Origin of the sequence: Luteolibacter algae (assembly GCF_042683045.1) — a bacterium.
GTDB classification, from domain to species: Bacteria; Verrucomicrobiota; Verrucomicrobiia; order Verrucomicrobiales; family Akkermansiaceae; genus Luteolibacter; species Luteolibacter algae.
In genome coordinates, this window is sequence record NZ_JBHUIT010000003.1 from 115,344 (window position 1) to 173,014 (window position 57,671).

The 57,671-nt window shown below is 53.9% G+C and carries 50 protein-coding genes (2 of these 50 cut by a window edge); 33 read left to right on the forward strand and 17 right to left on the reverse strand.

Translation table 11 applies throughout. The features are described from left to right. Positions 1 to 558 carry the 5' portion of a S1C family serine protease gene (locus ACFSSA_RS04810; protein WP_386818838.1) on the reverse strand. 420 nt of this gene lie to the left of the window's left edge, so 558 of the gene's 978 nt are visible here — the first part of the coding sequence; it begins with the start codon at positions 556 to 558; its stop codon lies beyond the left edge, outside the window. 2 nt (positions 559 to 560) lie between these two features. After that, on the reverse strand, positions 561 to 935 hold the full coding sequence (locus tag ACFSSA_RS04815) for a VOC family protein (protein WP_386818839.1): 375 nt from the start codon (positions 933 to 935) through the stop codon (positions 561 to 563). 110 nt (positions 936 to 1,045) lie between these two features. On the opposite strand from ACFSSA_RS04815, the gene ACFSSA_RS04820 reads away from it, so the two are divergent. Next, complete coding sequence (locus ACFSSA_RS04820) at positions 1,046 to 1,327, forward strand: DUF3820 family protein (RefSeq protein WP_386818841.1); 282 nt, start codon at positions 1,046 to 1,048, stop codon at positions 1,325 to 1,327. Positions 1,328 to 1,348: 21 nt separating this feature from the next. Here ACFSSA_RS04820 and argJ read toward each other — a convergent pair whose 3' ends face one another. Both argJ and ACFSSA_RS04830 read right to left on the reverse strand, forming a co-directional pair. Beyond that, entirely contained in the window at positions 1,349 to 2,602 is a 1,254-nt protein-coding gene (gene argJ / locus ACFSSA_RS04825; RefSeq protein WP_386818843.1) for a bifunctional glutamate N-acetyltransferase/amino-acid acetyltransferase ArgJ, read from the reverse strand. A gap of 109 nt (positions 2,603 to 2,711) precedes the next feature. Then, positions 2,712 to 3,866: a class I SAM-dependent rRNA methyltransferase gene (locus ACFSSA_RS04830; protein ID WP_386818844.1), complete on the reverse strand. Its 1,155-nt coding sequence runs from the start codon at positions 3,864 to 3,866 to the stop codon at positions 2,712 to 2,714. A 92-nt stretch (positions 3,867 to 3,958) separates the two neighbouring features. Between ACFSSA_RS04830 and ACFSSA_RS04835 the strand changes: the two genes are divergently transcribed. Together ACFSSA_RS04835 and coaD are read left to right on the forward strand one after the other, a co-directional pair. Continuing rightward, on the forward strand, positions 3,959 to 5,146 hold the full coding sequence (locus ACFSSA_RS04835) for an RsmB/NOP family class I SAM-dependent RNA methyltransferase (RefSeq protein WP_386818845.1): 1,188 nt from the start codon (positions 3,959 to 3,961) through the stop codon (positions 5,144 to 5,146). 46 nt (positions 5,147 to 5,192) lie between these two features. After that, a complete protein-coding gene (gene coaD, locus ACFSSA_RS04840) occupies positions 5,193 to 5,690 on the forward strand; it encodes a pantetheine-phosphate adenylyltransferase (RefSeq protein ID WP_386818846.1) in 498 nt (165 codons plus the stop codon). A gap of 90 nt (positions 5,691 to 5,780) precedes the next feature. Here coaD and trxB read toward each other — a convergent pair whose 3' ends face one another. Then, positions 5,781 to 6,707 (reverse strand): thioredoxin-disulfide reductase, encoded by a 927-nt coding sequence (gene trxB, locus ACFSSA_RS04845; protein ID WP_386818847.1) that lies wholly within the window; start codon positions 6,705 to 6,707, stop codon positions 5,781 to 5,783. Positions 6,708 to 6,901: 194 nt separating this feature from the next. Between trxB and ACFSSA_RS04850 the strand changes: the two genes are divergently transcribed. Next, positions 6,902 to 7,243: a hypothetical protein gene (locus ACFSSA_RS04850; RefSeq protein ID WP_386818848.1), complete on the forward strand. Its 342-nt coding sequence runs from the start codon at positions 6,902 to 6,904 to the stop codon at positions 7,241 to 7,243. Between the two features lie 260 nt (positions 7,244 to 7,503). Beyond that, entirely contained in the window at positions 7,504 to 9,510 is a 2,007-nt protein-coding gene (locus ACFSSA_RS04855) for an ATP-dependent helicase (protein WP_386818849.1), read from the forward strand. A 15-nt stretch (positions 9,511 to 9,525) separates the two neighbouring features. On the opposite strand, the gene ACFSSA_RS04860 is transcribed toward ACFSSA_RS04855, so the two are convergent. After that, positions 9,526 to 10,359 (reverse strand): hypothetical protein, encoded by an 834-nt coding sequence (locus ACFSSA_RS04860; protein ID WP_386818850.1) that lies wholly within the window; start codon positions 10,357 to 10,359, stop codon positions 9,526 to 9,528. 95 nt (positions 10,360 to 10,454) lie between these two features. On the opposite strand from ACFSSA_RS04860, the gene ACFSSA_RS04865 reads away from it, so the two are divergent. Further along, positions 10,455 to 11,465, forward strand: coding sequence for a hypothetical protein (locus ACFSSA_RS04865; protein ID WP_386818852.1), 1,011 nt, complete (start codon positions 10,455 to 10,457; stop codon positions 11,463 to 11,465). Between the two features lie 9 nt (positions 11,466 to 11,474). Here the strand turns inward: ACFSSA_RS04865 and ACFSSA_RS04870 are convergent, their stop codons facing one another. Further along, on the reverse strand, positions 11,475 to 12,062 hold the full coding sequence (locus ACFSSA_RS04870) for a TPM domain-containing protein (RefSeq protein ID WP_386818853.1): 588 nt from the start codon (positions 12,060 to 12,062) through the stop codon (positions 11,475 to 11,477). Positions 12,063 to 12,145: 83 nt separating this feature from the next. Between ACFSSA_RS04870 and bioD the strand changes: the two genes are divergently transcribed. Both bioD and rsmB read left to right on the forward strand, forming a co-directional pair. Next, positions 12,146 to 12,787 carry a dethiobiotin synthase gene (gene bioD / locus ACFSSA_RS04875; RefSeq protein ID WP_386818855.1) on the forward strand — a complete coding sequence of 214 codons (642 nt, stop codon included), beginning with the start codon at positions 12,146 to 12,148 and terminating at the stop codon, positions 12,785 to 12,787. Between the two features lie 57 nt (positions 12,788 to 12,844). Then, positions 12,845 to 14,080, forward strand: coding sequence for a 16S rRNA (cytosine(967)-C(5))-methyltransferase RsmB (rsmB, locus tag ACFSSA_RS04880; RefSeq protein ID WP_386818857.1), 1,236 nt, complete (start codon positions 12,845 to 12,847; stop codon positions 14,078 to 14,080). 1 nt (position 14,081) lies between these two features. Here rsmB and ACFSSA_RS04885 read toward each other — a convergent pair whose 3' ends face one another. Further along, a complete protein-coding gene (locus ACFSSA_RS04885) occupies positions 14,082 to 14,609 on the reverse strand; it encodes a peroxiredoxin-like family protein (protein ID WP_386818859.1) in 528 nt (175 codons plus the stop codon). 246 nt (positions 14,610 to 14,855) lie between these two features. On the opposite strand from ACFSSA_RS04885, the gene ACFSSA_RS04890 reads away from it, so the two are divergent. The 3 genes from ACFSSA_RS04890 to ACFSSA_RS04900 all read left to right on the forward strand — a co-directional run bounded on the left by ACFSSA_RS04890 (position 14,856) and on the right by ACFSSA_RS04900 (position 22,213). Further along, on the forward strand, positions 14,856 to 15,482 hold the full coding sequence (locus ACFSSA_RS04890; RefSeq protein ID WP_386818861.1) for a peroxiredoxin: 627 nt from the start codon (positions 14,856 to 14,858) through the stop codon (positions 15,480 to 15,482). A gap of 109 nt (positions 15,483 to 15,591) precedes the next feature. Then, on the forward strand, positions 15,592 to 15,744 hold the full coding sequence (locus ACFSSA_RS04895; protein WP_386818863.1) for a hypothetical protein: 153 nt from the start codon (positions 15,592 to 15,594) through the stop codon (positions 15,742 to 15,744). A 151-nt stretch (positions 15,745 to 15,895) separates the two neighbouring features. Then, on the forward strand, positions 15,896 to 22,213 hold the full coding sequence (locus ACFSSA_RS04900; protein ID WP_386818865.1) for a lamin tail domain-containing protein: 6,318 nt from the start codon (positions 15,896 to 15,898) through the stop codon (positions 22,211 to 22,213). Positions 22,214 to 22,309: 96 nt separating this feature from the next. On the opposite strand, the gene ACFSSA_RS04905 is transcribed toward ACFSSA_RS04900, so the two are convergent. Then, the gene (locus ACFSSA_RS04905) at positions 22,310 to 22,894 is read right to left on the reverse strand and encodes a J domain-containing protein (protein WP_386818867.1); all 585 of its coding nucleotides are present in this window, start codon (positions 22,892 to 22,894) and stop codon (positions 22,310 to 22,312) included. Further along, on the reverse strand, positions 22,851 to 23,201 hold the full coding sequence (locus tag ACFSSA_RS04910) for a HesB/IscA family protein (RefSeq protein ID WP_386818869.1): 351 nt from the start codon (positions 23,199 to 23,201) through the stop codon (positions 22,851 to 22,853). Before ACFSSA_RS04910 ends, ACFSSA_RS04905 begins: the two co-directional genes overlap by 44 nt. Before the next feature lie 116 nt (positions 23,202 to 23,317). Between ACFSSA_RS04910 and ligA the strand changes: the two genes are divergently transcribed. Continuing rightward, on the forward strand, positions 23,318 to 25,486 hold the full coding sequence (gene ligA / locus ACFSSA_RS04915; protein WP_386818871.1) for an NAD-dependent DNA ligase LigA: 2,169 nt from the start codon (positions 23,318 to 23,320) through the stop codon (positions 25,484 to 25,486). Between the two features lie 143 nt (positions 25,487 to 25,629). Here ligA and ACFSSA_RS04920 read toward each other — a convergent pair whose 3' ends face one another. Next, positions 25,630 to 26,367, reverse strand: coding sequence for a hypothetical protein (locus ACFSSA_RS04920; protein ID WP_386818873.1), 738 nt, complete (start codon positions 26,365 to 26,367; stop codon positions 25,630 to 25,632). A 226-nt stretch (positions 26,368 to 26,593) separates the two neighbouring features. Here ACFSSA_RS04920 and ACFSSA_RS04925 point away from each other — a divergent pair, with 226 nt between their 5' ends. Further along, positions 26,594 to 27,550, forward strand: coding sequence for a PhoH family protein (locus ACFSSA_RS04925; protein WP_386818875.1), 957 nt, complete (start codon positions 26,594 to 26,596; stop codon positions 27,548 to 27,550). On the opposite strand, the gene ACFSSA_RS04930 is transcribed toward ACFSSA_RS04925, so the two are convergent. Then, positions 27,547 to 28,734, reverse strand: coding sequence for an AraC family transcriptional regulator (locus ACFSSA_RS04930; protein ID WP_386818876.1), 1,188 nt, complete (start codon positions 28,732 to 28,734; stop codon positions 27,547 to 27,549). The two genes, ACFSSA_RS04925 and ACFSSA_RS04930, sit on opposite strands and share 4 nt — an antisense overlap. Before the next feature lie 177 nt (positions 28,735 to 28,911). Between ACFSSA_RS04930 and ACFSSA_RS04935 the strand changes: the two genes are divergently transcribed. From ACFSSA_RS04935 to ACFSSA_RS04955, 5 genes are all read left to right on the forward strand, one after another. After that, positions 28,912 to 31,188: an FAD-dependent oxidoreductase gene (locus tag ACFSSA_RS04935; RefSeq protein ID WP_386818878.1), complete on the forward strand. Its 2,277-nt coding sequence runs from the start codon at positions 28,912 to 28,914 to the stop codon at positions 31,186 to 31,188. A gap of 41 nt (positions 31,189 to 31,229) precedes the next feature. Next, positions 31,230 to 32,960, forward strand: coding sequence for a sodium:solute symporter family transporter (locus ACFSSA_RS04940; protein ID WP_386818880.1), 1,731 nt, complete (start codon positions 31,230 to 31,232; stop codon positions 32,958 to 32,960). 134 nt (positions 32,961 to 33,094) lie between these two features. Next, a complete protein-coding gene (locus tag ACFSSA_RS04945) occupies positions 33,095 to 33,694 on the forward strand; it encodes an RNA polymerase sigma factor (protein WP_386818883.1) in 600 nt (199 codons plus the stop codon). Positions 33,695 to 33,746: 52 nt separating this feature from the next. After that, a complete protein-coding gene (locus ACFSSA_RS04950) occupies positions 33,747 to 34,133 on the forward strand; it encodes a hypothetical protein (protein WP_386818885.1) in 387 nt (128 codons plus the stop codon). 54 nt (positions 34,134 to 34,187) lie between these two features. Then, positions 34,188 to 35,051: a PDZ domain-containing protein gene (locus ACFSSA_RS04955; protein WP_386818887.1), complete on the forward strand. Its 864-nt coding sequence runs from the start codon at positions 34,188 to 34,190 to the stop codon at positions 35,049 to 35,051. Positions 35,052 to 35,086: 35 nt separating this feature from the next. On the opposite strand, the gene ACFSSA_RS04960 is transcribed toward ACFSSA_RS04955, so the two are convergent. Further along, the gene (locus tag ACFSSA_RS04960) at positions 35,087 to 36,934 is read right to left on the reverse strand and encodes a DNA topoisomerase IV subunit B (protein ID WP_386818889.1); all 1,848 of its coding nucleotides are present in this window, start codon (positions 36,932 to 36,934) and stop codon (positions 35,087 to 35,089) included. Positions 36,935 to 37,063: 129 nt separating this feature from the next. Between ACFSSA_RS04960 and ACFSSA_RS04965 the strand changes: the two genes are divergently transcribed. The 6 genes from ACFSSA_RS04965 to ACFSSA_RS04990 all read left to right on the forward strand — a co-directional run bounded on the left by ACFSSA_RS04965 (position 37,064) and on the right by ACFSSA_RS04990 (position 42,848). After that, entirely contained in the window at positions 37,064 to 37,519 is a 456-nt protein-coding gene (locus ACFSSA_RS04965) for a GatB/YqeY domain-containing protein (RefSeq protein ID WP_386818891.1), read from the forward strand. A 68-nt stretch (positions 37,520 to 37,587) separates the two neighbouring features. After that, positions 37,588 to 38,886, forward strand: a complete 1,299-nt coding sequence (hflX, locus tag ACFSSA_RS04970; RefSeq protein ID WP_386818893.1) for a GTPase HflX — start codon at positions 37,588 to 37,590, stop codon at positions 38,884 to 38,886. 13 nt (positions 38,887 to 38,899) lie between these two features. Continuing rightward, positions 38,900 to 40,078: a L,D-transpeptidase family protein gene (locus tag ACFSSA_RS04975; RefSeq protein WP_386818895.1), complete on the forward strand. Its 1,179-nt coding sequence runs from the start codon at positions 38,900 to 38,902 to the stop codon at positions 40,076 to 40,078. Positions 40,079 to 40,139: 61 nt separating this feature from the next. After that, positions 40,140 to 41,201: a peptidylprolyl isomerase gene (locus tag ACFSSA_RS04980; protein ID WP_386818897.1), complete on the forward strand. Its 1,062-nt coding sequence runs from the start codon at positions 40,140 to 40,142 to the stop codon at positions 41,199 to 41,201. 54 nt (positions 41,202 to 41,255) lie between these two features. Beyond that, positions 41,256 to 42,164 (forward strand): D-2-hydroxyacid dehydrogenase, encoded by a 909-nt coding sequence (locus ACFSSA_RS04985; protein ID WP_386818899.1) that lies wholly within the window; start codon positions 41,256 to 41,258, stop codon positions 42,162 to 42,164. 120 nt (positions 42,165 to 42,284) lie between these two features. Beyond that, entirely contained in the window at positions 42,285 to 42,848 is a 564-nt protein-coding gene (locus tag ACFSSA_RS04990; protein ID WP_386818901.1) for a ribonuclease H-like domain-containing protein, read from the forward strand. Between the two features lie 20 nt (positions 42,849 to 42,868). Here the strand turns inward: ACFSSA_RS04990 and ACFSSA_RS04995 are convergent, their stop codons facing one another. The 4 genes from ACFSSA_RS04995 to ACFSSA_RS05010 all read right to left on the reverse strand — a co-directional run bounded on the left by ACFSSA_RS04995 (position 42,869) and on the right by ACFSSA_RS05010 (position 49,373). Then, positions 42,869 to 45,328 carry a S8 family serine peptidase gene (locus ACFSSA_RS04995; protein WP_386818903.1) on the reverse strand — a complete coding sequence of 820 codons (2,460 nt, stop codon included), beginning with the start codon at positions 45,326 to 45,328 and terminating at the stop codon, positions 42,869 to 42,871. A 102-nt stretch (positions 45,329 to 45,430) separates the two neighbouring features. Continuing rightward, on the reverse strand, positions 45,431 to 47,062 hold the full coding sequence (locus tag ACFSSA_RS05000) for a fumarate hydratase (RefSeq protein WP_386818905.1): 1,632 nt from the start codon (positions 47,060 to 47,062) through the stop codon (positions 45,431 to 45,433). Positions 47,063 to 47,115: 53 nt separating this feature from the next. Continuing rightward, the gene (locus ACFSSA_RS05005) at positions 47,116 to 48,372 is read right to left on the reverse strand and encodes a PDZ domain-containing protein (protein ID WP_386818907.1); all 1,257 of its coding nucleotides are present in this window, start codon (positions 48,370 to 48,372) and stop codon (positions 47,116 to 47,118) included. 20 nt (positions 48,373 to 48,392) lie between these two features. Beyond that, positions 48,393 to 49,373: a S1C family serine protease gene (locus ACFSSA_RS05010; protein WP_386818909.1), complete on the reverse strand. Its 981-nt coding sequence runs from the start codon at positions 49,371 to 49,373 to the stop codon at positions 48,393 to 48,395. A 157-nt stretch (positions 49,374 to 49,530) separates the two neighbouring features. Between ACFSSA_RS05010 and ACFSSA_RS05015 the strand changes: the two genes are divergently transcribed. From ACFSSA_RS05015 to ACFSSA_RS05055, 9 genes are all read left to right on the forward strand, one after another. Further along, entirely contained in the window at positions 49,531 to 51,927 is a 2,397-nt protein-coding gene (locus ACFSSA_RS05015) for a transglycosylase domain-containing protein (RefSeq protein ID WP_386818911.1), read from the forward strand. Between the two features lie 61 nt (positions 51,928 to 51,988). Beyond that, the gene (gene gspG, locus ACFSSA_RS05020; protein WP_386818913.1) at positions 51,989 to 52,417 is read left to right on the forward strand and encodes a type II secretion system major pseudopilin GspG; all 429 of its coding nucleotides are present in this window, start codon (positions 51,989 to 51,991) and stop codon (positions 52,415 to 52,417) included. Further along, a complete protein-coding gene (locus ACFSSA_RS05025; protein ID WP_386818915.1) occupies positions 52,395 to 52,988 on the forward strand; it encodes a Tfp pilus assembly protein FimT/FimU in 594 nt (197 codons plus the stop codon). The genes gspG and ACFSSA_RS05025 overlap by 23 nt, the downstream gene beginning before the upstream one ends. 37 nt (positions 52,989 to 53,025) lie before the next feature. Then, positions 53,026 to 53,442 carry a type II secretion system protein gene (locus tag ACFSSA_RS05030; RefSeq protein ID WP_386818917.1) on the forward strand — a complete coding sequence of 139 codons (417 nt, stop codon included), beginning with the start codon at positions 53,026 to 53,028 and terminating at the stop codon, positions 53,440 to 53,442. Continuing rightward, entirely contained in the window at positions 53,439 to 54,248 is an 810-nt protein-coding gene (locus tag ACFSSA_RS05035; RefSeq protein WP_386818919.1) for a prepilin-type N-terminal cleavage/methylation domain-containing protein, read from the forward strand. Before ACFSSA_RS05030 ends, ACFSSA_RS05035 begins: the two co-directional genes overlap by 4 nt. After that, a complete protein-coding gene (locus tag ACFSSA_RS05040; protein WP_386818921.1) occupies positions 54,245 to 55,189 on the forward strand; it encodes a type II secretion system minor pseudopilin in 945 nt (314 codons plus the stop codon). Before ACFSSA_RS05035 ends, ACFSSA_RS05040 begins: the two co-directional genes overlap by 4 nt. 24 nt (positions 55,190 to 55,213) lie before the next feature. Beyond that, on the forward strand, positions 55,214 to 56,446 hold the full coding sequence (locus ACFSSA_RS05045) for a hypothetical protein (RefSeq protein WP_386818923.1): 1,233 nt from the start codon (positions 55,214 to 55,216) through the stop codon (positions 56,444 to 56,446). A 100-nt stretch (positions 56,447 to 56,546) separates the two neighbouring features. Next, positions 56,547 to 57,071: a hypothetical protein gene (locus ACFSSA_RS05050; RefSeq protein ID WP_386818925.1), complete on the forward strand. Its 525-nt coding sequence runs from the start codon at positions 56,547 to 56,549 to the stop codon at positions 57,069 to 57,071. Further along, positions 57,068 to 57,671: the 5' portion of a hypothetical protein gene (locus ACFSSA_RS05055; RefSeq protein WP_386818927.1), read on the forward strand. The gene runs 26 nt beyond the window's last position; 604 of the gene's 630 nt are visible here — the first part of the coding sequence; it begins with the start codon at positions 57,068 to 57,070; its stop codon lies off the right edge, out of view. Before ACFSSA_RS05050 ends, ACFSSA_RS05055 begins: the two co-directional genes overlap by 4 nt.

Here is a 57,671-nt window from a genome sequence, read left to right on the forward strand (position 1 = left end):
AGGCCCGCCGGAATCACCACCGATCAAGGTCCCATCTGTCTGATAAGTCGATTGTGCGACACGCACCAACCGCGAGAGACGTGCTACCGCCCCCCGGCTTTCATCAAATCCTCCCGCGTAACCCAGTGAAAACACCCAGTCGCCGAGTTTCGTGCCATCCGTCCGGTCAATTTCAACAAACGGGAAGGGCCCCTCGGAAATGATTTGAACCAAAGCTGCGTCTTTATCAGCCATAAGTCCCAGCGTCTTCCCTTTGAGCTTCTTGCCATCCGGCATGATCACTGTGACTTTTTTCCCGACTCCGGTGGACACGTGAGCGGCAGTCATGACCAGCCCATCTGCGGACACGATTACACCACTCCCTGTGCCTTCGCCAAGATCGATGCAAACCGTTGCCGCACTCGTTTGGGGTAAAGCAGCCTTCAAGGCCTTTTCGATCATTAGCAGATCTTCCCTGGACTGCGGCGCCTTTTTGTCATTCACCGGTAAAGCATTTGCCCCAAAGGAGGAAAACACCGCACAGAGGAAACAGGCAAGTGATGTGACCGTCTGAGCCATGATTAACGTTCCAGAATTTCCACTTCGTAGCCGTCAGGATCTGTCACAAAAGCCATTTTGCGTTCCCCGCCTGTGAACTTTTCACGCCATCCGCTCGGCCAGATCTCGATACCGGACTTTTCCACCTTATCGCAATATTCCACGATGTCACTCACTCCCAAAGCGGTGTGCATCAGATCTTCCGGGCAGCTCTCCGTATAATCGGCAGACCATGTCAGCTCCAGAAAAACCTCATTCCCTTCCAGCTTTAGAAAAGCCAGACGATTCCCTTGGGGCGAATCCCTTTGCTCGGCGAGCGTGTAGCCGAGCTTTTCATAAAACTCGATCGATTTTTCCAAACTTTTCACCCGGATGCGTGTGTGCAAAAATTTAATCATCACCCGCCGAATCTAGCCAGCTTCCGCAGGCTCGCAAGTCCGCATCTCAATCCGTTCCATCTTCGTGGAAAATCAGTCCACCTGCCAGCACCCACTTCTTCCCATTCCCAATGAACTTCACCGATATCGATCGAGATGACTTCCGCAATCTACTTCTTGAAATTCACCAAACCCACATGCCATTTGGAATGTTTGGCAAAGAGAAATACCCTCCCAGAGGCGTGCCCATCTATGATTTACCGGAAGAATATTTACTGTGGTTCAAGCAACGCACCTTTCCCAAGGGGCGCCTGGGTGAGCTGATGGCACATGTTTGCGAAATCAAGGAATGTGGAATGGACTCACTTTTCGAGCCTCTGCGCAGAGCCAGCGGTGGACGTTACAAGTTGTAACGCTTGCCGGCACTCATAGTGCTAGACCAAGCCATCTTTGCGCGCCTGCTTCCAGTAAGCATACTCCGAGCGATTGAAATCGACATATTCGGGGGAGAGGTCACTCGAATACATGCGATACTCCGCTTCTCCCTGGTTGAGGTTGATTTCAATCTCAAACTCCGGCTCCGCCACCGCCGCTCGCAGCTGGTCCATCGGAGTATCCGCCTGGAGGCCGCCCAAACATGCGGCTTTTCCACCAATGGAAATATCGATCAGCTCCTCACGGATCCGTGCGCGCGAATAGCCGACAGCGTGAATGATACGCCCCCAGTTCGGATCGCCTCCATTCCACGAGGACTTCACCAAAGCGGATTTGCAGACTGCCTCCGCGACCTTTTTGGCATCCAGATGGGTCTTGGCGCCTTTGACGTTTACAGTAACAAATTTCGTCACCCGTTCGCCATCGCGCACGATCGCCTTCGCCAGCTCCAACATCAGCCAGGAAAGTGCCTTGCGGAATTTATTGCAGTCGGATCCATTGCGACGCATCCGTGGCATTCCAGAGGCACCGTTGGCCAATACCAGCACGGTATCGTTCGTGCTCATATCGCCGTCGATTGTAATGCGGTTAAAGCTTTCCTCCACCGCCTCCTGCACGGCTTTGCGCAAATTGTCGCTTGAGATATTCGCATCGGTGGTGATGAAGCACAACATCGTTGCCATGCTCGGGCAGATCATTCCAGCCCCTTTGACACATCCGCCCAGCCTCACCCGGTGATCTCCCATATCAAACGAGATCGCGATCTCCTTCTCATGGGTATCGCTGGTGATGATCGCACGCGCCACATCGTTTCCGCGCTTGGCTGCCAAGCCTTCTATCAACTCCGGCATTTTCGGTGCCAATCTCATCATTGGCATCGGCAATCCGATGACTCCCGTGGAGCAAACACCGACTTCCGTCTTCTTAAGACCCAGACCTTTCGCCACCGAGAGACACATTTCATTCGCATCATTGATCCCCTGCAAGCCGGTGCAAGCATTCGCATTGCCGGAGTTCGCAACAATCGCGCGTATCGCGCCCTTCCGTAAGTGGTTTTGAGACACACGCACCGGAGCTGCTTTCACCTTGTTCGTCGTGAACGTCCCGGCTGAGACACAAGGAGACTCCGAGTAAATCAAAGCGAGATCCAATCGATCGCTATCCGGATTTTTGATCCCGCAGCTAACGGCACTGGATAGAAAACCCCTGGCGGCACCGATCCCCCCTTTGATTCGTGTAAATGAAAAATCCATATCTATAAAATCGATTGCGAAATTACCCAACTCATCTGTCCAAACACAAGGAAATCCTCAGCGTCGACAGGTGATTCATATATTTTAAAAATCCTGATTATATAATCGCTCAGCCAATTACCCGTCCCCAGATTGCCTTTAGATAACGCGATTCAGGATAATTTGATAACGTTGGATGATCTCCGCCAGCTCCTGTGCGATCAAAGACCTGCAGTCTCTTGTCCTGGCGATGGATGACATTGGTTACGATATTTTCAAAACCATCGACCGTTAGATGCCCCGAGCACGAGCAAGTTACCATCACACCGTCTTTCTCAACCAGCTGCACCGCAAGTTTATTAAGATCATGATATTTCGCATAGCCGGTTTCATCATCTTTCCCGAACATAAACTTCGGCGGATCCACCATGACGATATCCCACTTGCGACCGTTCTCTATCATCGTCCGCACCCAGGTGAAGGCGTCCGCATGAGTTAGCTTTATTTTCGCATCGTTTAAATTCGCATTGCGCTTGGCCATCGCGACAGCTGCTTCGTCCAGATCGACAGCGGTTACATCACCGGCACCGCCCAGAGCGGCGGAAACCGAGAAACCGCCGGAGTAACAACAAAGATCCAATACGGATTTCCCTTCCGCCATTTCCCGGAATCTTTTCCGGTTATCCCGTTGATCGCAGAAAAAACCTGTTTTGTGTCCGTTGGAAAAATCAATCTCATAGCGGATACCGTTCTCCACCACTTTCACCAATCGCACATGATCGCTTTCCACTCCGCCGGATCTCGGGATGCCCTCTATCCGGGCCAGATCCGTATCCACCTGCACCACCACCCGTTTTGTGCCGAAGGCTTCGTGAAGCTTTGGTAGCCAGCCCTCCAGACGCATCCATGCGGCGAATGCCGTGATTTCCACGGATAAAACATCGCCAAACTTATCGGCAACCATGCCGGGCAGAAAATCGGCATCGCCATGAATCGCGCGATAGCATTCTGTCTCATCATCGAGTTTAAGAAAACCACGGCGTAGTTCGCCAGCTCTCTCAATCGCCCTGTCAAAAAAACTCTCGTCAAGATCATCCAAAGAATGGCTTACCATTCGCAGCGGCATACGTGCTTTGGGATTCCATAAGCCCCAGCCAAACCTCGTCCCCTGCTTCCCAATCACCTCCACCAAATCTCCGGCCTTTGCATCCCGTGAAACCTCCCCCACCATCTTCGGCCATATCGAAGGATGAAACGTCTGATACTTTAAATGAACCTTAGCCACGCGCGCAGTCTCAGCACAGCCCGCCTGCATTTGCAACTCACTTCCAAGCTCCGCCGGAGCATATATCGCTCAATTCACACCAGCAGCCATTTATGAAACTTCACCGCCACCTCTGCGCCTCCACTCTCGAACTTGCCAAATCAGTTCTCGTCAATCATCGCGTTCTCGATCACGAGCTGGCGACAGCCTTCGAGGAAAATCCGAAATGGGGAAAACGCGATCGCTCCTTCGTTGCGGAATCCCTTTTCGAGGTAACACGCTGGCGGCGGGCCCATTCCTTTCTTGTGGATTCTGAAGAAACCCAGTCGTTGCTCTGCGCTCAATGGATACTTATGGGCTATGAGCTCCCGGAATGGTGCACCTACAATGGTCTACCGGCGGAAGACATTTTGGCGCGCCAAGCTTTGCTGGCAGAACAGCCCCGGGCAGTCCGTCAGTCGATTCCGGATTGGCTCGACCAGCTCGGAGAAAAGGAACTCGGCGAAAAGTGGGAGCCGCAGCTCTCCGCCCTGAACCAGAAACCCTCGGTTTTTCTGCGCGTCAACACATTGCTTTCGACAGTGGAAGACACGCTGGATTGGCTTTCCGAGCACAATGTCCAGGCGAGCAGAATCGAAGGCCATCCGCATGCTCTTGCTCTAGAACCAGGTAAAATTCTGCCAAAATCCCTCCGCTTGGACGGACGCATCGAAATCCAGGATCCCTCCTCCCAATACATTGCTCCACTCCTCGATCCACAGCCCGGCCAACGTATCATCGACGCCTGCTCCGGGGCCGGCGGAAAGGCTCTTCACCTCGCAGCCCTAAGCAATAATGAAGCACGGGTCTTCGCCATGGACGTGGATCAGAAAAAACTCAAACAACTCCAATACAGAGCCAAACGTGCCCGCGCCACCGCCATTTCCCCGAAGCCGATTACCGAAACAATCCACGTGGACTTCGCCGATGTCGCGGATGCCTTGCTCATTGATTCACCATGCTCCGGGCTCGGCACATTGAAGCGCCAGCCGGATCTTAAATGGCGGCTCAAGCCATCATCGCTGGATCGTGTCCGCTCCATTCAGGCTGAGCTATTGGAAAATTATCCCCAAATGCTGAAGTCCGGCGGCAAGCTTCTCTACGCCACCTGCTCCATTCTCCCCTCCGAAAACCAGGATCAAATCACCAAACTCATGGAAAAACATCCGGGCAAATACCGTCTTTTATCACAGCACAATCTACTACCCTCCGAGACGGGACATGATGGCTTCCACGCTTCACTCCTGATCAAAGAAGCATAGGTATTTTCTCCTCCACTCTCCAGAATCCACCATCTAAGCTGAACTCATGCGCATCGCAGTCTACGCCGGTTCCTTTGATCCTCCGACCAACGGCCATCTATGGATGATCGAGCGCGGTTTGGAGATGTTTGACCGCCTGATCGTCGCAATCGGCAGCAATCCGGCGAAAACCTACTCCTACACCTTGGAGGAAAGGCTGGAGATGCTGCGGGCCTCCGCGCCAAAAAGCCAACGGCTGGAGGTATCGCATTTCGACAACCGCTATCTTGTCGATTACGCAAAGAAGAAAAAAGCGGCATACGTTCTACGCGGAATCCGGTCACCGAATGATTACGAGTATGAGAGGGTCATGCGCCACATCAACTCGGATATGGCGCCGGAAATCACAACCGTTTTCCTTATGCCGCCACGTGATATTGCCGAACTCTCTTCAAGCATGATCAAAAGCCTGACCGGGCCCGAAGGCTGGGAAGAGACGGTGAAACGTTACGTTCCGGCTGAGGTCTTCAAAGTCTTGAAACAGGATTCCCAAGAGCCCAAATAACCTCGCTTCGATATGGAAAAAAAGCCTATGCCGCGAGATACGGCATAGGCTTTTTGAAGGGAGTCTCCCCAAAGGAAAATGGACGAGGAATTACTCGTGCTCCGCAAGGTAACGCTCGGCTTCGAGAGCTGCCGCGCATCCCTGGCCCGCGGCAGTAATTGCCTGGCGGTAGTAGTGATCGGCAACGTCACCTGCTGCGAAGAGGCCTTCGGTTTTCGTCGAGGTGCGTCCCGGCGTTTGCAGGATATATCCGTTTTCATCAAGATCCACAAGGCCGCTCACGAAGCTGCTGTTTGGCACGTGGCCGATCGCTACGAAAACGCACTCAACCTCCAGCTCCCTCTCGCTGCCATCGACAAGATTTTTCAATCTCACCGCACGCATCTCACCTTTTTCATTGGTGAGGTATTCTTCCACTCCTGAGTTCCACACTGGCTCGATTTTTGGATTTTCCAAAGCACGCTCTGCCATGATTTTGGAGGCACGGAGCTCATCACGGCGGTGGATGAGGTATACCTTGCTGGCAAAACGGGTGAGAAAGCCTGCCTCCTCGCAAGCACTGTCTCCGCCCCCGATGACCGCCACCGGCACATCACGGTAGAACGCACCATCACAAGTGGCGCAGGAAGTAAGACCGCGGCCGATGAGTTCCTTCTCGTTCGGCAGGCCCAAATGGCGCGGTGCCGCACCGGTGGCAATAATAATGGTTTTGGACGCCAATGCTTCTCCGCCGATATGCACGCGGAAGGTTCCGTCCGTTTCCTTGGTGATCGATTCCACAGTGGCATATTGAATCCGGGCACCGAACTTCTCCGCTTGCTTCTGCATGTTCATCATCATCTCCGGTCCCATGATTCCTTCGGGAAATCCGGGGAAATTTTCCACCTCGGTGGTAGTCGTAAGCTGTCCACCTGGCTGGGTGCCGGAAATGAGGAGAGGAGAAAGATTCGCGCGGGCAGTGTAGATGGCGGCTGTGTATCCGGCGCAGCCGGTGCCGATGATGATGACGTTTTCCATGATAAGTTCAGATATGAGCGTTTCGCGGGCACATTATTCCGGCGGCATTGCCGAAGAGTCAACAGCAGGGATAGACGAAGCGCATTTTCGGTGATAGGTCACGGAAGCAAGTGGCGTATTTGTCAGCCGAAATTGCTCAACTTACCTTAAGCAATGAAGTGGCATAGCCACTGCTAAATAAGCAACACACACATATGAACACTGCATTTGTAAACAAAACGTATCCCGATCTCTACTCGCGCCCCAGCGAGCACAAGTTCGGGAACACATGGGATACCGTAGCCGTAGCCCGCATCATTCGTGAGAAATCCACGGAAGGGAAATCACCAGCATTTCTCTACCTTGGCCGCGAAGAGGCGGAACTTCTCCGCACCCACCTTGGCCAGGCCTTCGGCGAAGAAGCCGTTAGCACCCTGCATGAAACCTATTACATGGGACTAAAGGTCGTCACTGTCGATGCCGAGCGCTACATCTGCACGGGTGGAAGCAAAGAAACACGCACCATCCAAGCACCAAACTATCGTCGCGCGTCCTGATCCAGCGGAGCGTTCAGACTTCAGAGTGAAGAACCTAAAACCTGTCTTCATTCTGAAATCCGAATTTCGTCCAAAAGATCAATTTCGCTAAGACCAAGCCGCATCCATCCCTAGCGATGGGTGCGGCTTTTTTCCTCAAAATATCCGGTGCCATCACGTTTCGAACGATTGATTGATAAGTTATTCACATCCGTTGCCAGTGAAAATTCCCTAAGCCATTGCCAAAAGCATCGCGCCGATATTCATTCCCACTCGCACCCATGGCCAACGACTTTGCATTTGAATCCCTGAACCACGCGCAGCGCGAAGCTGTAGCCAATCTCGATGGTCCGGTAATGATCCTCGCCGGTGCGGGCACAGGCAAAACCCGCACGGTAACATGCCGCATCGCACACATGCTCGAGAAAAAGGTCAATCCCGCGGAGATTCTCGCGGTGACTTTCACCAACAAGGCCGCCTCCGAGATGAAGGAACGTATCGGCGGGATGGTCTCAAAGCATGCCGCCAACCAGATGACCGTCTGCACCTTCCACTCGCTCTGTGTGCGGCTGCTTCGTGGCGGTATCGATAAGCTGGGATACAAAAAGAATTTCTCCATCACCGCCTACTCGGACCAGGTCGGCATTATGAAAAATCTCCTCGTCCGCAAAGGAGGCACCGATGAGAAAATAAAAGCGGAGAATGTGCTCTCGGAGATCTCAAAGGCGAAAAACAAAGGGATCGATCTCGCCGACCTTCAAGACGATTATTTCGCGCAGCTGGCAGTCGCCTATCAAAATGAACTTCGCGCCCAAAACGCCGTGGATTTCGATGATCTCCTGTTACTTGCCGAGCAAGTTCTACGGGAGCACTCCGATGTCCGGGATCACTTCCGCAAGCTCTACACCCGGGTGACGGTGGATGAGTTCCAGGACACAAACTCCCTCCAGATGAGGCTTTTGCAACAGCTCGTGGGAGAGCCCTATCACGTGTGCGTCGTCGGCGATGACGATCAATCCATCTACGGCTGGCGGGGTGCCGAAGTGGCCAACATCCTGGAGTTTGAAAACTTTTTCCCGAATCCGAAAATTATCCGGTTGGAGGAAAATTACCGCTCCTCCGAAGCTATTCTCCATACCGCAAACTCCCTGATCAGACATAACGTCGGCCGCCGGGAAAAAGCTCTCCGTTCGACAAAAGGTGCGGGACAGAATGTGCGGCTTGTCGCCATGCCGGGTGATGACGAAGAGGCAGATTTCATCGCAGATGAGATACTTGGGGAGAAAACCGCAGTCGGCCGCGAATGGGAGGATTTCGCGATCCTTTTCCGCACCAATGGCCAATCCCGCAAATTGGAACTGGCACTCCGCGACAGGAAAATTCCCTACCGGATGGTCGGTGCCCAATCCTTTTACGACCGGCGTGAAATCCGCGATGTATTGGCCTACGCCGCGCTGCTTGTGTCTCCGGACAACGATGTTCCGCTCCTGCGTGTGCTAAACTCTCCCAACCGCGGTATTGGCCAGACCACCGCCGTCCTGGCGACTGACTGGAGCCGGGAAAACCAGCAATCCGTCTGGCAGGCATTGTGCGATCCGTTTTTCACCACCACCATCGGGGCCAAGGCACGCGGCGCGATCGAAGACTTCGTGGCCGTGATCTCTGCCGCGAAAAACCGCATCGATCTAGTCAAGGAAAACCCGGCGGATGTTCTAAGCGATCTGCTCAAGGAAATCGATTATCTGCCATGGATCGAGCGTGGCTGCAAAAACGACACGGAGCGGATGCAGCGCGGGGAATCAATCAACAACCTCATCGCCAGCCTTCGCCAGCACGTGGAAAAAGGTAAAAAGCTCCAGTCTTTTCTTGATGATTCCGCTCTTGCTTCCGATCGCGAGGACGATGATATCGAAAAGAAAAAGGGTGCTACCCTGATCACTCTGCACGCCTCGAAGGGCTTGGAATACCCTATCGTCTATCTTGTGGGTCTGGAAGAAGGCGTCCTTCCGCACAGCCGTTCGATTGTGGAGGGAACCAAGGATGAGGAGCGCCGTTTGTTATACGTGGGAATTACCCGCGCCCAGGAATCACTAACGATGACTTATTGCACAGTGCGGATGAAATGGGGTCAGAAAACCGGCTGCCAATCCTCCACATTTATTCCTGAAATGGACGATAAATACATCGAGCATACGACATTCGATGACATTCAGAATACCGAGATGTCGGAAGACGACCTCGATAGCTTTTTCGCATCGATGAACAATATCTTCGATACCACGGAGTAGCTCCCTACGCCCGAATTACTCGACGATCTCGAAACTCACCTCACCTAATTTAACCGCACCGAGATCAATCAGAGTCTGCAGATAGATATTCTCCGCAGCCCCACCGCGGAAAGAAGGAACTTTTGATGGTTCAAATTCATCCGCTTCCCATTGCCTGCGGAGCACCATGTATGATCTCACGTCAGTCATCACATCTTGCGGAACAGACAATAGGTAATATTTCACCGGTCCTTTCCAGGTCTCGCTAACAGTGCGGGCGATATCAAATCGACGCTCGGGCGTTTGAGGGCTCAGCACAGGGAACAATCCATTCCAATAAGGCATGCCGAAAACCTGTAGCTGGTGATCATCGGGAATATTTTTCCCTTTACCCTCCAACACGATCTCATTTCCGATTTTTACTTTTTCTCCATCGGATTTCGAATTCAATTCACCTATCGGCATGTCTTTTTCACCGAGTGCGGGCACCTTCGCTGCAGTCACCACTTCATCGCCATTCCGTAACATTTGTAAGGCTAGCCGGGCGTCCAGTGTGGCCACTTCCAACGCATGATCCCGCTTGCCCTTTATGAGCTCGATCCGCTGCTCGATCTCCGGAGCCAATCTACGATCTTCCGCTAGCAGCTTCGGGCTGATCTCACGTAGGTGGTTTAAAAAAGAATCGTTCAGTTTGCTCAGATTCTTGCGTGCTTCAGCCTCGCTACTCGCTTTTGATAAAATCTGGTGGACTGCAGTAGAATACTTTTCCTCTGCGTCGACCAAAGCCTTTGGCAGGACTTCCGCCGTGAGCGGACTGATCAACATCAGCAGGATCAGAAGATTTCGCAGCAGCAGTCCTGAGGAACTCATACCTAACAGCATGCTGGAACGGAAGTTTCCCGCCAGCACAAAACAATCGCAAAAATCCATTTAACAAACCGGATTTCACCACTAAAACTCCTGCCATGGCCCAACGCGCTGAAAAAGCATACGAACTGATCAAATCCGCTTACGAGCGCGAGCGCTTGGCTCATGCCTTCCTGATTTCCGGGGATCTCGGCTGCGGCAAGGAAGAGCTTGCCTCGCGGCTCATCTCGCTGGTCAACAGCTCCGGTGAGGTCGGTGGCATGGATCTTTTCGGCCAGCCGGTAGAAGTTGTCGTCCCTCCTCTCGATGAGCAGGAAAACGGTTGGGTGCGGGTGATTCGCCCACGCTCGAAGAGCCGCCGGATATCAGTCAGTGAAATCCGCGATCTGGAACACACGTTGCAACTGGCCGCTCCCAGCGGCGAGACCAAGATCGGTGTGATTGTCGATGCGGACAGAATGAACGAGCAAGCGGAGAACGCTTTCCTGAAAACTCTGGAGGAACCACCGAATGCCACCTTGCTTTTACTCTTAACCACCAAGCCGCAGCGGCTGTTGCCAACGATCCTTTCCCGCTGCGTGCAGGTGAAACTCACCGGCGGTCGCTCGCTCGGTGCCAATGGCGGAGACGAACTTGTCGCCGAGCTCAATCGCGTGGCTGCAAAGGGCTTCGGCAACCCTGTCACCGCCCTTCATTTGAAATCCGTGTTCAGTGACTTCATGGCCGAGAAAAAAAGCGAAACCGAAGTGGCGGCCAAGGTCGCGGCGAAAGAAGAAATCGCCACCTACAAGGATGGAACGGACGGCTCTTGGCTGAAGGAGCGCGAGGACTTCCATAAAGCGGCTGCAGAAGCGGATTATCTCGAAGCGCGGAACCGTTATCTGGATGTGATCCTTGCCTGGCTCGCCGATCTGATCCGTATCAAAACCGGTTCCAGTGGCTTGGATTTTCCGGATTCCGCAGGACAGCTGGAAAAAATCGCGGAGGGAGAGAGTATTTTCCAAATCACCAAGCGTCTGGATGCCCTGGAGAAACTCCGCCAGACATTGGAAACGAACGCCTCCGAACAGCTAGCTCTGGAAGTCGGCTTTCTGAGAGCATTTGCATAAAGCTAAATGCTAAAATTCGTTTTCTCCGTATTTCACCCCTTCATTGACGATCGAGACACTTTCCAGCAAGCCTTCGAGCCCATCAAGGAGGAGATTGAGCCCCATTTCCCAGTTCTTTGATTCAAAGGCAGGGCCGGAAAGCTCCAGAAGATGATTCAGCGCATCGGGCCGCAATAAGGGTTCCAGCCCATAGCCGGGCACAATCGCGGAATCCATGCGGAAAGGATCGATAACAACCATAAGCGCATGGTTCTTCCTGCCCCGCTTCCCCTCTCCGGCAATCGCCGCGGCGTTGAAAAGCCAGAACGCGTGCATGGAAAATGGATGCTCGCTGGAAAATCGATGCATCACCACCTGCAGCACCAGCTGGGGGAAACGCCGTTGAATTTTTAGAATCTGCTTCTTCAGTCGATTGACATCCGCTCCACGGAGATGACCGGTGGTGTCCGCCACCATCGGATTCAAACGTGGCAAAGCGCCGACCAAAGCGCTCGTCCGCGGATACGAAAGCCGGCAGGCCGGACACTCGGGAGCATCAATCTGAATTAGGGTCTGGCAATACGGACAGTGGATCACTTGCGGAAGATATACTGACATTGACCGGTGGGTCGAAGAGAAAAAGAACCCTCCGCGCACCTTCTGGGCTTGACCGTCCAGCGTGCGGCAAGCTCCCTCCCCCTGTGAATTTCTTCATAACAGGCACGGATACCGGAGTAGGGAAAACCTACGTCACAAAACTCATCATCGAGTCCTTACGCGCGGAAGGCACAGACGCCATTGGCTTCAAGCCGGTTTCCTGCGGCGATCGTGAAGATGCGACGATTCTTGCCGCAGCATCCGGCGACCTGCCCTTGGATGAGATCAATCCGCTGCATTTCCATTCTCCTCTCGCGCCCCATGTTGCCGCTTTACTGGAAAACACCAGTATCAACCCGCAGGAAATCGTTCGTTCCTACCAAGAGCTCGCCGCAAAATCCGGCATGATGCTTGTCGAGGGTGCCGGCGGCTGGGAAGTCCCGCTGACGGAGAAATATTTCATCTCGGATCTAGCAAAAGACCTGAATCTTCCGGTGATTCTTGTTGCAGCAAATCGCCTGGGAGCACTGAACCATATTCTGCTTTCCCTCGGTGCCATCAAGGCAAAGGGTCTCACCTGCGTCGGTATCATCCTCAATCAACTCGAAGACGAGATGGACACGCCCATGATCACAAACAAAGGCATCCTGGAATCCCTCACAGATGTCCCACTGCTGGATCACATCATTCATAATCAGGATTTTCTTTCACCGGAACTCATCGACACGCTCCTCGGGAACAGCTAATTCCTTGCTCCCGCATTCCCAAGAAAAAGCCACCCTCCCACCAAAGACCAGAATCCTGTGCCTGCTAAAAATTTCCACGTCCGCCAAGCCGCCGTCTCCGCCCTACGCGCATGGGCGAAAGGCCACGATTACGCCGAGTCCCTTGTCGAACGCCATGCCCAGCGCCGTATGCTGTCCTCCTCGGATCGCGGCTTGTTGCAGGCAATACTCTTCGGTGTTTTGCGCCACCGCCGTATTTTGGATCATTGGATCTCCAAGCTCCGCCAAGGCAAGCTCGACGCGGAAACCCGCGATGTTCTACGCGTGGGTCTTTGCCAGATACTTATTCTCAATATCCCCGATCACGCCGCGGTCAACGAGACTGTCGAAGCGGGAAAAACATCCGTTCGGCCTTTGATCAATGCGGTTTTGCGCAAGGCGATCACTTCCCGGAAACGGCTAATGGAGCAACTGGACGAAATGCCGCCGGCGGTTCTTTATTCCCATCCGGACTGGCTCTACAACCGCTGGAGAAAATCTTTCGGCAAGGCCAAAGCCACCGCCATCATGGAGTGGAACAACGAGCCTGCTGAGACGTATTTCAGGATCAATCCCCTCGCTCCACCCGAGGGAGAAATCCCTGGCAAAAAGCTCGATCACGCGCCTGATTACTATCTCTTGGAGGGGAAACTCCCCACCCAGCTTCTCGCTGCGGGAAATGTGTATATCCAGGATCCGGCAACCCGCCACTGCATCCAGTTGATGGCGCCGAAAAAGGGTGAGAAAATTCTGGATGCCTGTGCGGCTCCCGGAGGCAAGGCGTTCCTGATTGCTTCCGAGCTCGGCGGTGGCGAAGGATTGACCTGCACCGACTCCAATGAGAAACGCCTCCCCCGCCTCGAGGAAAATCTTTCGCGTCTCCACATCAAGGCCGATGAAATCTCTGTGCACGATTGGCGCAAGCCGGCTCCGGAGCGTTTTCTCAACGCCTTTGATGCGATACTGCTCGATGTCCCCTGCTCCAATACCGGAGTGATCCGCCGGCGGGTCGATGTCCGCTGGCGCATCCAAACCACCGACATCGATGATCTGGTAAAAATCCAGGCTGAGATCCTTGCCAATGCGCTTCCATGCCTCAAGCCTGGCGGACGCATCATCTACTCGACCTGCTCGATCGAAGATCTGGAAAATATCGAGCTGGTGAAAGCTTTTGTAGAGAATCACCCGGAGCTGGAGCTACGTAAGACACTGCAAATCACCCCGACAGAAAATGGCACCGACGGAGCGTTTGCAGCGGTATTGAAGCTCAAATGATTCAAGCCTCAAAGGTTCCGCGAATCGGGTAGTCATTTTCCTGCACCCACTGGACGGATTCGATCAATTCACCCAGGTCAGCCCGATTGAATGGCGTATTGGAAAGCTCGATCAATTGCAGCTTTCCTTCGGCATTCACCGCAAAGGTCGCAGGCTCGGCAAAGGGCCTGTCCGTCTCCTCTTTGCTGCGCGGTTCCGAAATGTACAGCCCCAGTTCCTTCATCTCCCCGATGCTCAATCCGTAGGCGACAGGAATGGTGAGCTCGTGCTCATCCACCATCTTTTCAGCCTTTTCAACAGGATCCCCGGAAACGGCCAGAAGCTCCACTCCCAGCTTTTCAAAATCCTCCTTTAGCTCTTCCATTCTTGCCAGATACTTGTGACAGATCGGGCAGTGCAGGCCGCGATAAACTGTCACAATCTGCCAGTTCCCGGGCTTTTTCACCTTTCCCAGTGTAATTTCACCCGCGTTTACCGTGGAAAGAGTGATAGCCGGGAGCTTACCGCCTGAAGTTATTTTCTTACTCATAATTTTCGTTGTGTCTGATTGATCATCCCGCGTCGGGAATAGCCCCGGTTTGTCCGGGATGATGATTGGCCAAGGTCCACCAGAATAGCGATTGGTCAAACTACAGTCCGGGGCCATCGTAGGGTTCCACGGGTTTCGGACTCAAAATCACTTGCAGAATACCCTCAATCGGGACTACGCCGTTGCCGTCCACCGCAGTCTGCGGAACTTCACTGAACTCAAAAATTTCAGCATCCAAGAAATATCATGTCCGTCCTAGTAGGTAAACCAGCCCCATCTTTCAGCGCAAAAGCCGTAAAAGGTGAAACCATCATCGAGGACTTTTCCCTCGATCAATACATCGGCAAAAAATATGTCGTTTTCTTTTTCTATCCAAAGGACTTCACCTTCGTTTGCCCGACGGAGCTTCACCGCTTCCAGGAAGAGCTCGCGGAGTTCGAGAAACGCAATGTGGCAGTCGTAGGTTGCTCCACTGATTCCGAGTTCTCCCACTGGGCGTGGCTGCAAACTCCACGCAGCAAAGGCGGCATCCAGGGTGTCACCTATCCCCTCGTTGCGGATATCAACAAAACCATCTCCGAAGACTATGATGTCCTCGCCGGTGACTTCGAGATCGACGAAGAAGGCAAGAGTGTCGTCGTTGGCGAGCTCGTGGCCTATCGCGGCCTGTTCCTCATCGATCTCAATGGCATCGTCCGCCATCAAGTCGTAAACGACATGCCGCTCGGCCGTTCCATCCGTGAGTGCCTCCGCGTTGTCGATGCTCTGCAGCATTTCGAAGAAAATGGTGAGGTCTGCCCGATGGACTGGGAAAAAGGCTCCGATGCCATGACCCCGGATCATCAAGGTGTCAGCAGTTACCTTTCGAAATAAACGGAAGTCTTCCCCTTTCCCCACGGGCATTGTCGCAAGGCAGTGCCCGTTTTTTTTATGAATAAATTCTCTCTGGCCAGAAACGTTGGCCGGAGCCAAACTTCATGCCATGAAAGCGTTTCTCTCCCTCCTGATCACCCTTCTAATCCTGATCGCAGTTTTAGGAGGCGGTGGTGCCATGTTTTATCTTGCGAGCAGTAGCGAGTTTTCGCGGGCTCCGGAGACCCCGCCGACTTCTTCGCCGGCAAGTCAGCGCCGCTGAGCCAGCCCGGTTTTTCCTCTATCGTTTCCGACGGATTCGATTGTCGAGCCCGGCGCACGCACGCTGGGATTTTGTGTCCGTTCTGGCACAAACACGCGAATGACAGCCTTCGGACGCATGCATGGAATGCGGGGAACCTCTACCTCCCCCAATGAAATTCCATACCACTGCCGCCTGTATCACTGCAGCGCTGGCCACGATACCAGCCCTCGACGCGCAACTGATCCTCACCGAAATCCAGTCCGATGGACTGAGCGATTTCTGGGAGCTCACCAATACCGGAACGACCACCATAAACCTCGGCGGATATGCCTGGGATGATGACAGCCGCCAAGCGGCATCCGGTGTCACGATTCCCGCCAACACGATGATCGCACCCGGCGAATCCATCGTCTTCACCGGAGAAAACAGCGCGACATTCCGCACCCAGTGGGGCATTGCGAATACTGTCCAAATCGTCGAGGGCGGCCCGGGCTTCGGGAAAAACGATGGGGTAGCATTCTTCGATGCCGGCGGAAGCGAGCTGTTCTTTTTCACTTACGCAGCGGGCGGCTTCACCAAAACGGACGGAAATGCCTCCACCGGCGATCACGCCGGGATCTCAGCCGGCGGGGCCTCGGGCCAAGCCATTGTCTGGGATGCCTCCACAGGCAGCAGCACACCACGCTACACGTATGCGACCGGCACAAGCCTTGGCACATTCGCGGCTGCGGCCAGCTCTACAAACACCGGCTCTCCAGGTTACAGCGGATTCGGCGTGGCACCGCCTTCGATTTCCCTTTCGTTAAGCGTTAGCGCCGCATCATTTCGGGAAAGCGCCGGAAGCCCGGCCTCGATCGGCACGGTAACCCGCACAGGATCCACTTCTGCGGCGCTGGAAGTATCACTGACCTCCACGGATACCACCGAAGCATCCGTGCCCGAAACCGTCATCATTCCCGCCGGACAAGCTTCCGCCACTTTCGAAATCAACGCTATCGACGATATTTTCCCGGATGGCGACAAGACCTTTGACATCACCGCGACAGCGACCGACGCGACACTTGGCACCATCGAAATCACAGTCACCGATGATGCCGATGTTTTCCCCCACAATTTGTTACTTACGGAAATCCTCTCCAAACAGGACGGCAGCAATGAAGACTTCTGGGAGCTGACAAACATTGGAGCCAATCCCGCAGATATCAGTGGCTACACCTGGTCCGACAGTGGCGGAAGCTATAACGAGACATTGGACAAAGTCCCTTCCGGCACGATCCTGGCTCCCGGTGAATCCATTGTCTTCACCTCTGAGGATCCCGCCGTTTTCCGGGCATTCTGGAACATGCCTGATGGGGCGAAGATCGCGTTCACGCCAAACGCTCCGGGTCTGGGTAAAAACGATGGAGTGCGGCTTTTCGAAGCGGGAGGTAATGAGGTATTTTTCGTAAGCTATGAATCAGGCGCGTTCAACCGTGCGGACGGGACTGCCTCTCTCGGAGGCCATTCCGGCTATTCCGCAAGTCCTGATGGCTCCGATGAATCCACCTACGAAGTCAGATCCATGGTCTGGGTGCCGGATAGCAACCCTGCGCTTTATACAGCTGCCGATGGCACAAACTTCGGCACCTACGCTCCAGACTCCCTCGCGGGTGAAATCGGTTCCCCGGGAAATCGCGGACTGGTCATCCCTACCGTCTCCATCTCATCGGCGGAGATTTCCGAAGGCGATTCCGGCAGCAAAATCCTCACTTTGGATGTCACCCGTTCCCATACAGACACTTCGTTTACTGTCGATTACGCCGTGACCGGCGGGACGGCCACGGCAGGAGAGGATTTCGAGGCGATCAGCTCTGGATCCATCAATTTCACCGCCTCTGGAGCCGCTACGGAATCTATCGATATCAGCGTGCTCGGAGATACCGTCGGAGAAGGAGATGAAACCATCATCCTCACGCTCTCCAATACCGTCAATCAACTGGGCAACACTGTCATTGCAAAATCCCAGGGCATCGGAACCATCCTCAATGATGACCAGGTTGCCCCCGCGTTCAGCATGCAAGCCTCCAGCGGAGCCATTGTAAGCGGCGGAAATACCACGCTTTCCGTAGTAGCCACCGGTTTCCCGGCGCCTACCTTCCAATGGTATCTCGGAGAGAGCGGAGACACCTCCAACCCGATCGCCAATGCGACGGGTAGCACTTTCCAGACACCGGCACTTGCCGGGACAACCCGCTACTGGGTGCGCGCAACCAGTGGGAATTTCTCCACCGATAGTGATACCGTCGTCGTGGAAGTTGTCACCAGCCCTTCATCCGTGGATCTCTCCACCTATGTCCGCATCGGTCGATACGATCTACCGGAACCGACCCGCACCACCCTCCCCTCCGGAACACCCTCGCACAATTTACTCTGCCAGGAAGCTTCCGCAGTCACTTACAACTGGGATACAGATACGCTGTTTATCGCATGCGATGGTGGCCGCTCCCTCACTCAGGTTTCCAAGACCGGTGAGCTGATCGATACCATGACGCTTGCCTTGGGAAGCAGTCCGCAGGGAACCGAATTCTACGATATCGAAGGCATCACCTACATCGGCGGTGGTGAATTTGTGATGAGCGAAGAGCGCGATCGCCAGCTGGTGAAGTTTACCTACACAGCCGGAGCGACATTGGAGCGCTCTGCGACACAGACCGTGAAGATCGGAACTTTTGTGGATAACACCGGCACCGAGGGACTCACCTTCGATCCACTCACCGGTGGCTTTATCGTGCTCAAAGAAATTTCCCCGTTGGGCATTTTTCAGACGGGCATCGATTTCACCGCAGGAACAGCTACCAACGGCTCTCCCACCACGGAAAATTCCACCAACCTTTTTGACCCATCGCTTAGCGGGATGAGTGACTTTGCCGATGTATTCGCAATGGCCAACCTCCCAGCCACAGCCGGGAAACCACAAGAAGGAAATCTGATCCTTCTCAGTCAGCAGGACGCGCGGGTTGTGAACATCGACCGTAGCGGCAACATTCTCAGCACGCTTCAGATCGTTTCAGATCCCGGCAACCCTCTCACTGCGGCAAACCAGCAGCATGAAGGTGTCACCATGGATCGTGCCGGAAATCTCTATATCGTTAACGAAAACGGCGGAGGCAGTATCGATTTCCCACAGCTCTGGGTTTACGCGCCATCCTCTGCCGCGAACATGGCCCCGACTCTCGTGGAAGTGGACAATGCGATCACGACCATCGCGGAAAACACCAGCACGGCATCTCCGGTGAAAGTCGGCGACATCATTGTCACCGATGACGGTCTCGGCACCAATGAGCTATCACTCGCAGGTCCGGATGCCGCCTTCTTTGAAATTTCGGGCACCAGCCTCTTTATCAAGTCCGGCACGGAGCTGGATTTTGAAAGCAAATCCTCCTACGCCATCACCATTGAAGTCGATGACAGCTCCGTGGGAACAAGCCCGGACACCTCTGTAGCCTACACTTTGACACTCACGGATCTGGAGCCGGAAACTCCGCCAGCACCGGTGATTGCCATCACGGAAGTTACACCGTGGTCCAGCAGCACCGCCGTTGGCGCGGATTGGTTCGAGCTCACCAATACCAGCACGGCCACAGTCAACATCACCGGCTGGAAAATGGACGACAACTCGGGCTCTTTTGGTAACTCTGTAGCTCTCACCGGCATCACTTCCATCGCGCCAGGCGAATCGGTCATCTTTATCGAAGGCGATTCCACGACTGTGGCAGCTTTCAAAGCCCATTGGTTCGGCTCCAATCCACCCGCATCACTCCAGGTCGGCTACTATTCCGGCAGTGGTATCGGCCTAAGTGGAAATGGCGACGCGGTGACGCTCTTCAACGCCAGCGGAAACCAGCAGGCCAGAGTGGACTTCGGCTCATCCCCCTCCACCGCTCCCTTCGGCACCTTCGACAATACGCTCGCGGAGAATGACACCATTCTCACACGTCTGAGCAGCATAGGCTCAAATGGCGCCTTCGCGGCAGCTGCCAGCGCCAGCGAAATCGGTTCTCCCGGCTTTTCCGCCCCCGGTAAATTGATCGTCAGCGAAGTAGCCCCTTGGTCCAGTGGCAACAGTCCCGTCCGTGCTGATTGGTTCGAGGTGACCAATATCGGAGCCAGGCCGGTAAACATCGAGGGATGGAAAATCGATGATTCTTCCGAAACTCCCGCAGATGCCGTCCCACTCATCGGGATCTCCAGCATCGCACCGGGCGAGTCTGTGATTTTCCTCGAAAGCAGCACCCCGGCCACCACCATCACCACGTTTGTCAGTACATGGTTCGGTCAAAACCCACCCTCCAATCTGCAAATCGGTTCCTACAATGGCGCCGGCCTCAGCACCGGTGGCGATGCGGTAAACCTCTATGACAACTCGCTGCCGACCAATATCCGGCGAGCCAGCGTATCGTTCGGACGCTCCGGACAATCCGCTCCATATGCCACGTTTGACAACTCGGCGGGACTGGATGTCGCGACCATCACCCGGCTCAGCGTCGTGGGGATCAACGGAGCTCACATCGCAGCAATGCATGGCAGCGAAACCGGCTCTCCGGGAAATATCAACAATCCGCCTTTCATCAGCCCCTCGTTCGCAAGTTGGCTCTCTTCCAACGGATATACTTCGGCAGGCTTTGGAAACGATAGCGATGGTGACGGCCTCACTGATGCGCTCGAATACTTTTTCAACCTGAACCCCAATGAAGGAAGCGGCTTCGGGAATCTTCCGGCCCTCTCGGATGACTCGGGAAATCTGGAACTTGCCTTCACCACCCAGATGCCAAGCATCGGCCTTACGGGAAAAATTGAAACCAGTGCGAACCTCGAAGACTGGTCGGACGCCTTATCCGGTGTGGATTACACGGTGAAAAGCCAGGTGGATACCGCCAACCAACGGTCCACGGTTCTCACTCTTGCCCCGGCCATTTCACCTGCCGGTCAATCGGCCGATTATCTCGTCCCGAACTCGAACCTCACCGATGGAGCATCCACCGGAGGCGCTCGCGTGATAAATCACGGGCTCGTCGGCGTGGGACGTCTCAGCGGAGGCAGCCTCGACAAATTCGGTGAGACCATGGGAGCAGCTTCCGGCTTGTTTATCACGAACTGGAGCTACGATGCCAATGGCGAAAGATTCACCGGCACCTTCAATGTTCTTCCGGATCGTGGATACAATGCCGATGGGATCTTTTCCAACTATGCTGCCCGCCTGCACGAGGTCGATTTCAGCTTTGTGCCCGCCTATGGCAGCGAACCCGTCGCCCAAGGCCAGATCCAACCGGTCTACAACAACGTCTCGGTGAAGTTCACCTATCAGGATGGAGGAAAAACCAAGTTCACCACCGGCTTGAACGTAACGAACACGGCTACGGCATTCGGCCAGAGCGTAGGTGTCGCCACAGCGGCAAACGGTCCCGGCGGTGCCCAGGAAAGCCTCCTCTGCTTCGATGCTGAGGCAATCCACCTTTTCGCCGACGGTTCCGGATTCGTTTCCGATGAATACGGCACCTACATCGCCCGTTTCAATGCAGCGAAGGAAATCACCGGCATCACCCAACTCCCGGAATCAGCCCGCCCGCACAAGCCGGCTGGGATTCTGAACTTTGATTCCATTGCCGCCCCTACCACCGGCCGCCGCAATAACCAGGGACTGGAAGGTATGTCGGTCTCTCCGGATGGCACACGTCTGTTCGCACTCATGCAGAGCGCACTTGTCCAGGACACCGGCGCTGGCCAGCAAGGCAGAAACCATACCCGCCTCTATGTCTACAATATCGAGGGTGCGCTGCGGGAAACGCCGGTCCTCATCGGGGAATACGTCGTGCCGCTGCCAAGGATCGATACCAACGGTGACAACTCGGGTGCTGACAAAACCGCCGCCCAATCGGAAATCACCGCGATCAGCAACGGCCAGTTCCTGATGCTTCCCCGCGACGGCAATGGCCTCGGCACGGGCTCGGCAAACCCGATTGTTTACAAATCGGTCCAGCTGGTCGATTTCTCCTCGGCGACGAACATCCTCGCTCTCGCCGATGCGGAAGCCGATGCAATCAGCCCCGGCGGAGTGCTCGACCCATCCGTCAAGGCGGCAGCCGCGCTGGATGTCATCAATATGCTCGATGCGGATGACCTCGCAAAATTTGGCCTGAACACCAATACCTCAGCGCCGGACTCCAATACACTGAATGAGAAGATGGAAGGTTTTGGTCTCGTCCCGGATCTCTCAACTCCTCAGCAAAACGACTACTTCCTCTTCGTGGCAAACGATAACGACTTCCAATCACCGGATGTCAAAATGGTCGATGTAGCGGGCGCTCTGGTCAGCTACGGCGACGGGCGCGCGGACGCGGGAAATGGAAAAATCACGAATGATGCGATGTTCTACGCTTATCGTCTAACCATTGAAACCGGCGGAAAACGCTTCTACCGCATGAGCGTTTCCGAGACAGATGTGGAATAAAGAAATTCCGAGGGAAACTTCGGCCACATCCTGATTCCTCAAAGCCTCCGCATTCACCTGCGGAGGCTTTTTTATCGTCTCCCGTCACCGGGAAAATCACATCAGTCTACCGTAAAGCCCCTTCAGAGTGCCGCGCCACTTTTCGAGAAAAATCAGATCCCGCAAAATTTTCGCGGCGTCATTCTGATTCTTTTCCAGCATCGCAAATCGATCGATGCGTCCGCGGATCTCTGTTTCCACCTCCGCGAGCAAATCCTTCAATTTTTCACGACGTGCCATCAGCTGCACCTCCAGCATCGCCTTCGCAAGAGCCGATTGAGCAGCCGCATTGCGTCTGATCGCCTCTTCCGCACCCGAGCCCGTTTCCGCCACTTTCTGGAAAAGATCCATGAGCGAAGCCTCAATCTGCCCGCGGGGATCGACCTCCACTCCTTTCGCAGCCAGCCACTCCCTGAGACGGGCGGATGGGCCGAGCAGCACCTCTCTCGCTGCCTGCAGCCCGGAAAATTCCTGTTCGCTCCCGCCGGAATCCGGATGAGCCTCCGCGGCTTTCCTACGAAAAGCCTCCCGCACTTCCTCCTCGGAAACGGTAAGCTCCAGCTCTAACCCAAGTTTTTCAAAAGCATTCATGGGATCCTCACGCAGCAAAGCTCTCGCCACATGAACAGGTGACCACCGCATTCGGGTTGCTGACTTTAAAGCCGCCTTGCTGGAGATCATCGGAATAGTCCAGCTCGCTGCCGCTTACAAACAAAGCGCTTTTTGGATCAATCACCACGTTCACTCCGTTCGAAGGGATGAGAATATCCCGATCCCGCGGCCCATCGACCAAATCCATCTTGTATTGTAATCCAGAGCATCCGCCACCGATCACCGCAATACGTAAAGCTCCATCCGCACGCCCCTGCTTTTCCAGTAGCGAACGCAAATGACTTGAGGCACCTTCCAGCACCTTCACCAGCTTTTCATTTCCAATCTTGTAATTCACAGCACTCAACGGCGCTAACCTGCTCCCACCTGCCCTCCTCGTCAACTCGCAACAGAAGCCTCCCGTCCTACTAGTTTCGCCTTCTCAGCATCTATCCGGTCCACTATCAAATCGCCATGAATTCCGAGCTCGATCTCTTTTCCGATTCTTCTACACCAGAGAAGCGCGTTGCCGAGCTACGCCAACTCATCGATCACCACAATCGCCTCTACTACACCCAGGCGGAACCAGAGATCTCTGACGCGGATTACGATAAACTTTACCGCGAGCTGGAAGATCTGGAAAAAGCCCACCCGGAGCTGGCCGACTTGAATTCACCGACGCAGCGTGTGGGCTCGACTCCGAACTCCGCTTTCACCCAGGTAAGCCACCCGGTGCCAATGCTCAGCATTGATGATGTTTTTGAGCTCAAAGACTCCCCAGAGCCAAAAGCGGAACTGATATCCTTCTACGAGCGGCTGCAGAAAAACCTCGGGCGCAAAGATATTGCAGTGACATTGGAGCCCAAGATCGATGGCGTTGCCGTCTCGCTCTATTACGAAAATGGAGCTCTCAAATATGCGGCCACACGTGGTGACGGCACCATGGGAGATGACATCACGCAAAACGTCCGGACGATCCACAGCCTGCCACTGAGCCTCCGCCCCACAATCGCACACAGCAGCCGGAAATACATCGTGCCCTCGATACTTGAAGTGCGTGGCGAGATTTTCATGCCAAACTCCGCCTTCGCGGCGATGAATGAAGAACGCGATGAACAAGGCCTACCCACCTTTGCCAACCCGCGCAACGCCACCGCCGGAACCGTCAAGCAACTGGATTCCCGCATCGTTGCCACCCGCCCGCTGGCATTTCTAGCGCACGGGCTGGGTGCTTACGATGGGGAAGAGCTGGGCTCCGAGCACGATTTCCATGAGCTCCTGGACACACTTTCCATCCCGCGAAACCAGCCGATCCGCATCGCGAAAAATCTGGAAGAATTGCTCCTTGGGATCGATTTTTTCCGCAATCATCGTCATGAGATCGATCACGCAACGGACGGTGTGGTGATCAAAGTTCTTGATCGGAAAGAGCGGGAGACGCTCGGTTTCACATCGCGTGCCCCACGCTGGGCCGCTGCCTTTAAATTCCTTCCGGAGCAGCAGGAGACCACGCTGAAATCCATATCCGTTCAGGTCGGCCGCACCGGCGTGCTCACTCCCGTCGCGGAGCTGGAACCGGTGCTGATCTCAGGCTCCACGGTATCCCGTGCAACCCTCCACAATCAGGACGAAATCGAAAAAAAGGGTATCTATCTGGGCGCAAGAGTCCTCATCGAGAAAGCCGGAGAAATTATCCCGGCCATCGTCAAAGTCATCGATCCGGATCCGTCTGCGAAACCATTCTCGCTTTACGATTCAGTCGATGGCAAATGCCCTTCCTGCCAGGCCCCCATTACGCGGGAAGAAGGCTTCGTCGCATGGCGCTGCACGAATTTCGAGTGCCCGGCTCAAGCGACGACTGCCATCACCCACTTTGCTTCCCGCAAGGCCTTGGATATCGACTCCATGGGAGAAACCGTCGCGGAAGCATTGGTCCGCCACGGCTATGCCACCAGCCCGCTGGACCTTTTTTCCCTGACGGAAAACCTGCTTGCCAACTTGAACCTCGGCACAGAGGAAAGCCCGCGTCGTTTCGGGGAAAAAAATGCCGCAAAAGTCCTGGCATCGCTCAGCTCCGCACGCGGCAAACCTCTTCACAAGTGGCTCTACGCCATGGGCATTCGCCATCTCGGCGAGTCCGCCGCAAAGGAACTCTCGCGCCTACATCGGCAGCTCTCTGATCTTTCCACTTCCCCGGTTCTCGCGGAGCTCATCAGTGATACCCGCGCAGATGCGAAGAAGAAAAATCCCGAGCTGGAGCCTTTTGCAATCACCGGCGATGTAGGTCCGGCAGTGGCGGAGTCCGTTCTGAGTTTTTTCCGTTCCCCTGCTGGTGAGCATACGCTCCGCAAGCTGGCGGATCTGGGAATCGATCCGGTCTCCGATAATTATGCGCCCAAACCGGCGGAAGCGCCGAAACTTCCGCTCTCGGGGAAAACCTTCGTGATCACCGGCACGCTCTCGCAGGATCGCAGCTATTTCAAAGACCTCATCGAAAAAAACGGAGGCAAAGTATCCGGCTCTGTCTCCAAAAAGACCAACTACCTTCTGGCCGGGGAATCCGCCGGCTCAAAATTCGACAAAGCGACCCAGCTGGGAGTGGTCATTCTCAGCGAGGACGCTCTAGCGGATTTGCTCGCCTGACTTTTTCCCGGCAAAACCGCCGGATCACTACTGCCCGGATCTGTTATCCCATACGCGGAACAGGCGGGGCCTTCTTCCGGTCCCGCCTGTTTTCTGAAAGCTGAAAAATGTTTTCCGAGCCATCACGTGGCCGCCCCGGCCGGCTAGCGCCTACGTCTCAATAGCAGCAAGCCGCCGATCATTCCGAGCAAAGCGCTACCCGGCTCCGGCACACTGAAAGACATGTTATCAAAGGTATAGACGTTTCCTTCCTGGCCGTTGAAAGTCTGAAGGAACAAGGTCTTGACGCCATTGACGGGGAGACCTCCCATTGCGTTGGTATCGCTCGAAGCCGTCGTGGTCCGGGTGTTATCGATCCACACATCGTAGGCGCCTGTGACGAGCGTTTGCATGGTGTTGTCAGGTGCGGTGTAGGCAAAGTCAGCGCCTGTGACGTTGAAAAAGATATTAAAGGTTACCGGAGTCGTCCCAACCGCGCCACCATTGAGCGTATAGGCAAAATCCGCCACTTCGTTACTGCCGGTGCTACGTCCGCCTTCCGTCATCTGGAGGAAAATCGAGTTATTTGTTGCTGGGTCTGGCACGACATCGTGTGTGATATCAAAGGTAAATCGTCCAGCAAGAGCCGCAGTGGCATTTTCAATCGCCAGCTGCTGGCGGTTGGTATCTGCGGTAAGAGTCACACCTCCACTGCCATTAGCCACCACGCCGGAGGTCGTATCAAAAGTGCCCGTTCCGGTGGCGGTGGATACGCCGTTAAGGTCAGTTCCGGGAGTCGTGTAGGAATTAAAATCCTCGGACCAAGCCACGGTTAGGGCGGCGCTAGCTGATTGAACGGCGAAGATTCCAGAGAGAAATATACTGTTTAGGATAAATTTCATACCCCTAGGCTTTGAATAAGACTCCTTCCCCGTCAATAAAAAACTTAACTAAAACTATTACATGTAACTCCCAACTTGTTGATAATAAGAATCCAGCAGTTATCCATGCGCCATTGCCAGCGAGGTTGGAACGATAAATCGCATATTCACAATCCCTGTCCCGAATACTGTTTTACTCCGACGCTGCAGGGATTATGGTTGCGGGATAACCTACATTCCGCATCGCTTGAAACCCATCACTCTAAAGATTGAATACGATACACCGCAGTTTCTCCATGGCCTATTTGCCAACGATAGGCGGAACCTTACCTATCTGGAGAAGGAGATCGGGGTGAAAACGGTTTCCCGGGAGGGATGGATCAGCTTCACCGGTGAGGAGGCAGCTACGGCGACGGCGAAGAATATTTTTGCGGATTTGGAAGCATCACAGCGAAACGGTTCCCACATTTCGGACCGGGATTTCCGGTTGGCGATCGATATCGCGAAGCAGGCGGGAGATACTCCGCTGAACTCACTTTCTACGATTAAATTAGTAGGATCGAAAAACCGGAAAACCGTTTCACCCAGGACGCCGAACCAGTTGGCTTATGTGAAAGCCATACAGGAAAACGATGTGAGCTTCGGGCTCGGTCCGGCGGGAACGGGTAAAACCTATCTCGCCATGGCTGTGGGCTTGCACATGTTGAAGAAGCGGCAGGTCCACCGGATTATACTCACGCGCCCGGCAGTTGAGGCGGGTGAAGCGCTGGGCTTTCTTCCCGGCGATCTGAAGGAAAAGGTAGCCCCATACCTACGTCCTCTTTATGATGCCATCAATGACATGCTGGATCCCGAGGAAGCGCAGCGCTATCTGGATGAGTCCATTATTGAAATAGCGCCCCTGGCATTCATGCGCGGGAGGACGCTTTCCCGCTCTTTCGTGATCCTGGATGAGGCCCAGAATACGACGCGGGAGCAAATGTTCATGACTCTCACCCGTTTGGGCGAAGAGTCGAAACTCGTGGTCACCGGTGACAGCTCACAGGTGGATTTGAAGCCCGGTATTCACTCCGGACTGCACGAAGCGGAGCACGCTCTCGGCGATATTGAGGGAATATCTTTCACCAGGTTTTCGCCATCGGACATCGTCCGCCATCCTATCGTGGAGCATATCGTGAAAGCCTATGAAAAATTCAGGGCCTAGCTTTTCTGCCCACCCGCGGATTTCGGAGGATTTGGCTCGCGGGATATCAGGCGATACTTACCGGGCGAGATTCCGGTTTCTTCTTTGAAGACCGTTCCCAGATAGTTGTAAGTCGCATAACCGCAGGCCTCGGCGACTTCCTGAATGGAGAGGTTCGTCTTGGAAAGAAGCTTACGGGCCCGCTCAATCCGCACCCTGCGGATCTCCTGGGCGGGGCTTCTACCCAGATGACGAATAAAGCGACGCTCCAGTGACCTTCTGGCCATTGGAACCTCTTTTAAAATATCCTCCACCTGAATGTTTTCACAGGCATGCTCCCGGAGATAATTCAACGCGCGGACCAGTTGGGAATCATTGATCGCCATCGTCTCCGTAGAGAGTCGCTTCACGACTTCCTTGGGTTTCATCAGCACGGTTTGCTCGGGAGGTTTCTGTCCGGCTAGCATCCGGTGGAGAATGGACGCCGCTTCAAATCCTATTTCCCGGGCCGGTGTCACGACTCCTGAGAGCGGCGGATGACACGCGTCGCTCAGCAAGTCATCGAAGTCTCCAGCCAATATCGCCACATCATTGGGGACGGAGATCTCCGCTTGACGGCAGGCACTCACCAAATCCCGTCCGATCTGAAAACCCCATGTGTAAATCCCGATCGGCTTCGGTAGATTCTTCAGCCACGGGATCAGCCGATCATCACTTCTTGGCCAGGTGGGATCATTGCCGTGTCCCTGCTCGGGCTTGAAGATATGGCAATCCGTCCCGGTTTCCGCCAATCGTTTTTGAAATGCCTGTTCGTGCCTCTGTACATAAGGAAGATCCATTCTCCCTACGTAAGCAAACTGGCTCAATCCCCGGTCCCGCAGATGAGCTTCCGCCAAAGAGCAAGCGACCTCGTTATCGACGGTGACCCGAGGAAAATTACAGTTTTCAAAAACAATTCCGGAAACATTCACCACAGGAATCGCCATTCTTTCGAAAAGCGCGGACATCTCGGGAGACGTGATCCGTGCCACCACGCCGTCGAATTCAAAACCCTGGGGTAGAGTTGGCTGCTCATTGCGACCTGAAGGATTGATCCACACGTCCCAAGGACCTACTTCGATCGCGTAATCCAAAACACCTCTTACGATCCTACGCCCCCATCCGGTGGCCGTATCAACAAGTATGGCAATTTTCGGAACTTTCATGACATCTTCGTTTGGATAACAAGACTTCCGTTCTGGAGTGGTAAGGATCGATCGTCAAGGCAATATGACGCATTCCCGAAGAAAATAGACGCTTTTGCGTATAGTCAGTCCAATGATTAGTCGATAGAAATCCGAAAACAAACTAGCACTCACAGACCGAGGGTAAGAGAGAATTTCATGAAGATATTTGAGAAAGAAGCAGGACGGCGTTTGAAACAAGACATTTTGCATGCAGATCTTGTCGTTACTGGTGGAGGATTGGCAGGGGTTTGTGCTGCGATTACAGCCGCGCGCGAAGGGATGAAGGTCGTTTTGGTCCAAGACAGGCCTGTCTTGGGCGGCAATGCGTCCAGTGAAGTGAGGCTCTGGGCTCTGGGTGCCACGTCCCATCTGGGAAATAATAACCGCTGGTCCCGCGAAGGCGGAGTGATGGGTGAAATTCTGGTGGAAAACCTTTATCGGAACCCGGAAGGGAACGCCAATTTGCTCGATGCACTGTTACTCGATAAGGTTCTCTTGGAGCCGGCCATCACGCTTCTTCTGGACACGGCGGTGAATTCCCTCCGAAAGAATGAGCTCGGCCATATCTCGGAAATCGGTGCCTTTTGCAGCCAGAATTCCACCTGCTACACACTCGCGGCTCCACTTTTTATCGATGCCTCGGGCGATGGGATACTGGGCTTTCTCAGCGGAGCTAGCTACCGGATCGGCGCGGAGGCGGCCTCCGAGTTTGATGAGGCATTCGCCCCCGATGAGGAATATGGCGGGCTTTTAGGCCACTCCATGTATTTTTATTCCAGAGATACAGGGAAGCCTGTGAGCTATGTCGCCCCTTCCTTCGCCCTCAAGGATATCACAAAGATCCCCCGTTATAAAAACTTCAAGGCCGGGGATACCGGCTGTCAGCTATGGTGGCTGGAGCACGGCGGACGGCTGGATACCATTCACGATACCCGCCAAATCAAACAAGACCTGCTGGGAGTCATCTATGGAGTATGGGATTACATCAAAAACTCAGGAAATTTTCCAGAGGCCGAGAACCTCACGCTCGAGTGGGTCGGCAACGTCCCCGGAAAGCGCGAAAGCCGCCGTTTCGTGGGCGATTATATGCTCTCCCAGAAAGATGTGATCGAGCAAAGGTGCTTCAAAGATGCCGTCGCGTATGGTGGCTGGGCTATCGATCTCCATCCCGGCGACGGAGTTTTCAGCAAACTGAACGGATGCACACAATGGCACAGCAAGGGTGTTTACCAAATCCCGTATCGAACGATGTATAGCCGGGATATCCCCAATCTGTTTCTCGCAGGCAGAATAATCAGTGCCACGCACGTTGCCTTCGGGTCGACACGCGTTATGGCGACTACTGGCCATTCTGCCCAGGCAGTAGGTATGGCCGCCGCCATCTGTGCGGAAAAAGGCATCTTGCCGCGCGATGTTCTGGGAGAGGAGCAAATGGGGCTGCTTCAGCGTAGGCTCACACGGACCGGCCACTACATACCTTTTCTCGATATCGAGGATCCGGAAAATCTCGCCAGCAAGGCCTCGGCAAACGCCAGCAGCACTTTCGAGCTCCACGAACTCACGCCTGGAGCCGATCGTGATCCGCTTGATCGCCCGCGGGCCATGCTTGTCCCGTGCAAGAAGGGCAGTGTTCCTCCGGTGACCTTTTATCTGGACGTGGAAAGCGGCTGCGAAATCGAGGCACAGCTCCGTATTTCATCGCGCAGCGCCAGCTTTACCCCGGATATCACTCTGGAAACATGCAGAATCAGCGTGCCTTCAGGGAAAACCGTGCCGCTGGAAATCGCTTTCCAAAGCAGGATCGAGCACGATCAATATGTGTTCCTTTGCCTAATGCCTGTGGAGGGAGTTTCAGTCATCACCTCGGATCAGCGGGTCACCGGAGTGCTTTCCGTCTCGCATAGTGGCAATGACAAGGTCGCCCGTTCTTCCGTGCAGGAGCCGCCGGCCGGGATCGGTGTCGACAGAGTCGAGTTCTGGCTTCCCCAGCGGAGACCCGGAGGGAAAAACTTTGCGTTGAAATTTGCCGAGCCGATCCATCGCTTTGAGGCAGCACAGGTTCTCAGCGGCCCACAGCGTCCGTCGTTTGGGCCGAACGCATGGGTCGCAGCTGCCGGAGACAAACAACCTTCTTTGAAATTGAAATGGCAGGAAGCGATCGAAGTAAAAACCGTCGCCCTCTTCTTCGATACGGATTTCGACCATCCGATGGAAACCGTCCAAATGGGCCATCCAGAACGGGAAATGCCTTTCTGCGTTAAGGATTTTGATCTCATCGATGGTGATGGGAAAATCATCCACGAAGCCCGTGACAATCATTCCACGCGCTATCTTGGGACCATGCCCGAGGGGATGCTGCTCGCGGAATTGACCGTGCGGGTTCTCGCTACCCACGGTGCTCCCGCAGCGATATTTCAAATTCAATGCTTTTGATCAGGGTTGGAAACCACAGCCTCCCCCTCTGAATAACACCCATGCAGCTCACCGACTATCTCGTCATCCTTCTCTACGTGCTCGGCATCGTCGGTGCCGGATTGATTTTCGCCCGGAAGGTTAAAAGCTCCAATGACATGTTCTCCGCCGGCGGCCAATCCCCGTGGTGGGTCTCCGGATTGTCAGGCTTCATGACAATGTTCTCTGCCGGGACATTCGTGGTATGGGGCGGCATTGCCTATCGATTCGGCTTTGTGGCAGTGGCCATCAGCATGTGTTACGGCATCGCCGCACTGCTCGTCGGCTGGTTCCTTGCAGGTTATTGGCGAAAACTCGGCGTTAGCTCGGCCGCGGAGTTTCTGAGACTACGTTTTGGAAAATCCGTCGTGCAGTTCTACACCTGGTTCCAAGGCTTCGTGGGCATTCTCAGCATGGGCGGAGCCGTCTATGCTCTGGCTAAAATCATCAGTGCACTGATGCCGCTACCACAGGGCCACTTTCTCGCGGATCCGGCTACCGGATTGCTTTCCGTATCCTTCGCCTCGCTAGCAATCTGTATCATGGTCATTCTGATCACATTTTCCGGCGGCCTGTGGGCCGTGCTGATGACTGATGTGCTGCAGTTTGTCATTCTCACAGTATCGGTCATCTTTGTCGTGCCGCTGATTCTCATGAAGGCAGGCGGGCTGGGAGCCTTCATCGAAAAGATGCCCGAGGGTTTCGCATCGCCCGTGGCCGAGGATTTCACCTGGTGGTTCCTGATCGGCTGGGTGCTCATCCATTTCTTCAAAATCGGCGGAGAGTGGGCATTTGTTCAGCGTTACACATGTGTCCCGAGTGCCGGAGATGCAAAAAAATCCGCTTATATTTTCGGCGTGATGTATCTCATCAGCCCGATCATCTGGATGATGCCACCTTTGGTCTACCGGGTGATCAATCCCGATGCCGATTTCGAGCAGGCATATATTCTCGCCTGCCAAATGGTTCTTCCGGCCGGTATGATGGGCCTGATGGTCGCGGCAATGGCCTCGGCGACGGCCAGCATGGCGACGACCCAGCTAAATGTCTTCGCAGGCGCCTTTACCACGGAACTTTACCAGCAGCTTATCAATAAATCCGCCTCAGAGAAGCAGCTTGTTTTCGTGGGACGGGTTCTCACCGCAATACTGGGGATCGGTGTCTTGATCGCCGCCTTACTGATCCCGCGTTACGGATACACAAAATTCATCATTGAAATCACCACGTTGCTTACGGGACCGTTGGTTTTGCCCACAATCTGGGGGCTCTTTTCACGAAAAATCGGCCTCAGGGAAGTCTGGATCACCACGTTCCTAAGCTTTCTCGCCCTGATTGTTCTGAAATTCGGTCTCAGCCAGACAGGATTCCTAAGCGGTATCACAGCTCTGGAACCATTGATCACCTTGGTTTCAGATCATATCAGGCTAGCGGATCTTACCTCGGGAATTGCTGTGCCTTTTCTCATTCTCTGCATTTTGGAGGTTTTCACGAAATCCGAACATCCCGGCTGGCAGCGGGTTATGGCGAGCAAGGCCAGCTACCAGGAGCTGCCACCTGTGGAGGCCTCCACCATGCCCGCCAAAATGGTGGCTGTCACCTTGGCTATCGTTGCCGCTGTCATGGCCGCTCTCGCTATGATCGACAAGGCGGAGGGAAAAATTCTCCTGATCTTCTCAGCCGTATTATTGGGAATTTCCGGAGTGACCTTTGCCACCGTGAGAAAAATATCGGCACGGAGCTCCGGGAGATCCTGAACCTTTACGTTTTTTTAATATTTTAGTTCACGCATAACACTAATACAGAGGGATTAAGCAATTTTAGTAGCCTTTACAGCGTTCTGACGGCGTGTAGCATTATCCCACACTGCCCACCCGCATCCCCCCCTTACATGTTCCGTCAGTCACGCCCCCCTGACCCTGACCAAGACCTCGTTTCCCGCGCCAAAGAAGGCGATACCCGGGCTTTCGATGCCTTGATCCTCAAGTATGGCGACAAACTATTTGGTCTGGTTTATAGCATGACTTCCCACAAGGAAGACACCCACGATTTACTCCAGGAAATTTTTGCCAAAGCTTATCAATCGCTCCCCAGGTTTCAGGGTAAATCCACTTTCTACACGTGGATCTACCAGATTGCCACCAACCGCACATTGAACTTCCTGAAGAAGCGGAAGACCCGTGCGACGAGTAGCATCAATGAAATGGAAAGTGCCATCCATCAGGATCCGGCACTCATTGACACCACCAGCACTGCCAACCCGGAGAGGCAATCGAGTATCAACGAACTCCAGAAAAAATTGAACGAATCCATGATGACACTGTCTGAATCCCACAGAATGGTTGTCACACTATTCGATATCCAGGGACTCTCGCACGGCGAGATCGCCGCCATATTGAAAACCTCTGAGGGAACCATTCGATCCAGACTCCATTATGCGCACCTTCAACTCCAGTCTGCCTTACAGCAAACCTGGGAGGAAAGATTTTAAAAACATCTTGCGCAAGGTGGATATATTTTATAAATCTTAAGCATCATCCGCCATGAAACCTTCGGTCGAACAAATAAGTGAACTTCTCTCGCAGCGCAGCGATTTGCGCCCGGAGGAAGGCTACTGGCAGGATTTCCTTCAGGAATTTCACCATAATCAGCGCGCGGCTGAGACTTCCAGGTCCGCACCCGCTGCTTTTTTCGAGCGCATTCGCTCCTGGGTGTCTGAAGTGAGCCCGTCCAAATGGGCCTATGGTGCGGGCCTCGCCTACGCCGCAGCAACCGTTGCATTTTTCCTGGTTCCCCGTGGAGCCGAGGTTGAGACGATGCCAAGCTCACCGGTGAATCATCAGGTGGTTCCCGCTCCGGCTTTGGAGCAGTTGGAACAGTTGGACCTGGATCCTTCCACGGAAGGCACCGCAGGTGAGCAAGTGTTCTGATCCACCTTCCCCACCCCTTCGATGGTCTCCCATAACCGCCTGATCCGGCCGGTAATGAGCCGCGTATTTTCTACTATTACGGGTATCGCAGTAGTTCCTCTGATCATGGGTAGCTTGATTTCCGCGGCCCCCGAGACCTACCCGATTGAGTTTTTGCCCTTGGCCAGCCGCGCCTGTGCAGTCGTATCCCCCGATCAAAAATTCCTGGTAAGCGCTTATGTGGAATCCGCAACACTAAGCAAAGTGAATCACCTCCAGGATGCGCATAGGATCCCACTGAATCTATCCGGCCGGGACAAGGTCACCCGTCTCTGCTTTTTCAAAACACTCAATCAAACAAAAGCTACCACCAATGATTGGGTGGAATCTTTTCTAGAGACCTCTCCCGAGAATCTCCATGCATTGGATAATGGGAAAATCATTGCCTGCCGGTTCGAGAAATGGATTTCAAGAGTAGGCGATAAAGTCCTGCCCTTGAGCTTACTTTATGTTTCCTTTCAGCAAAAAATTCCGCCGACCGGAACACCACTGGTAAACGCGCAAAACAAAATCATTGGCATTATTCTCCAGCCGGCAGGAGGCGCGGCGGCTTACGCAATCCCAGCCCAGGCGATTCACCGGGTGCAGAATGACATTATTGCTCATCATAAACTCGTCCGTGGCTGGGTCGGAATATCCTTGAGCACGGAATCGAATACTCCGCGTATTACCAGGATTTGGCCGGAATCACCTGCACAAAGGGCCAATCTCCGTGTGGATGATATTCTTCTGCGTGCCGGAGATTACACCACAGACCACTACCCCGAAGCTGTGAATGCGTTATTTTACACCGTCCCTGGTAAATCCACGACCATCGAGGTGCTTCGGGATGGGAAACGTATCCCCTGCAAGCTTACGCCAGTCGCGCAAAAACCTTGACCGTTATCTTTGTCCCTCCTTCTCCGGGCGCAGGGTCAGGCAACTTGCCGATCTACATCCTCACGTAGATTCTCAATAATGTATTCCTGCCTACTCGGCGTGTTTTTCCCCATGTAGAAAGCGAGCAATTCCTTTACTCCCTTACCCTCCTCATAAGCTACGGGATCCAAACGCATATCCGGCCCGATCATGAACTTGAACTCATCCGGCGAAATTTCCCCTAGTCCTTTGAAGCGAGTGATCTCAGCATTTTTCCCGAGTTTGCCGATCGCCTTTACCCGCTCCGGCTCATCGTAGCAATAAATCGTCTCCTTCTTGTTCCGCACACGGAATAGCGGAGTCTGAAGGATATACAGGTGGCCATCACGGATCATTTCCGGAAAGAACTGCAGGAAGAAGGTGAGCAACAGCAAGCGGATGTGCATACCATCAACATCGGCATCAGTGGCAATCACGACCTTGTTATAACGCAGCGACTCAATGCCGTCCTCAATGTTCAGGGCTGCCTGCAAGAGCGCGAATTCCTCGTTCTCATAAACGATTTTGCGCGGCAGAGAATAAGTATTCAGTGGTTTCCCACGCAGGGAAAACACCGCTTGAGTTTCCACGTCGCGGCTTTTGGTGATCGAGCCAGAGGCAGAGTCTCCCTCCGTGATAAAAAGTGTGCTTTCCTCACGACGCTTGTGCTTTGAATCAAATCTGACCCGGCAGTCACGTAGTTTTTTGTTGTGAACCTTCGCCTGTCTGGCGCGCTCCCGGGCGATCTTCTGAATTCCTTTGAGATCTTTCCGTTCACGCTCTGCCAGCAAGATTCTCTTCTGGATTGCCTCGGCAACCTGCTGATGCTTGTGGAGATAGTTATCCAGGGAGTTTTTCAAGAAATTACCAATAAAGGTGCGGAGCGATTCCCCTTCCGGCGCGATAACTGACGAGCCCAGCTTGGTCTTCGTCTGCGACTCGAACACCGGCTCGATGATTCTCACACAGATTGCTGCCTCAATACCCGCGCGAATATCGCTGGGATCATATTGCTTCTTATAAAATCCACGAATCACCTGCACAAGTGCCTCGCGAAATGCGGCGAGGTGTGTGCCTCCCTGAGAGGTATTCTGCCCGTTTACGAAGGTATAATAATCTTCGCTGCTTTCAGCACAGTGCGTGAACGCGATTTCAATATCGTCGCCGATCAAATGGATTGGCGGATAGAGAGCCTCACTCTCCATTTCTTCACGCAATAGATCCAGCAGACCATCTTTCGCGCGGAACTTCTTCCCATTGAAAACGATCGTCAGCGCGGGATTCAAATAGGAATAGTAACGGCACATTTTCTCGACAATGGCCTCGCGAAATTTGGTTTTCGGAGGAAAAATCGTCCGATCTAGATCGAATACCAGCCGCGTTCCATTGAGCGCATCGTCCTTGCGCGGCTTCTTCATATCCACCGTGAGCTCGCCGCGGGAAAATTCCAGAGCCTTCGTCTCACCATCGCGCCAGGCTTGGATTTCAAAAAATGTGGAGAGTGCGTTGACCGCCTTGATACCCACGCCATTGAGCCCGACAGACTTTTTGAACGCCTCGCTGTCATACTTTGCGCCGGTATTGATCTGGGCCGCGCAGTCAAAAAGCTTTCCAAGCGGAATACCGCGGCCGAAATCGCGCACTTCCACACGACTTTCTTCATCGATCGTGATACGGATTTCCTTTCCGTGCCCCATGATGTGCTCATCAATGGAGTTATCCACCGCTTCCTTTAACAGGATATAGATGCCATCATCCGGAGAAGAGCCATCGCCCAGTTTTCCGATGTACATCCCGGGGCGGAGCCTGATGTGCTCGCGCCAGTCAAGTGACTTGATATCGTCTTCGGTGTATCCTGTTGCCATAATCGCAAGGGCTTTCTAGGACGCAACCCACCCACAGGCAAGCCTGAGACGGGAAATACTCCGAAGAATAAATTCCCGCCATGCTCTTTTGCTTGGCTAGCGCCTTCGTCCGCCGTATTTCATCCCGCCATGAGCGATACAGCCACCCAAATTTCCACCGATATCAAAACCGCGATGAAGACCAAGGATTCCGCGGCACTCAATGCTTTGCGGGCTCTCAAAAGCGCCCTGACCAATGCTGCTATTGAAAAAGGTGGCCTGGGCACCCAGCTTGAGGAGAACGAAGCACTTGCTGTCATCCGCAAGCAAATCAAACAACGCCAGGACTCAATCGAACAATTCGAGAAAGCGGGACGCGAGGAGCTCGCAGCCACCGAAAAAAATGAGATTGAGATTCTCTCGAAATATCTTCCTGCGGCGTTGAGCCAGGAGGAGCTCGAGAGCATCGTGGACAAAGCGGTCAGTGAAACAGGTGCCACAGGCAAAGCGGATATGGGCAAGGTGATGAAACTCGCCCAAGAGCTTTCCGAAGGCCGTGCGGATGGTAAACAACTCTCCGCCGCGGTGATGAAGCGCCTTTCCTAATCCCCATAAACGCGGAACTTGTTTCACCATTGCCCATTTCCCGAGGCGTGTTAGTTATATTCGCATAGATGTTTGAAGTCAGACTAAAACCCGAAATGGTCGAGCGCGCCTTGCTCGTCCGCCTCTATTTTGATGCACGCGAGCAGGACGAGTCTGCCTCGCTCTTGGTGGAGCTTGGAGAGCTTGTCTCCACACTGGGTATCGGGATCGCTGATTCCGTTTTGGCGAAATCACGCGAAATGCACAAAAAATTCCTCTGTGGCACAGGAAAAGCTGCGGAAATTGTCGAGCTCGCCCACGCCCACGAGTGCGATGTCATCGTCATCGACAACAACCTGGCACCTTCCCAGCAACGCGAGTGGGAAAAGCTGGCCAACCTTTGCGTCATAGACCGTGAGGAAGTCATTCTGGACATCTTTGCAAAGCGCGCCCACACCAAGGAAGCCCGTCTACAGGTGGAATTGGCCCGGATGCAATATGCACTCCCACGCCTCGCAAGGATGTGGGGGCACCTTGACCGTGAGTCGGCAGGCTCCGGTGGCGGTGGATCAGGCGGTGCCTCCCGCGGCATGGGTGAAAAACAAATCGAGGTCGACCGCCGCTTGGCCCACCTCAGCATAGACCGCTGCAAGCGCGAGCTGGAAATCGTCCGGAAGCAGCGCAAGACGCAACGCAAGGAACGTGAGAAATTTGAGACACCACACGGCTCGATCGTGGGCTACACAAACGCCGGCAAATCCACCTTGCTCAACCAACTTTCCGGATCCGATGTGATGGCAAAAGACATGCTTTTCGCGACGTTGGATACCACCACACGCCGCATCGAGCTCCCGGACGGACAGCCGCTTTTGATCACTGACACTGTCGGATTCGTCCGAAATCTTCCGCATAGGCTCGTCGAGGCGTTTAAAGCGACTCTTGAAGAGTCTGTCTTATCGGACTTTCTCATCCATGTCCTGGATGCCACATCACCGGAAATCGAAATTTTCCATGCCACGACCCTGAAGGTGCTCGAAGAGCTTGGAGCCCTCGATAAGCCTATCATCACAGTGCTTAACAAAATCGATCTCGTCACGGACTCGGAAACACTTGCCTCTCTCGACTGCGTATTCCCGGATGCGATCCGCGCTTCCGCCTTCAAGGGGGAAGGCATGGACGATATCCTGAAAGCCTGCTCCCACGTCCTCGCAGATCGTGTCACCCGCTGCCATTACCGTATTCCCCAAAAACGGGGAGATCTCCTCAATTTGCTCCATCAGGACGCAAAGGTGCTTTCTACAGATTATGAAGCAAATGACATCCTGGTGAGCGCTGTAGTTCCGGCAAACATTGCCGGGCGATTGGATGACTTCCGCATAGAAGCCTGAATTTTTTCGTCACATGTCCCGTCACAACTATCCCGCTATGCGATATTTTATTCTTACCCTGCTGCTTTCGGTCAGTCCCGCTCTCGCACAGTCTCCGCAGACTTCCGGTCAGGTGCTTCGCGCCCTGCCCCTGGACTTTGAGGAAAATACGGACAGCGCACCTGCGATAGCGCCACAGGCACCTCCTGCCACTCCCAACGCGGCGCCTTTGGCTCCTGGCGAGCCAGCATCTCCCGCTGAAGCTCCATCACCTCTGAATAGCAAACCCACGGGAGACGACGCCGTGCGCCTTCAGATTTTTCTCGATCAATCAAATTTTGGTCCGGGAGTCATCGACGGGAGGATCGGCCAATTTTCCGAGCTCGCTGTGAAATCATGGAACGAGAACAACGGCCACCCCATTGATAGCTGGGAAGCCGTTAATATCGCAGCGCGCAAGGCCGTGCCTAATCCATACGCTGTCGCAGTGGTTCCCGATATTACCGAGAAATGGGTAAACCCGAATCTTCCCTATAAGAAAGCTGATCAGGCAAAGCAGAAACAGATGTCCTACCGCAGTAACGGCGAATTTATGTCCGAGCGCTATCACACGGATGTCCCCTACCTCATCGAGCTCAACAGCCAGTCCAAGATCAATAATTTGAAACCGCGCGATACCATCGTGGTTCCCAATGTGAAAGCTTTCGAAATAGAAAACCTGACCGGCGCGGCCTTCAAGCAGGATGAGGCACTTAGCCAGCGGCATGCCGTGGTAGATACGAAGCTCAATCAGGTCCGCATCTATGAGGCCAACCTGCGGGCTCTGGTCGTTGCAGATCCCAATGCGCCTGCCTCTGTTGCAAACCAAAGCCTGATCGCAGCTTTCCCGATCACACCAGGGAAACCCCAGTTCATCCGCTATGGAAAATGGGAGATGAAAAACGCCGTTGAGCTACCCGTCTGGCGTTACGATCAGCAACTTCTCGACACTGGAAAGCGAGGCACGGAGTCGCTGAACATCCCCGGTGGTCCAAACAACCCTGTCGGCGTCCTCTGGTGTGGACTTAGCAAGCCTGGAATCGGTCTTCACGGGACCTCTGATCCGGAGACCATCGGCCGTTCCCGCTCATCAGGATGCATTCGTCTGGCGAACTGGGATATCGTTCGCATTCCAGCCATGCTCCGCCCCGGTTGCAGCGTGGAAATTCGCTGAATCGCTCGATCAAGACGAATTGATCAAAGTCCCGGTGGGTATACGGTAATTGAAACGCGATATGAGGGTCTTTACGAAATTTTCCCTGCGTTTTGCCGTCTACCTAGTGGTCGTCGCCTACTTGCTGGGTGATCTCTATCTCTTCGACGGGCCGATCCACCGGAAATTGCGAGCCTCGGATCCGAATAGCCCGGAGGCAATCGCGGAAGCGAAAAAAAACGGAGTGGTAGCCCGGGTTTTCAATCATCAGATCACTCGTAGCCAGCTCAATTATGCAATGAGCGAAAGACTCTGGCTGGAAGGGAAACGGCGGGAAGACTTATCCCCGGATGCTCTCAAGCTATTCACCTATGCCGTCTTGGGCGATCTCATCGATCACGAATTACTCCGGGTGAAAGCGAAGGTAAATACCCATAATCTTCTGGTTTCCGATTCCGAAATTAATGAAAGGCTGAAACGCTTCGTGGGGAAATTCGAGACCAAAGGACATCTTCAAACAGCCATGAAGGCCCAGGGAATTCCAAATGAGAAGACCCTTCGCAATCGAATTGCAGCAAGGATTCAGCAGGAGAAATATGTCGATTTGAGAGTATCTCCTCTGATCACCGTTTCTGAGGAAGAGATAACCGATTTCTACGAGGCCAATAAAGAGCAGCTACGGATTCCGGAGCGGATCCGTGCACGCCATATTTTCATCGCCACTCTCGATAAATCCGTCGAGGAAACCAAACAAACGATCGACGCAGCACTTGCTGACCTCGAATCGAAAACAAAAGACTTTGTTACGATAGCCAAAGAGCTTTCGGATGATCCGGCAACCAAGGACCAGGGCGGAGATCTTGGATGGATGTCAAAATCGCGCCTCCCGGAAGATTTTGCCGAACAAGTTTTTACCATGGAGAAGGCAGAGCCCGCCATCATCCGCACCAAGCTTGGCTGGCACCTTGTGGAAGTGGTCGATCGAGAAGCTTCCAAGACAAGAACCCTGGAAGAAATGCGCGATGAAATCACTTCAGCCCTCAGCGCCCGCAAACGAAAACAGGCGGTGGAAGATTTTCGATCCGCCCTGCGCAAATTTGAGGCTCACAAGATCGACATTTTCCACGACATGCTTCCTCAATAGGACTTGCTTCAATCCATCGTTGATCTCGGCGATACGAGGGTCGATGGTTCGCCCATGAACATCATTGTTTTGGACGGATTCACACTCAATCCCGGCGATAACTCGTGGAGCAAAGTCGAAACACTCGGCGAATTAACCGTATACGAGCGTACATCGGAAGAACAGATCATCGAGCGAGCCAAAGAAGCTGATATCATCCTCACCAACAAAACTCCGCTCAGCGCGGAAACTCTCTCCAGGCTACCCAGACTGAAATTCATTTCCGTACTCGCTACGGGATACAACGTAGTTGATACCGCCTATACTTCGGAAAGAGGGATTCCAGTCTCCAATGTTCCAGTGTATAGCACGGACTCCGTGGCGGAATTTGTATTTTCCGTCATTCTGGATTTCTACAAACGACCCGCGTTTCATAGCGATCTGGTGAAGAAAGGTGCTTGGGAGAGATCAATGGATTTTTGTTTTTGGGATAACCCGAATTTTACCGAGCTAGCAGGAAAAACCCTGGGAATCATCGGTTTTGGCCGCATTGGCCAGCGCCTTGGAGAGCTTGGCTCCGCATTCAGGATGAACATTCTTGGAAATTCCCGTTCGCGTTCGGCCACCACCAGCTATCCCTTCGAATGGGCTTCTCTCGATGAGATTCTGGAAAGATCCGATATCGTGTCTCTACACTGTCCATTGACCCAGGATAACCACGGACTGATTGATGCCCTGGCACTTGCGAAAATGAAGCCTACCGCATTTCTGGTAAATACGGCGCGGGGTGCTTTGATAGATGAACAAGCACTTGCCGATGCATTGAACCAAAGCATCATCGCGGGAGCAGCCTGTGATGTCGTTTCCGTTGAGCCCATACTTGCGCATAATCCATTACTGACTGCAAAGAATCTCACCCTTACCCCACACATCGCATGGGCTACCATTGAGGCCCGGCAGCGCATGATGGCAGTCACAGCATAAAATATATCCGCGTTTCAGACAGGCAGACCTATCAACCTGGTGGCCGGCTGATTACGGGAAAATTCCAATCCATCGGCGTTTACCCTTTTTCCCGATTCATCGCTTGTCCACACTCCAGCCGTGAGTGAGAAAAACATCGTATACTTCGATCTGGAGACCCAGCGCAGCATCAGTGACGTGGGCGGCTATTCCAACAAAGCCAAGCTATGCATATCCATCGCGGTGACCTATTCCACCGCTACAGATGAATATGTCATCTATGGCGAAAACGATCTGGATGCACTCACCACTCAGCTTTTGAAGGCAGATCTTGTTGTCGGTTGGAACCATGTCGGCTTCGATTATCCCGTGCTTCAGGCCTACGTTTTACCAAATTTGGAAGAGCAGACGCTGAACCTGGATATGATGCTCGATGTGAAGGAGCGAATGGGACGTTTCCTAAAGCTGGATAATGTCGCCTCCACCTCGCTGGGAACCGGGAAATCAGCCGATGGTTTGGACGCGATTCGTTGGTGGCAGGAGCACAAAAAAACGGGCGAATACGAGCCTCTCCGTAAAATTGCGGAATACTGCGCCTACGACGTGAAGGTGACCCGTTTCGTGCACGAATACGGGATGGAGCATGGCTTCATCAAATACGAGGATGCCGGGAACATCATTGAGCTCCCGGTTGAGTGGGCCTAGTGATTGGCGCCGGAAGTTGGTCACTTCGGATCCATCAGCCACTGCTTCTGCGCAGCACCTTCGTTGGAGAACTTCATGTCCGTCGTAGCACCTTTTGTCATCACCACGATGTATCGTCCCTTATATCCGGCCACAGAAGTGATGCCGTAACCCTTGGCAGACATCTCGGAAATCCATTTCTCCGGCCATGGTCCCGCATGACTGAACGACTGCGGAGGCACAGGACTCTTCGTTTTACTCATAACGAAGACGAAACCGTTTTTAGGATTTTTAGGATCATCATCACCGCCTACAGCCGTCAAGGTATAGCCTTCCGCCCAACGATCGAGAACCCATTGTTGCCGGGACTTTGTGAACGGGGTCGGCATGGTAAAGCGTTGGGAAATGATGTTTGGGTCCGGCTCCATCATCAGCGAGAAATTTCCCGCATAGCCTGAAAGGGCTTTGATGTGATTCCCGGATGCTTGTAAACGCGCGATCTCATCCTGGTCGAAGGCAAGGAAGGACTGCGCGTGATTCCCGGTTTTCATCGCGATCGTATGGCCATTGCTCGAGCAGCCCATTGATGTGATCCGATAATTTTTTGCCCAGGCTTCTTTGATTTCTTTTTCAGGAAACGCATATCCGGAACTGATGATCAGCTCTTTTGAACGCACATCGGCGGCAGCCATGATCACCTTGCTGTCAAAACGCCCTCCGGCAACGGCAACCGTGGAGTATTTTCTCGGAGTGAACTCCATTACCGCCGGCGGGATCGATCCAAGAGAAGGTAGTGAATCCAGAGTTTTGACTACCGATCCAAAGTTCGCAGAACTTTTGTTCTCCGCCAAACTACGTGCTGCGGCTGCGTTTAAAATTCCACCGCATTCGACTTTTCCGAGCATTGAAGGCTCACCTTCGGAAGTTTCCATCAGGATATTCCGGATATCCCGCGGAGAAAGCAACGGGTAGTCGTTTCGGATTCCGGCGCAAACCCCGGCAAGCACGGGGGCAGCCATCGATGTGCCCTGCATATAGCAGTAATTCCCATTCATCGCCGTGGACCGGAGGTTCTCTCCGATGGCCGCAATCTGAACCGATGAAGCTCCATAATTACTGAAAGGAGAAAGAGTTTTTGTGGGGCCGTGCGATGCTACTGTGATCACATTCGGGAAAAAATTGGACAGATACCCCGGGAGAGGAGCCATGCTGTCGTTGTTCTGGGACTCGTTGCCTGCAGCTATCACAAAAAGGACTCCGGGATTTTCATAAATGAGCAATGCATACGCCGCAGCTTGCGCGATCCGTGCTTCCTGGGTCGGCTTGCCGAAGATTTGATCATATTGCTGTGGGCTGAGCTTATCGATTGGTGGTAGCTCTGCGGGGAAATTTTTCCGCTCGCGGAAACGATCGTATGCGGCATGGACAGCTATCACACCCTTGTTGGGGCTACTCCAGCTCATGTTGACAATACCAGCACCCGTCGATTTCAAATAAGCGCTACCACGTTTCCCATTCTTTACACATGCAGCACGAAACAGCTCCGTGTAGCGGGTGGTAAACTCTTCGAAAGTGTTGGAAGAATTGAAAATCTTGAGTTCGTCATCGATTGCGAAGTGATATCCGGTAGCCTCAAATCCGCCCCAATCGGAAGTATGAACCAAGGCTTTTCCCTGGCTACCTTCCACGACCAAACCAGCAACGTGGGTGCCATGTGAAGCGTTTTGAAGGATCGAAGCATACGTCAGATCATTCATGATGATCCCGGCGGAGGCCAATGAACCAAACCCCATACTGCGAACCAGCGGATTGGTATATGAATTCTTCAACTTCGTTTGCACATTATATGCATCCTGTGGTTTTTGATTCCCAGGGGTGAGTTTCGAAATTTCGGCCAGAAGGTGTGTCACGTAGGCTTTCTCCACTGCCGTGTGCGCATCGAAGTCGGGCTTGCGGGGTGGCTTGTTGGTGAAAACGTTCCATCCATATATATCGTCGATAAATCCGTTTCCATCATCGTCCACGCCTTGCTTTCCATTCAGCTCCAGCTCGTTTTTCCAATAATTCTTTGCAAGATCCGGATGCTCGAAATCGACGTAGTTATCACTGACAAGCACTAGATTCCGCCGCTTGATATCTTTGGATTGGACACCGTTTTCCCTGACATATTTATAGCAGCGAAGTAAAAGCTGGATTGGGTTATAGGAATCAGGAGTGAAATGCTCGATCGGAGTTTTCCCCGCCGCATCCTGGAGAGCAGGATCAGCGCCCGCCCACAAAAGCGCCCGCACTGCCTTGAGATTTCCGCTCTTTGCCGCCAACGTAAGCACGGGCGTGCCTGAGGGATCTTTGAGGTTGGGATCGACTTCTGTCAGTGCGCTGGAAACCCTTTCGGCATCTCCCAGAGTCGCCGCCTGGACCAGGATTTGTTCTGGAGTGATTTGGGAGAAGGCCAGATTACAGGCCAAAAATGATAGAACTACAGAGTGTGCGAGCTTCATAATATAGAAATTTATTGCAATGCTTCGGCAGCCATTTTTCAGCCATAGTTGCTACCTTTTGATTATTAAAGGGATATGGGAGGGAATATTTCCAGCTTTTTATTAACAGACCGGGCACTGATTTATTGTCTGGAAAAAGTCGTTGCCCTTGTTGTCCACGAGGATGAATGCCGGAAAATTCTCCACCGTGATCTTCCATACAGCTTCCATACCCAGCTCCGGAAACGCCACAACCTCTTGAGAGCGAATGTGATTGCTTGCCAGCAAAGCCGCCGGCCCTCCTGCAGATCCGAGATAAAAACCACCATGTTTTTTACAGGCATCTGTCACCTGCTTTGAGCGGTTCCCCTTTGCCAGCATCACCATTGAACCGCCATTTCGTTGAAAAAGATCGACATAACCATCCATCCGGCCGGCCGTGGTGGGGCCGAAGCTACCTGAAGGCATGCCCACCGGAGTTTTGGCCGGCCCCGCGTAGTAAACGGGATATTTGCGGAAATATTCCGGAAGCTCTCCGCTTTCCTCAAGAATTTCCTTCATTTTCGCATGTGCTGAATCGCGGGCCACGATGATTGTCCCGCTAAGCGCCAATGGGGTGGTGACGGGATACTTGGAGAGCGTCTCCAAGGTCTTCTCCATCCCTTGATCCAGATCAATCTCCACCCCCTTGAACTTCCAGTCACGGTATTTCTCCGGAATGAAACGGCCGGGATTTTTTTCCAGTCTCTCCAGGAAAATTCCTTTGCTCGTAATTTTTGCCTTGGCCTGGCGATCCGCGGAACAAGACACACCGATCCCCACCGGGCAGGAAGCACCGTGTCTCGGCAGCCGGATCACCCGCACGTCCAAGGCAAAGTATTTGCCGCCAAACTGGGCACCTATACCTATTTCACGAGCCGCCGCAAGGAGCTTCTTCTCCAGCTCAAGATCCCGGAAAGCTCGCCCGTGTTCATTTCCGGATGTCGGCAGTGAATCATAATAACGAGTCGTCGCCAGTTTCACCGTTTTGAGATTATTCTCCGCGGAAGTGCCTCCAATCACAAAACCCAGATGATATGGTGGGCATGCTGCTGTGCCCAGGGACTTCATTTTCTCGATACAGAACTCTTTGAGACGTTGTGGATTGAGAAGAGCCTTTGTCTCCTGATACAGGAAAGTTTTGTTCGCGGAGCCGCCGCCCTTACTGACGAAAAGAAACTTATATTCCTCGCCCTGTGCCGCGTAGAGATCGATTTGTGCAGGAAGATTTGTCTTGGTGTTCACCTCGTCATACATTGTCAGAGGCGCGGTCTGAGAGTAGCGGAGATTTTCCCCGACATAGGTCTGATAGATACCTTTTGAAAGAAATTCCGCATCATCGCAATCCGTCCACACCCGCTGTCCCTTCTTCCCGATAACTGTCGCCGTGCCAGTGTCCTGGCATGCCGGCAAAATCCCATGCGAGGCTATTTCCGCATTTTTCAGAAGCATCAGCGCCACCATCCGGTCATTTTCCGAGGCTTCCGGGTCGTCCAGAATGGCAGCCACCTGAGCCAGATGGCTGCTACGTAGTGTGAAATTGATTGCTTTGATCGCCTCCGCCGCAAGAAAAGTCAGAGCGTCGGGATGCACTTTGAGAAGCTTCCCACCCTGGAATTCCACAGTCTCGACGAGCCCGTTATGAATGCACTCGTATTCCGTTTCATCAGCTCCCAAAGGGAACGGATCCTGATAGAAAAATTCCTTATCGCTCATCGCGCAGCCATCCTAGGCGGAACGGCTGCCAATTGAAGTGCGGAATTGTCAAATTATCTGCCACCCAATTCCTGCAGCTCCAGTTCCATCAGCTCGTTGAGGCGCATCAGATCATCGAGCTGGTGCCTCATCCTTTCTGCAGACTTGCGCTTGCCAAGCGAACGCATCCGGGGAATGAGAGCTTGTTGCTGCTTCGCCAGCTGTTCTTTCCACACTTCGTTTTTCGCGATGGCTTCATCCACGGAATCGAATTCACCTTTAAGCAAATCGAGCACACGCCGGCTTCCCATCAGATAGGTTCTGGTCCGGTCCGCCCGCGCCATGGTAATGCCTACAACTCTGCCATTCAGATCCACCACCGGTCCGCCCATTTTATTGCTTTGGATCTGCATATCGGACTGAACGACATACGAAAACCCGCTCCGGACCTGATTCGGCTCCCCGCCCATCCGCTCCATCTTGTTGAGCTTATCGATCGTGAATTGTCCGGAGACCGGTCTGTTCGAGAGGAGAACCTCTACCTCGCGTTCTTTTCCTGCGGTGGATATCAGCATTTTCACCACATCTCCCGGTTGCTTGTCCGAGAGAGTATTTTTCAATTCCTGGAAACCGGAGATCGTTCGCTCATCGATTTTTAGAATCACATCCCCGGGCACCAGCCCCGCTTCTGCAGCCCCATATTCCGGCTGGACTGATAAAATCCGGACTCCTTTTCCGCGGTATCTTTCATCGAGACCCACCCCAATATGGGCTTGATCCGTGGCACGGAGGTTCCTCTCAAGAACACTCACGACGCCAAAAGCCGTCGATTTCCCGCTCGGCTGGGGAGCAACCAGAAAACGACCCAACCCCAGATCGGATTCATAAAATTTCACCGGCTCCAGCTTACCCGGGATGACTTTGATATTGTTGTTTTCATCGATGGTATTCCCTTCGCCAAGATCCAGAAGGACGAGATCCTCTTCCGTGAATACACCCGCAACGGTTGCATCAAACGCTGTCCGCTCATCCTTGATGACTTGCAGCGAGGGCAACGAACCCCGCACTTCACTCCATTTTGTCAGAACTTGAGTTCCGTCTCCAACGACGGTTCCATAGGCGAGCATTCCAGCGCTACGTCTTCCGCGGACACCCCAGATCTTGACGGTGGATTTTGCCGCATCTCCAAGAACGGTCTCCAGTGCCCGATTGAACTCGACGGATTGCGCATCCACGATTTCTTCTTCCAGCGGAGTCATCAGCGGAACGCCATCTCCCTGCTGGGCAGATGCCAACGAGCTGAGCGCAAAAAAGAAAAACAACCATTTCATGTGTCTGAAAATTTTCATTACTATCTGTAAACCTGTTCACGTTTTACGAGCTCGACACTGACTTCCAGCTCCTTACCTCCTCGCCAGAGACCCAGCTTCACCTCATCCCCTGCCTCACGCTTGATGAGAAGCTGTTGAAACTGTGCCCCATGCCGCACCCGCTCACCATCGAGATAACGGATCACATCTCCGACCCGTATTCCACTGGCCGCCGCCGGCGCATTCGGTTCCACCTTCACGACCAGAATCCCATCAATCCCGCGGCGCTCCCCCATTCCGATTCCCAGAACGGGAGTTTCGGGATTGGCCATGGGATTCATCTGAAGGATACCCCATGCCTCCCCCGCCAGGAGACGATCCCAATCTTCGCGAAACCCATCGATCCCGGCATGATTGTTGTTTTGCCAGGACCAGCCGATGGAGGAATTGATTCCCACAAGTTTTCCGTCGAGATCGAAAAGCGGCCCTCCGGAATCCCCGCCGATCAAGGTGCAATCCGTTGTGAAGTAGTTTCCCGGGCCATCTGACATCACCCGTCCAAATCGAACAGGAGCCTCACGAGCGGGATCGAATCCGGTTGAGTTCCCCATCGCAACGACCCAATCGCCGGCCTCCAACGGCTTCGATTCTCCGAGCTCGACAAATGGCCACGGCCCGGGACTTTCGATCCGCACCATTCCTATGTCCTTGGAATAATTTGCTCCAAGAACCTTGCCGCGCCATCTTTTGCCGTCTGAAAAATAAACGTCCACCTCTTCCATACCTTGTATGACGTGGGAGGCGGTGAGAATAAGACCATCCTTGGAGACAATGACCCCGGATCCGGAAGAACTGGTCTTCTCCGATACCAGAGCCACAGTTGCAGGCATTGCCAGCTTCGCTACCTCGCTCACTTTGCTCTCCAACTTTATCAAATCACTAATATCCGCCACCGGTTCTCTGGCCTGCGCCAGACCGGAAGCAACCAACAGCCATAGTCCAATCACGGAAACTCTCATCATCAGAAATAATCGACGCAGAAAACCTCTTTCGTCTACATGAATTTCCCGAGGCACTCCTATTCAGACTCCCGAATAGCGCCCAGCCTGACTTTCACCCGGCGTTTTCTTAGCTCTGGCTTATCAACGAAAAGCCCGTATCTTTCCGCCAGCAACGACCATGGCCAAACGCAAACAACAGACCAATCAACCCCGCGGTAAAAAGCCCGCTCCGCGCAAGTCAGCAAATCCCCTTTCCATCCTCTTTTTCTGGCCATTTCATCTATTGTTTGCCGTGACACGCGGGATGTCCGCTCCGGTTCGCATTTTACTCCGCTTTCTGGGCACTCCGGCGATTGCCGGTCTCTATTTTCTCACGCTTCTTGGAGTCGTCTACGGCTTCCGCTCCGTTCGCTACGATCTCAATCGGATCAACCAAATGCCGGAGCGCACGATTATTCTCGATAGACAGGGAACGGAAATCGGGCGCATTCACGGGGAAAAACGCTCGATCGTTCCGCTCAAGGATGTGGCAGAGGATTTCCGTAAAGCGATCCTGGCCCGGGAAGATGAACGCTTCTATTCCCATGGTGCCGTCGATCTCATCGGCATCGGCCGCGCATTTTTGAAAAACCTCGAGGGAAAACGTGAAGGCGCTTCTACGATCACCCAGCAGCTGGCGTCTGACGTTTTCCAGCTCAAGGCCGGGGAAAAGCGAGGCCAGCTACTTCGACAGCTCGACCGTAAATTCCTGGAAATCGCCATCGCTTTCCGAATCAATGCAGCCCTTTCCAAGGATCAGATCCTGGAAGCCTATATTAACCAGATCAACTGGGGCCGTCAGATCAAGGGTGTGGGCGAGGCATCCCGCATATACTTTGAAAAACACCCGGCGGAGCTGACGCTCTCAGAGGCGGCGCTGATGGCCGGGATTGTGCGTGGACCGGATGCCTACAATCCTTTCCGCTCCATGGAAGCTGCGGAACGCGAGCGGAACACCACGCTTGCCCGTATGGTTGCAGCGAGGAAAATTTCGCAGGCACAGGCGGACGAAGCAAAAAAAGAGCCCATTACCGTCCGCCCGGCATGGCGTCGGGATTCCCAGCAATCCTATGCGATGGATGCCATCCGCCGCGATCTCGAGATCATTCTGGAAAAGGAAAACATCCAACTCGGGGGGTTGACGATCGTTACCACCATCGACCAACGCCTGCAGAAAGTCGCGGAGGAGGCGCTCGATAAAAAGCTCCGCGAAACAGAGCGACTTTCCGGCTACCCGCACCAGACCCGCGCAGCCTGGCAAAACCTCCCGCTGGAAAAGCGTGGCGAGCCCAAGTATATCCAAGGTTCCACTGTTTTGATCGAAAACCGCACCGGGGCAGTCCTGGCGCTCGTCGGTGGCCGCGATGCAAACGAATCCCAGTTCAATCGTGCCATTCAGGCAAAACGGCAGATCGGATCGATTTTCAAACCTTTCGTTTATCTCGCTGCCTTCGATAAGGGCTTGCGTCCTTCCACACAAATTTCCGATGGGCCGATCCAGCGGGGCGAGATCAAGGGCGCCGCGAACTGGAAGCCCAATAACTCCGATGGCAAATTCGGCGGCATGCACCCGGCATCCTACGGCCTCATCCGCTCCCGGAACACGATGTCTGTGCGCATTGGCAACTATGCAGGGCTGGAAAAGGTAAAGGATGTCTCCCGCAAGGCGGGCTTTGGTATGTCCATGCCGGAAACCCCTTCTTCCTATCTCGGCTCGTGGGAAGCCAGCCCCTGGGAAGTCGCCAGAGCGTATACCATTTTTCCGAATGATGGAGTTTGCTACCGTCCATATCTCGTCTCGGAGATTCGGGACAGGAATGACAATGTCCTCTATACAACACCCGCTCTTCCTTACCAGGCGACAAACACCGGCTCTGCATGGTCGGTCTCCCGGATTCTTCAGGAAGTTGCCACCTCCGGCACGGCAGCAGCGGTAAGGCGCCTTGGCTTCACCAAGCCCGCAGCTGGCAAAACTGGCACAACGAATGATTTCAAAGATGCCTGGTTCGCCGGCTACACCTCAACACTCACCTGTGCGGTATGGGTCGGGTTCGACACGCCCAAGAAGACCATTTCCGGCGGCTACGGATCCGCGCTGGCACTTCCTGTCTGGGTGGATCTCATGAAAACCGCAGATCGCCTGGGCTACAAAGCCGGCGATCTCCACTCAAACGTTAACCTACAGACCATTGATCTCTGCCGACTTTCCGGAAAACGCGCCACCAGTGGCTGCTACGAGGCGGGGACGGCATACACCGACCAAGTCCCGGCCGATACCGCACCATCTTCCAATGATCTGTGCACCATTCACCCCGCACGGGCCCAGCCGGTTTCCGAAGATGATATCCGCTCCGCACCACCGGCTCCAAGCCGTCCCTCACCTCCCCGGGCGCAACCTATTCCGGATAACCGGCCTCCGGCGCGGGCGCAACCTGTCGAGGAACGCCCCCTACGCGCCCAGCCTGTCGAAGAGCGCCGCCCGCTCCGTGCGCAACCTGTCGAGGAGCGTCCTTTACGTGCACAACCAGTTGATTAATAAAAGCCCGTCACATTTTCAGACAACTAGAACAACCACCGGCATTACCTACGAAACAACCATGAAAACCACGCCCAGACTTCACTCCTCCTCCGGCTTCACCCTCTTAGAAATCGTCATTGTGCTCGGCATCATTGCCGTGATTCTCGGCGGCTCTATCGCAGTGGTAGGAAAAATGGGCGATAGCGCGAAACTCCAGCGGGTGACATCGGACTTCAACACCATCTCATCGGCAGTGAAGATGTATAAGCTCAATGCCGGAACCGTGCCGACAACGGCACAGGGCCTTGAAGCACTTGTCACAAAGCCAGCATCCACTCCTGTGCCGAAACGATGGACACAGGTTGCGACGGAAGTCCCTCTCGATCCTTGGCAACAGCCTTACAAATACCGCTACCCAGGCAAAAAAGACCCTTCTGATTTTGAAATCTATACCGTCGGCAAAGACGGCCAGGAAGGCACCGACGATGATATCTCATCCCAAGATTGATCGATTGCAGCCGGGGAAACACTCTCCGGCCTCTTCGGGAGGTTTTACCCTTCTGGAAATCGTCATCGTCCTGGCTATTACCGGCCTCATTATCGGCGGAGCAATCACAACGGTTGTGCTTTCATCCTCCGAGCGGCAGCTAAGGGATGCCTCAGGAGAAATCGAGCTTTTGGCAAAAAAAGCCAGGATGGCGGCGATCCTCCATCAAAAGCCTTATGCCATCGAGTTCCACCGCAATTTCGTAAGAGTCCTACCTCTCGCTGAAGCCTCGGAAATCGAACAAACCACGGCACAGGGAAATGCAATCGGGGGCACCGCAGTCACCGATGATAGCAGCCCCTCCCTGCATGATGAAATCGACATCGATCCGGATATCGAGCTCACCGTCCGACATTGGAATACCACAGGATTCCTCGCTCCCAGCGAAACTTCCATCATCATCTGGAGGTTTGATCCCGATGGACTTTCCGAGCCCATCACCGTCCATCTGCAACTCGGCGAAAGCTATGCCCAGGATACCTATCACCCACTGACTGCCGCTATCGCGGACTCCGAACTTTACGCGAAATAACTCCGCAACCCTGTCCCCTTAGTCTTTCTCATTTTTTGTGAATCATCCGCAAATACCTTCCGGCAAAAAAAACGGCTTCCTGCTTCTGGAAGTCGTGCTGGCGCTTGGGATTTTCGGAATCGCATGCACAGGTCTTGCAGTTGCTTTCCACCGCATGGCGGATGCCGCCTCAATGGCTCAGAACGAAATGCGGATCACCCGGATCCTCGATTCCGCGCTGACCGAGCAGCTCACCTTCCCGACCCTCGAGGAAGGTGTCTCCCAGATACCCGTCGAGGGCACCGATATCGAGCTGGATGTCATTGTAACACCCATCGAGGATCTGGAAAACCAGGACGGGGAATTACTCCAGGATATGTTCCACGTGAAAGTCACGGCAAACTGGTTCGAAGCCGGAGCATGGCAATCCCGTTCCGTGGAAACCTGGCGGAACAACCTCATGTATCAGCCATGATTGTTTTTCCTATCTCCACAAACGCTCCACAGGCTGGCGGGAAGGACTTCCGCAAGGGCTTTACCTTGCTGGAGCTTGTGCTCGCCTTGTTATTGATCGCGCTGCTCGTCGGGATGGTTTTTGCAACGGCGCGAACTTCCCTCGTGCTTGGAAACTCCGTCGTGGAAACGCAAAACGAGGAGATGCTCCATCAGGCGTTTTTCGATCTTTTGGAAAACCGCTTCGGCACGCTTCCGGGAAATACCCGTCTGGATCTGGCAGTGACCGATGCTGGCTCCCACTACCTCTCTGATCTCACGATGGAAAACGTGCCGCTGTCCTTCACGTGGGGCGGACAGGAGCGCACGGCAAAAGCCATCCAGCTTTCAACGGTGCTCAAGCGCTCGGGCTTTCTCGATATCGTCCTCCGGTATTACGAAAATGAAATCATTGATCCCGATTCCAGTAGCACTTCTGGATCCAGCTTCAACTCTACAGCCGTAGCCGAAGAACCTTTTGCGGAAATCACCCTGCTGACGGATGTCGCCTATTTCGAGTGGCAGGTGCTGGACGGTCGCACGATGGAATACCAATACGACTGGGATATCGAAGGCCGCATGCCCCTGCAGATGGAGCTGCTCTGCGCTTTCGGAGCCGAGGGTGAAGAGATCCGGCATGTTTTCTGGATCCCATCCCGCCAGGATCCGGAGATTTTCATGCGCCAACTTCAGCAAAACCGCGGTGCCCAGCGAGGTCCCCGACCGGACCGCGATGACGAGCCCCCGGGTCCGGGTCCTAACCCACCTCCAGATCCTCCCGGCCCATGAGATTCCCAATAAGAAAAAATCCCCAGCTTTCGGAGCCCGGCGCGGCACTAATCGCCGTGCTGTGGCTGATCGCCATCCTGTCGCTGGCTGCAATCACATCTCTCCGGGTGATCTCCTTCGATATGGAGCTGGTGACGGCAAAAGTGCACGGTTCGCGCGCTTTCCAATTGGCCGAAATGGGGATCGCCATCGGCTCGAACCCTGTCGTCGAGAGAAACGACCCGATTTTACACCGGATCGACGAGGAGAATAACGAGGAAATCCACGTAACGCTTACCTCGGAAGGTGCCCGCTTCAACATCAACACCCTCGTAATGGACGAGGATAAAACCCTTATTCGCTCGATTTTCATCTACTGGGGATTGGACCTGGATTCCGCCCAGGCACTCACGGATGCACTTACCGATTGGGTGGATGCCGATGACGAGACTGCGTTGAATGGTGCTGAACTGGCCGACTACGAGCAAATGGGACGTATCAACCAACCTTTCAATCGGCCGTTTTATGACATCGAGGAAATGAGCTTGGTGCGAGGAATGACCGAGATCGAAAAGCTCCGGCCCGATTGGAGAAATTGGTTCACGGTCTGGTCCAGCGGAACTCTGGACGTGAACGAAGCGGATGCGGAATTGATCGCGGTGGCAGCCGATGTCAGCGAGGCCCAGGCGATGATCATTCCGGAGACCGTGCGTGGCATCGATAATTTACGCGATACCGATGACGATGTGCCTTTCGAAAACGTCGCCGACGCACTTTCGCTGCTTGGCATCAGTGCGGATTCCCGCCAAGACATCGCCCAGCGTTTTACCGTGGATGATAACACCACGCGAATTTCTTCCCTTGCAAGATCCGGCGATACCAAGCGGCGAATCACGGTCATCGTGCGGAACCGGACCGGCAAACCCGCGCTACTGGACCGCACCACAGAAATCATTCCCTGAACATTTACTAAATCTACCGTTAGTATGGCAAAAAATACCACTACACACCTTTTGATCCCGGGCGAGACCTCGTGGGAAATTTGGACGAAAACTGCCGATGGTGCGGTCCAACATTCCAGTCATCCGGTTGAAAAACCTTCGGAGATTGATAAATTTCCTTCCGGTGATCTCATTTTCTTCTTTCCTGTAAGATCATTTACAGCCCTTCCGCTGCGGGTGAATACCGGCGATGAATCATTGTTTTCGGACCTGGCCGCGACCCATGCGGAGCGGGTTGGGCTTCGCCCGGATCCCTTTGCCGGCCAGCTCACTGATAATTTCCCGATTTTCATCAATTCCGAGGCGTCATCCTTTCTTTCCGTGGTCTTACGAAATCCCGGCAGCGGCGATCTTCCGCAGAAATCGCCAAAAGCCTTCGATATCAGCCCGCGTTCCTTTTCAGCCACGGGAAACCACCTGACACTATGGCGGGAGCTCGGATACTGGGTCTTTGCCATTCACCAGGAAGGGAAACTTCTTTACTGCCAGGCAACAAATTCTGCCTCGGAATCGCCGGATTCTGGTCTGATTCGTGAAATCCGCATCGCATTTGCCCAGCTTTCCATGCAGGGCATCGAGGTATCCACCGAGCGTGCCACGGTTTGGTCCTCCTCCGCGGAGATCCAAACCACCTCCGTATCAGAATCACTCTCTCTACCCGTGGAGGTGGCTCCGTGCCCGGCACCGGTCCTACCTGAAAGCGCCAGCAAATTACTACCTGCCGATGTCAGAGCAGCACGCCACGCAGCCCAGAAACGCCAGAATATGATGCTGGGCGTGGCAGCCATCGGCATCCTCTATCTGGGCACAATCGCATATCTGGGCTTCCAGCTCTGGCAGACAAAAAACGTGACCGACAAGCTGAATGCAAGGATCACCGCCATCGCTCCCGAGGGCGAGGCCTACGCGCTGCACCGGGCAAAATGGGACGAGCTCGCCTACGCGATCGATATGAACTACAACACGGTGGACATCCTGAACAGAGTCGCGCGCTCCATACCGCCGAACTCCGGGCTACGCCTCCGCACTGCCGACGTGTCACCTACCGAGGTCCGTGTCATCGGAGAAGCTCCCCAACCGCAGGCGGTGAACCAGTTTTCGCTGAATCTCAGCAAAAACAACGACCTATTGGATTTTGATTGGCAGACACCGGAGCCAAAGCAGTCAAACCGGGGATGGGAATTTGTTTTTACCGGCGCGACCCAGCAGGCATTTTAGGGTTTCCAGCCGCTGAGCACATCTTCACTGTTTCGCCACTGGAAAAAGTAATTCCACCAACAAATCAATACCTCTCCGGCATTTCATCTCCGTATCATCCATGTCCGCCCGCGAAAAAAAACTCCTGGCCCTACTGCTCATCGCGGGATTTATCATCCTGAATGTCTTTCTCTTCGGCTTTTACACGCAGAAGAAAAGCCAGTTCGACAATAATTTCCGCTCCGCAAAGACCAGACTGCAGCAGGCGATTGCCTTCCAGGATAGTTCTGCGGAACTGGCGGATGAGATGGAATGGCTTGCGGAAAACCAGCCCCAAACCGCCGTTTATCAGACGATACAGACACAACTCCAGCAATACGCGGAACTGCAGGCAAGAAACCTCGGCCTTAGCATCAAGTCCCAGGAGCTCCTGCCGACAGATACCTCCGGTGTTTATTACCAACGGGCACAGATAAAAATCAACCTCACCGGGCAGGAGCAATCGCTTTACCGTTGGTTTGACTCGATAAACGACCCGAAATCCTTTCGTTGCGCCTATCAAATCCGTCTCACGCCGAATGCCCAGGATGATACACTCATCGATTGCTCGGCAACACTTTCACAATGGTTCGTCCCGGCAACATGAACAAAAATTTCCTCAACCCACCGGTTAAGCCACGCCTGATCGGCTTGTTCACACTAGCCACGGCTGCGATCACGCTTGCTGGTCTTCCGCAGAAAGCCCCGCTGACCCGCTACACCGGCTTGTGGACCAATAGCCCGTTTACCTCCAAACCGCCTCCGACAGCTGCCGCGGCAACGATTAATCCCTTTGAAGATTTTACTCTCACAGGCATTGCGCCGGTCCCCGGTGGCTACCGCATAACGATTATCAGTAAAAAGAACCCAGAGCTCAAAAAAGTTCTCGAGCCGGGAAAAACCGACGAGTTCACGGTAGTTTCCGTAAACCGGAATCCCGAAAAAGCGCTCGGCACCACAGTGGTTCTATCCAATGGCAACGTCCAGGGATCCGTCACCTTCGAGCCCGAACTAATCACTCTCAAAACAGCTCCTGCCGCCGCACCGCCCCAGGAGCCGCAAAACCTCCCGCCCGGGGTTAATCCCGCCCAGCCTCAGACGGACCCCAACGCCGCTGCCCAGCGGCAACCGCGCCCACGTATCGTGCCGCCTCCGGCTACCAATACGCCAAGCAACGGCAATTCCGGCAGCTCAAATTCCTCGCAAT

What these genes read in the sequence shown, in the direction of transcription:
- ACFSSA_RS04815 (WP_386818839.1), bottom strand. Translation starts at nt 935, where the DNA reads ATGATTAAATTTTTGCACACACGCATCCGGGTGAAAAGTTTGGAAAAA.
- ACFSSA_RS04820 (WP_386818841.1), top strand. Translation starts at nt 1,046, where the DNA reads ATGAACTTCACCGATATCGATCGAGATGACTTCCGCAATCTACTTCTT.
- argJ (WP_386818843.1), bottom strand. Translation starts at nt 2,602, where the DNA reads ATGGATTTTTCATTTACACGAATCAAAGGGGGGATCGGTGCCGCCAGG.
- ACFSSA_RS04835 (WP_386818845.1), top strand. Translation starts at nt 3,959, where the DNA reads ATGAAACTTCACCGCCACCTCTGCGCCTCCACTCTCGAACTTGCCAAA.
- coaD (WP_386818846.1), top strand. Translation starts at nt 5,193, where the DNA reads ATGCGCATCGCAGTCTACGCCGGTTCCTTTGATCCTCCGACCAACGGC.
- trxB (WP_386818847.1), bottom strand. Translation starts at nt 6,707, where the DNA reads ATGGAAAACGTCATCATCATCGGCACCGGCTGCGCCGGATACACAGCC.
- ACFSSA_RS04850 (WP_386818848.1), top strand. Translation starts at nt 6,902, where the DNA reads ATGAACACTGCATTTGTAAACAAAACGTATCCCGATCTCTACTCGCGC.
- ACFSSA_RS04855 (WP_386818849.1), top strand. Translation starts at nt 7,504, where the DNA reads ATGGCCAACGACTTTGCATTTGAATCCCTGAACCACGCGCAGCGCGAA.
- ACFSSA_RS04860 (WP_386818850.1), bottom strand. Translation starts at nt 10,359, where the DNA reads ATGAGTTCCTCAGGACTGCTGCTGCGAAATCTTCTGATCCTGCTGATG.
- ACFSSA_RS04865 (WP_386818852.1), top strand. Translation starts at nt 10,455, where the DNA reads ATGGCCCAACGCGCTGAAAAAGCATACGAACTGATCAAATCCGCTTAC.
- ACFSSA_RS04870 (WP_386818853.1), bottom strand. Translation starts at nt 12,062, where the DNA reads ATGTCAGTATATCTTCCGCAAGTGATCCACTGTCCGTATTGCCAGACC.
- ACFSSA_RS04885 (WP_386818859.1), bottom strand. Translation starts at nt 14,609, where the DNA reads ATGAGTAAGAAAATAACTTCAGGCGGTAAGCTCCCGGCTATCACTCTT.
- ACFSSA_RS04890 (WP_386818861.1), top strand. Translation starts at nt 14,856, where the DNA reads ATGTCCGTCCTAGTAGGTAAACCAGCCCCATCTTTCAGCGCAAAAGCC.
- ACFSSA_RS04895 (WP_386818863.1), top strand. Translation starts at nt 15,592, where the DNA reads ATGAAAGCGTTTCTCTCCCTCCTGATCACCCTTCTAATCCTGATCGCA.
- ACFSSA_RS04900 (WP_386818865.1), top strand. Translation starts at nt 15,896, where the DNA reads ATGAAATTCCATACCACTGCCGCCTGTATCACTGCAGCGCTGGCCACG.
- ACFSSA_RS04905 (WP_386818867.1), bottom strand. Translation starts at nt 22,894, where the DNA reads ATGCGGTGGTCACCTGTTCATGTGGCGAGAGCTTTGCTGCGTGAGGAT.
- ligA (WP_386818871.1), top strand. Translation starts at nt 23,318, where the DNA reads ATGAATTCCGAGCTCGATCTCTTTTCCGATTCTTCTACACCAGAGAAG.
- ACFSSA_RS04920 (WP_386818873.1), bottom strand. Translation starts at nt 26,367, where the DNA reads ATGAAATTTATCCTAAACAGTATATTTCTCTCTGGAATCTTCGCCGTT.
- ACFSSA_RS04930 (WP_386818876.1), bottom strand. Translation starts at nt 28,734, where the DNA reads ATGAAAGTTCCGAAAATTGCCATACTTGTTGATACGGCCACCGGATGG.
- ACFSSA_RS04935 (WP_386818878.1), top strand. Translation starts at nt 28,912, where the DNA reads ATGAAGATATTTGAGAAAGAAGCAGGACGGCGTTTGAAACAAGACATT.
- ACFSSA_RS04940 (WP_386818880.1), top strand. Translation starts at nt 31,230, where the DNA reads ATGCAGCTCACCGACTATCTCGTCATCCTTCTCTACGTGCTCGGCATC.
- ACFSSA_RS04945 (WP_386818883.1), top strand. Translation starts at nt 33,095, where the DNA reads ATGTTCCGTCAGTCACGCCCCCCTGACCCTGACCAAGACCTCGTTTCC.
- ACFSSA_RS04950 (WP_386818885.1), top strand. Translation starts at nt 33,747, where the DNA reads ATGAAACCTTCGGTCGAACAAATAAGTGAACTTCTCTCGCAGCGCAGC.
- ACFSSA_RS04955 (WP_386818887.1), top strand. Translation starts at nt 34,188, where the DNA reads ATGAGCCGCGTATTTTCTACTATTACGGGTATCGCAGTAGTTCCTCTG.
- ACFSSA_RS04960 (WP_386818889.1), bottom strand. Translation starts at nt 36,934, where the DNA reads ATGGCAACAGGATACACCGAAGACGATATCAAGTCACTTGACTGGCGC.
- ACFSSA_RS04965 (WP_386818891.1), top strand. Translation starts at nt 37,064, where the DNA reads ATGAGCGATACAGCCACCCAAATTTCCACCGATATCAAAACCGCGATG.
- hflX (WP_386818893.1), top strand. Translation starts at nt 37,588, where the DNA reads ATGTTTGAAGTCAGACTAAAACCCGAAATGGTCGAGCGCGCCTTGCTC.
- ACFSSA_RS04975 (WP_386818895.1), top strand. Translation starts at nt 38,900, where the DNA reads ATGTCCCGTCACAACTATCCCGCTATGCGATATTTTATTCTTACCCTG.
- ACFSSA_RS04980 (WP_386818897.1), top strand. Translation starts at nt 40,140, where the DNA reads ATGAGGGTCTTTACGAAATTTTCCCTGCGTTTTGCCGTCTACCTAGTG.
- ACFSSA_RS04985 (WP_386818899.1), top strand. Translation starts at nt 41,256, where the DNA reads ATGAACATCATTGTTTTGGACGGATTCACACTCAATCCCGGCGATAAC.
- ACFSSA_RS04995 (WP_386818903.1), bottom strand. Translation starts at nt 45,328, where the DNA reads ATGAAGCTCGCACACTCTGTAGTTCTATCATTTTTGGCCTGTAATCTG.
- ACFSSA_RS05000 (WP_386818905.1), bottom strand. Translation starts at nt 47,062, where the DNA reads ATGAGCGATAAGGAATTTTTCTATCAGGATCCGTTCCCTTTGGGAGCT.
- ACFSSA_RS05005 (WP_386818907.1), bottom strand. Translation starts at nt 48,372, where the DNA reads ATGAAATGGTTGTTTTTCTTTTTTGCGCTCAGCTCGTTGGCATCTGCC.
- ACFSSA_RS05010 (WP_386818909.1), bottom strand. Translation starts at nt 49,373, where the DNA reads ATGATGAGAGTTTCCGTGATTGGACTATGGCTGTTGGTTGCTTCCGGT.
- ACFSSA_RS05015 (WP_386818911.1), top strand. Translation starts at nt 49,531, where the DNA reads ATGGCCAAACGCAAACAACAGACCAATCAACCCCGCGGTAAAAAGCCC.
- gspG (WP_386818913.1), top strand. Translation starts at nt 51,989, where the DNA reads ATGAAAACCACGCCCAGACTTCACTCCTCCTCCGGCTTCACCCTCTTA.
- ACFSSA_RS05025 (WP_386818915.1), top strand. Translation starts at nt 52,395, where the DNA reads ATGATATCTCATCCCAAGATTGATCGATTGCAGCCGGGGAAACACTCT.
- ACFSSA_RS05035 (WP_386818919.1), top strand. Translation starts at nt 53,439, where the DNA reads ATGATTGTTTTTCCTATCTCCACAAACGCTCCACAGGCTGGCGGGAAG.
- ACFSSA_RS05040 (WP_386818921.1), top strand. Translation starts at nt 54,245, where the DNA reads ATGAGATTCCCAATAAGAAAAAATCCCCAGCTTTCGGAGCCCGGCGCG.
- ACFSSA_RS05045 (WP_386818923.1), top strand. Translation starts at nt 55,214, where the DNA reads ATGGCAAAAAATACCACTACACACCTTTTGATCCCGGGCGAGACCTCG.
- ACFSSA_RS05050 (WP_386818925.1), top strand. Translation starts at nt 56,547, where the DNA reads ATGTCCGCCCGCGAAAAAAAACTCCTGGCCCTACTGCTCATCGCGGGA.